Genomic DNA, 54,383 nt, shown 5'->3' with positions numbered 1-54,383 from the left:
GTACACGTAAATCACGTCGTTCTTGGGTACTCATCTGTTGCCAAGTATCACGCATTTTTTGCTTTTCTTGTTCAGGTAGCTGAGTAAACCAGTCCATACGTTGTTGCAGGGCTGCACTCTGCGCATCGGGCAGTTCTTTTAGTGACTGGTAACGTTGAATCAACGCACGCTGTTCTTCTTCAGACAACGATTCCCATGTTTCAGACACTTGGGTATCTGCATCTTTGGAAAAAATCCAAAAACGATCAAAACCTGCAAAACTGGTTTGTAAAAAACCTAGCGTGCAAAGTGCGAAAGCGACACGTTTAGCTGCCATGTGGAACAGTGTCCTCACCTAAAACCAATAACATTTCTAAATCTTCAACCATTTGAGGTGAAAGTTTAGGAGTCGAAACCACTTGGTTATGTGGTTTTTCATCAAGGGTTACAGAGTTCGGAAGTACGACAAAGCCAGCAATAGCCGCAGCTAAAGCAAAACCAGACATTTTCCAAAGGCCATAACGTGAGGACTTTTGATCTTGAATGTCATCAAGAACATGTTGCATCACCACAGGTTTGTTCTTGTGATGTTGCGCGAGCCCATCAAGTTTGGAGGTTACTTGCTTTAAGAAATCATCTTTCATTCGGATGATCCTCCTAGATGTGGATTCAAATGTGCGAGAGCATTACGTAAGCCTTGAATCGCACGGTGGTAATGAGTTTTAACGCTGCCTTCAGAGCAATTCATGATTTGCGCAGTGGTTGCAGTATCAAAACCTTCCCATGCACGTAACATAAATGCTTGCTGCTGACGAACTGGAAGACCAGCAATGGCTTCTTGAATTTCATCCGCAGTAACAGCTTGGCTTAAAAAGTCAGAAGGATTCAGCGCTCTTTCATCGACCACCTCATTTACTTCAAAATCGTCATCATCAAGACTTACTTTTTTGAAGAAAGAAAACGGTTGTGCTCGACGTGCTTCTTTACGACGCCAATCCTGTAATTTGTTGGTTAGAATGGTATAGAACAGGGGATACCATTCTTCCGTAGATCGATCGGAATAAGATTTGTGTAATGAAATAAAGGCTTCTTGCACCAAATCCATGGCGATACCCTGCTGGTTTTGGGTGGCAGTTTCCATCATTACTAACGCACGACCAGTCACTTCTTGCATGAAGTTTTTTAGGCGAGACTCGGCGGTACTCTTAAGAGTACTAGAATCTTGCGTTTTAGACTGTTTGGGTGCTAAATCCATAGAGATGGAAAATCCTGTCATCGGATACCCACCATTATTTCCTCAATCATGTGCCTATAACGTTGGAAATAATGGTTTGGTTGACAACACAAGTAATTATTTTTTCTAGTGTAATCTATTTTTTCTGCTGAGCCGACTTTAGTTAATATAACTTAACGATTTTAAAGTCGTTGACGCACCATTTCAAAAAAGCAGATTGAACCCGCAATAGCGACATTGAGAGATTCTTGGCCACCGGGCTGTGGGATGCTCAGTGCTTGAGCATGTGCCAAAGCAAAGTCAGAAACTCCTTGGCCTTCATTGCCTAAGATCCAGACACAAGCTTGTGTTAAATCTTTTTGATATAAACTTTCAGCCTGATGTGAGCTGGTCACATACACTGGAATTTCAAAGCGTTCGAGTACATCTTCGATGGCTACGTTTTCATAGGTGTTGAGTGAGAAGTGTGCACCCATGCCTGCGCGTAATACACGTGGTGACCAGAGTGCAGCAGAACCTTTGGTACAAATAACTTGCTTAATACCTGCTGCAGCAGCAGAGCGGAGTAGTGTACCTACATTGCCTGGATCTTGAATGTTTTCCAAAATCAATGTATCCAAGCTAAAATCTACACTTTGGCTTGAACTTGGTAAGTCTACAACTGCCAAGAAGGGCAAAGTGGTCCCTAATGTGCTTAAGTCACGATATAGGCTTTCAGCAATGACAAAAACAGCACCTTCATATTCATCTAGAATATCGCAAATATCAGGGTGTTCGAGTGCATTTTCAGTAGTGAAAATAGAATTGAGTTTCTTCTTTTTTTCAACCCAAGCTAAGCCTAAGTGTGTCCCTTCAAGCACAGTTTGACCCTGCTTTTTACGGTAGCTGCTTTGCTCTATTAAACCTCGGAGATGTTTAATCTTTGGGTTGTCTTTTGATTCAAGGAAAATAATCGACATGGAGAAGACTCATGCGCATAACGCGTCAGATGGCTATGCGCATTTAAAAAATTAGTTGTGGTAGCCAGTCACTAAATCGACTTCGTTTTTAGAACCAATAATCACAGGGACACGTTGGTGTAGGTCAGTTGGTTGGATGTCTAAAATACGAACGCGACCCGTTGTAGATGCACCGCCAGCTTGTTCAATTAGCATACTCATAGGGTTTGCTTCATACATTAAACGCAGGCGACCTGCTTTTTTCGGATCTTTGAGGTCGTATGGATACATGAAAATCCCGCTACGGCAAAGAATGCGGTGAATGTCGCCCACCATACATGCAACCCAACGCATATTGAAGTCTTTCTCACGCGGACCTGTTTTACCTGCGAGAAGTTCTTCAATATAACGTTTTACTGGGTTTTCCCAGTGGCGTTGGTTTGAAGAGTTAATAGCATATTCTTTGGTATCTGCTGCCACTTGAATATTTTCAGAGGTGAGTAAGAATTGTTGAGTTTCTGGGTCAAAGGTAAAGAATACTGTGCCTGCACCGACTGTTAATGCCAACATGGTTGATGGGCCATAAAGCACATAACCCGCAGCAACTTGTTGGTTGCCCGCTTGCATAAAGTCTTCAGCTTGTGTCACTGCATTTTTTGCAGGCAAGATTGAGAAAATAGTACCCACACACATATTAATGTCGATGTTGCTTGAACCATCAAGGGGGTCAAATAAAACTAAATATTTGCCATTTTCTTGAGCTGGTGTGAATTCATCCAATTCTTCAGACGCTAAACCACCAACTTGTGGGTGGATTTTTAGAGCATCAATCAAATAATCATTTGAAATCACATCCAGTTTTTTCTGTTCTTCACCTTGCACGTTTTCATGCTGCGCGCTACCTAAGACACCAGCTAAAGCACCTTTTTGTAAAGCTTGATCGATGGTTTGGCAAGTAGCAGCAATGGTGCTAATTACTTGTGCCAATTCAGGCGTAAGATTTCCCGTTTGTTGTTCTAAAAATTGGGACAGATTGAGATATGACATAAGGGGGAGGACTCCACTAAAACTTGAATACGTAACAAAATCAACATTGCGCTATATTTTAGTCGAGAACGAGACAAAAGAACAATTAAACTCGACTATTTGCTGCGATTTTACCCTTGCAAGTCTTGTGGAAAGTGCTATGTTGATGGAAGGAATATCAGGTAAAAATAGGAGCACAACAATGACAACGCAAAAATTTGATGCGACTCCAACGCCGAGCGAAGGGATTAACTTAGATGATATTTCAGACGATAGCGTGAAAAAAGCGTGGCAAGACTACGAAGCAAAAGCTGAGTATAAAAAGTTCAATAAACATGACATGATTGAATCTATGCAACATGCTGAAGAATCTGATGAAAATCCCAAGCCTGAACAAGTTTAAGTCATAAAAAAGCGCTCATCGAAAGGAGCGCTTTTTTTATTTCAGTTGTGATGCCAGCATTATTTTAAAAGTGGTGGAACTGCTTCGTAGTTAATTTCTACGCGACGGTTTTCTTTCCATGCATTTTCGTCATGGCCCGCATTGATTGGCATTTCTTTACCATAACTAACGGCTTCAAGTTGGTTTGGACTCACACCTGTGGTGATTAAGAAACTTTCAACCGCTTTGGCACGACGTTCACCCAATGCCATATTGTACTCACGTGTACCGCGCTCATCGGTATGACCTGTTAACGCCACGCGCGAATTTGCATTTGCCATTAAGAACTGCGCATGGGCTTGTAGCGTTTGGTAATCATCATTGCTGAGGTCGCTACTGTCATAGTCAAAATGTACAACGCGTTTTGCTAAAAATGCTTTGTTGGCTTCAGTCACGCCTTTTGCCGATGCACCTGCAAGATTTTGTGCATTTAAAGCTGCATCTTCACTTAGACCTTGAGTATTGACTGTGGTTGAGCCATTTGGGTTTTGACCCGCTTCAATTGTTGCAGCAGGTTTACGGCTCGCACATCCTGTAACTACAAGAGCAGTCGCTAAGATTGGAAGGGCTAAAAGTTTGATCGATTTCATTCTTCATCTCCATGAAAATTGATGATTATTAAATGACTAGTCATTAAAAAGTTATTTGGGTGCCCAAGCAGGTTCACGGACTTCACCTTGTTCACTTGGTAAATTCATACGGAAACGGCCATCCAGTGACATGATCGACAACAAACCACGTGAACCTTCACGCGTTGCATAGACCACCATCTGCCCATTTGGGGAAAAACTTGGTGATTCATCCAAACTGGTTGGCGTTAAAATATTGGTGACACTTGAGTTTAAATCTTGAATAGCGACTTTATAGTTACTACCACTTGGACGGTGGACCAGTGCCAGCTTTTTGCCATCGGCACTCAGCGTACCACGTGCATTGAATGCGCCACGGAAGGTCAGACGGTTATAGCTGCTATTTGCCAAGTCATAACGGTAAATTTGTGCAGAACCACCACGGTCAGAAGTAAAGATAAATGACTTACCATCTGGTGCATAACGTGCTTCAGTATCAATAGCACTGTCATTGGTCATACGTTGCAGTTGACGGGTTTCCAAGTTCATTTGGTAAATTTCTGGGTTGCCATGCATAGAAGCGGTGAACAACATACTTTTCCCGTCTGGAGAAAAGCTTGGCGCGCCATTTAGCCCCCGGAAGCTAGCAAGCTTTTCACGCACACCTGTGGAAAGGTCTTGGACATAAATTGCAGGGCGTTTGGTTTCAAACGATACATAAGCGATTTTCTTGGCATCTGGTGTCCAAGCAGGCGATAAAATTGGGTCGCGTGACGTTAAAATTGTACGTGGCTGCTCACCATCAGTATCCGCGATTTGTAGTGTATATCGTTGCTCTGGTGTAGCAGGATTGCGTAGTACATAAGCAATACGACCGCTAAAGTCTCCTGGAATACCAGTTAATGCTTGATAAATAGCATCACTAATCATGTGTGCAGCAGAACGAACGCGTGATGCTGGAACAGTTAATAATTCATTTAAAAGATATTGTTGTTTTTGGACATCGTAGAGTTGGTAATGAACTTCGTAACTGCCATTTTCAGTGGTTTTTACTGTTCCTGTAACGACATATGGAACACCTGCAGCCTGCCAGTTGGCTGCGTTCGGATTATTCATGCTGGCGGTTGCAGGTAAATTTTTTGAAGCGCTGGTAAATTTCCCTGAGCGGTTTAAATCCGTTTCAATAATGGGATAGAGACTGCTGTCATTGCTAAAAGGTACGATTGCAATTTTAGGCGCTTCTTCAGGTGCTTTTGCAATTTCTAAATGAAGCTGAGCATGCGCTTGAGTCACTAAGACTGGGCTGAAAGCAGTTAAAATGGCTAGGCTAAGAAGGTGTTTACGCGTCATTTCCATCATTCGTTATTTACTCAAACAAACTGCTTTTATTGTGGGTTTAATTGTTCTACATAATGGCATGATTTTCTAATATTAAAAGCATGAAATTATGACTGATCTGTTATAACACTGTGAAAAATGAGTAAGAATTAAGTCGTTTAAGCGTGAATGCAAAAACGCATAGGTAGATATGTGTGATAAGAGGGAGTGGCGATTTACTTGTATTGAGTGAAATATCGACTGAAATTAAAGATGTTGTAATGGTTGTTATTGAAAGCTAAAACAGATTAAACGTATTTGAAATACGCTATTTGAGTACGTAAAAATACTAGGAGTATAGCTGGAAAAATCCCCCTGATTGTTCAGAGGGATTTGGGTTATTTTGCAGTAAAGGATGAGGTAAAGCTTTGTGCTTGCCGGCGTGCTTCTGGATCTGAAGGCATTGGATAGGGTGCAGCAGAACGAACAGCTGCTTCGACGCTGGCTTTCATGTCCGGGTCACTGGAGCTTACGATCACAGAGCGTACAGCGCCACTATCCGAAAGCGTGACACGTGCAGTCGCGGTTTTACCCGTTGAACCTGCTGGGGTATCCCAAGCACGCTTAATTTTATTTTCAAAGTCGCGCTTAGCTGTTGAAGCAATTTGCTTTGCTTCAGCTTTCTTTTGCGCGGCTTCTTCGGCAGCTTGTTTTGCAGATGAAGCACGTGCTTCTTCAGCCGCACGTTCTTTTGCTTCAGCATCGGCTTTACGTTTTGCATCAGCAGCGGCTTTGGCTTTTTCGGCATCAGCTTTGGCTTTTGCGTCAGCATTTGCCTTAGCTTTATCAGCATCAGCTTTGGTCTTCGCAGCATCTGCTTTAGCTTTAGCATCGGCATTTGCCTTGGCTTTATCGGCATCTGCTTTAGCTTTCGCTTTGTCCGCATCGGCTTTACGTTTTGCATCAGCCGCAACTTTAGCTTTATTGGCATCAGTAATTTGTTGCTGCTTTTTAGCGAGATCGGCTTTCTTTTGTGCGTCAAGCTTCGCTTTTTGCACTGCCTCTGCTTTTTTCAATGCTTCTAAGTTTGCTCGGCGTTTGGCATCTGCTTCGGCTTTCGCCGCTGCATCTGTTTTGGCTTTCTCTGCATTTTTAGCTTGCTCCGCTGCACGGGCAGCAGCACGTTCTTGCTGAGCTTGTAATTTTTCAGCTTCAGCCTTTGCACGTGCCTGAATCTGCTGCTGTAGTTCAGCTTTACGCGCTGCCGCTTCAGCGGCTTTGGCATCCGCTGCTGCTTTTTGAGCGTCGACTTTTGGCACAACGGGTGTTATAGGTGGTGCTGTTGGGATAACAGGTGCAGGCTCTACAGCGGGCGGGGCAGTTTGTGTGATTTCTTTGGCGACATTTTCATGTGCTGTTTCCGTAAACTCTGTTTCTTCAAGCGTAACAGGCTTTAAGTCCTCAGGTTTGATGAGCACAGTTCTAATTTGCTTCGGTGGTTCTGGTGGTTTACTCATACCAAGATAAAGTAAGCCAACAACAGCAATCACATGGACACCAAAGGTAAATCCAAGCGCGATGGCTTTTTGTTTAAAAGGTGGCTTTTTAAAATCTTTCATAAATTACTTTAATGGCTCTGTGAGTAATCCAACTTGGCTGAGACCCGCTTCTTGTAGGCTGTTCATGAGCGACATGACTTCGCCATAAGAGCGTGACTGTTCACCTTCCACAACAACGGTTAACGTTTTATTTTCAGCCTGAGCTTGTTGCTGTGCTTCACTTAAAATAGAGGTCAATTCAGATAAAGCCAAAGGTTCAGCTGAACTGTGTGTTTTATATTTAAGGAAATAGCGACCTTCTTTATCTAAGCTGACCATTGCAGGTGCATCTTTTGATTCAATGGGGTTGCCATTGGCTTGTGGCAGATCGACATTGATGCCGCTGGTAATCATGGGTGCGGTCACCATGAAGATGACTAATAATACGAGCATGACGTCAATATATGGAACGACGTTCATCTCACTTTTTAGTGGCTTTTTAATGCGCTCAAAGCGCCCTGAACGTTGAATTGCCATTAGTCATGTTCCTTAGTTTCACCCAAAGACTGACGTTGTAATAACGCAACCATTTCTTCTGCAAATAAAGCACGATCGGAGTAAACCGTTTCGCCTTTTCCTGTGTAATGGTTAAATGCCAATACTGCAGGAATCGCTGCAAATAAACCAATCGCTGTAGCAATGAGGGCTTCAGCAATACCCGGTGCAACCGTTGCAAGGGTGACTTGATCTACATCTGCTAAACCGATGAATGCATTCATGATGCCCCAAACGGTACCAAATAAGCCAACATACGGGGCAACAGAACCAATGCTGGCCAAAGCACCTAAGCCTTGTTCAAGTTGGCTTTGGTCACGACTTAGACCGACGCGTAAAATACGTTCTGTACCTTCAATGGTTTGTGCCGGAGCAGCATTGCGTTTTTTTAGTTTTAAAAACTCGCCTAAACCTTGATAAAAAATATCCTCAAGGCCGACACGTTTGGAATTAAGTTGCGCATTGTTATATAGCGTATTCAGTTCAGCACCCGACCAAAAGATTTTTTGAAAATGGTCATCGTCTGCTTGTGCTTTTTTATAACTCATGTGTAACTTGGCAATCAGATACCAGCTAAACAGCGAGGCCAAAAGTAAAGCCAGCATTACCAGTTGTACGACTGGGCTTGCTTGTAATATTAGATCTGAAACTTGAAGAGATGATTCGAGTTGAGTTGCCATAGTTACTACATGTGCCAATAATTTTTTTAGTCTTGTCCTAATTCTTTTAGAATCAGTTCGCGGATTTCATCGGGAAGTCGACGTGGTTTCATTTCTGAACTGATACATGCCAATTCGACCTCACCAGATGCAAGCATGATTTCACCACGATAAATATTTTGTTGCAACACAAATGACGTAGCCTTACACGAAACAACACTTGCTGTAACAGTAATTAAATCATCCATTAAAATTGGACGTGAATATTTCACATTAATTTTGTGTACAACGAAGTTATAGTCTTTTTGAAGCCAGTAATGATCTACACCAGAAGCACGTAACCACTCGGTACGGGTACGCTCCATAAAGCGAATATGATTGGCGTGGTAAACAATGCCACCTGCATCAGTATCTTCAATATAGACACGAATGTTGAATTCAAATTTATTCGCCATGAGAGTATTCCGTTTTCCAGTTGTACGAGTCGATTTAGATTGACTTGGCGCTTTTATATTTAAGGACAGGGTCTTAAAATTGGTGCACGTCAAAGTACTAATGCGTCGCAGTTTAGCATTATGAGATTTCACTCCAATGGCACAAGATGTCAAATATTGTGATTCATGACTGTTGGGGAAGTTGAGCGCAGTATGGCTATAAAAATATAAGGATAAGGGAATGAATGGTTATTTTAAGCTGCTGCTTATTTTGGCTGTGGCATTTGCGCTGTGGACATATTGGCTTAAACCTGAGCAAGGAAGCAGAAGTTTAGAGTTATATTCACCGACTGAAAATGTACAGCACGTTGAAGGCTACACAATTACTTCCTTAGAACCATATGTAGGAGAGTTTCGTGTCTTGGCGCGTGAAAACTATAGGATGGGTCGTGAAGCAGAGCTGAGTCCTGTTGATTTTGCTTTAGGTTGGAATGAGATGGCGAAGCCAGAGGTGTATAAGCAACTATTTATTACACAAAGTAATCGTTGGTATTATTGGCGTTATGAGAACAATCCACCCATTCCAGTAAATGACATTGCCTCGAGTAGTGCCAATACGCATTTGATCCCAGCCAATAAAGTTGTTGCACAAAAACTTGCAGATATTGATGTAGACGACATGGTTTATTTAAAAGGGCAACTGGTTGAAGTTAAATCGACTGATGGTTGGACATGGCGCAGTTCACTGAGTCGGACAGACACAGGAAATGGGGCGTGTGAGTTAATGCTGGTCGAAGAGGTGAGGGTGATGTAAATTGAACAAGATTCAGAGTAAGGCTAGTTTAAGTATCTTGCACAATTCAGATATATTCTGAATTCCGATATTCGACATGGTGAAGTATGTAAATCAGACATGTAGCTTGTTTAGTGAAGTGGAAAAGGTAAGTCCATAGTCTTTACTAACTAACATAAAAAAATAAGAGAAAGTTGTTTTATGGCAAAGAAGCTTTTAGGAATAACCCTTAGCGCATTTATATTAATAGCTTGTGACTATAATAAAGAACTAGAAACTCAAGAGTTTATAACACCACGCGACCAATATGGCGCACGTTATAGTGTAGGCGATTTAGGAGGGAAGCCTGTTAACCTTGGTAGAGAAGCACCTTGGGTTGAATATGACGATAATTCAGGTTTCGTAACAGGTAAGAAATATAAACGCAAGACGCGGACCTATCAATCTAAAATTCAGGCCTTTGGGTTTGATATGCGTTATACCGATGGATTGGTTTTAGTCGATTATTATAAAGCATCACCTTATTCAAGCGAACAATATAATGCAGAAATTAACTTGCCTGATAATCATTGGCTAAGTGTAAGTGTATATGCAGATAGGTATTATAATGGCGATTTATCAACGAAATTAATCAATTCAACGTTGGATACAAAAATAACATCAAAAAAACATTTAGAGGAATTCAATTTTAGGGATATATATTTGCCTAGTGATGAGTATGAATATGGTCTACAGAAATATATTCCTCATCCTAAATGGGTGAAACGAAATAAGGAATTAATAGCTATAAATACGGGGTCTAATGCTTTATACGATATAGATGATTTATATGTTGAAAAAAATGAAAAAGGAAAGGTACTTACCTTAATTACATGTGGAGATTCGGAAAATCCAATAGCACGTGAATGTAAACAGGAATTTGTTTTGCAGCCTGAAATGAGAGCTCGTGTTACTACTATATTTCAAAGTGTTCATTTGCAGGATTGGAAAATCATTCAATTAAAAGCAAAAAAAGTCGTACAGGGTTTTATTGTCGAACCTAATAATTATAACGGTGTATAACATGACAGCTATAAACATACTTAGGATAATCTGATCATCAATTCAATTTTTAATATCTTATATGTCTTTATCTAAGTGACTTCAAATTATTTTAAATCAGTAAGAAAAAGGGAGATTCACTCCCTTTTCAATCATTTTTCTTTTGGTTCAGGCGGTGTCATACCAAACTGCAAATACGCCATATTGGTGGCAATACGGCCACGGGCTGTCCGCATCACATAACCTTGTTGAATCAAATACGGTTCAATCACGTCCTCTAATGTACCTGAGTCTTCAGCCATCGCTGCTGCCAAAGCTTCTACACCACCAGGGCCGCCATCAAAACGTTCAAGTAACATACTCAAATAACGACGGTCTAAAGTGTCTAAACCATCTTTATCGACATTGAGCATATCGAGGGCACGCTGAGCCATGTCTTGTGTCACTTCACCAGTACCTTTGACTTGCGCATAGTCACGAACTCGACGTAGTAAGCGGTTTGCAATACGTGGTGTGCCGCGCGAACGACGTGCAATTTCTGCTGAACCTTCACGCGTAATAGGTACATCCATCAAATTGGCAGAACGGGTCACAATATGCGTCAAGTCAGTGACTGAATAGAACTCAAGGCGTTGCACAATACCAAAACGGTCACGTAAAGGAGAGGTGAGGAGTCCGGCGCGTGTGGTTGCGGAAACTAAAGTAAAAGGAGGTAAGTCGAGCTTAATTGAACGCGCCGCAGGACCTTCACCAATCATAATGTCGAGTTGGTAGTCTTCCATGGCAGGATAAAGAATTTCTTCAATCACTGGTGAAAGGCGGTGAATTTCGTCGATGAACAGCACATCACCTTCTTCAAGGTTGGTCAGCATGGCTGCCAAGTCCCCAGCACGTTCCAATACGGGGCCAGACGTCGACTTGAGGTTTCCACCCATTTCACGGGCAATAATGTTCGCAAGTGTGGTTTTACCTAGTCCCGGAGGACCAAAAATTAAGGTGTGATCGAGTGCTTCACCACGACCACGGGCTGCGCCAATAAAGATTTCCATTTGTTCACGAACCACGGGCTGACCGATATAGTCATCAAGTGAGGTCGGGCGGATAGCGCGGTCGATATGATCTTCGGGTTTTTCGGAACCACCGATGAGACGGTCTTGCATATAGTTAAATCAATCTCTGGCTGAACTTTCGAGGCACAGCCTCAAATTATGATTTGTGTTTAGGTACCATTGTGTAGGCATTGCCTTACTTTTGAAAGATCAAAATGAGGGCTTTTAAATATATTTAAAAGTCCGCAAGTAAATCTTGTGTTGGATTGAGGATATGTCCTTATATCCCAATCCAACATGGCGACATCCATGTCGCCTTCGTGTATCCAATTTAGGTGTATTGGTGTGCCTATTTGAATTATTTATTCATCGATTTGAGTGCAGCACGGATGATGTCGCTCGCTTCAGTAAAATCACCTTTTGCAGCATTGACCAATTTCTGTGCTTCTAAAGGTTTGTAACCTAAAGACTGTAATGCAGCTTCGGCTTCTGCAACGGCAGAGTTGCCTGTGAACTGGATTTGTTCAACGGTTGAGTTGCTTGGCGTTGTGCCTGAAGACATCGCTTTAAAGCGATCACGTAACTCAATCATCAAACGTTCAGCAGTTTTTTTACCCACGCCCGGTACTTTAACCAGTGTATTGATATCTTCATGCTCAACAGTATGAATCAGCATATCGACACTAAGCGTGGACAAGATACCTAAAGCCATTTTAGGGCCGACACCGTTGACCTTTAATAGGGTGCGGAAAATGATTTTTTCTTGTTGATGCAAAAAGCCATAAAGTAGTTGAGCATCCTCACGCACGGCAAGGTGTGTCCATAAGGTAATTTTTTGGCCTTTTTGTAGTTGGCAGAAGGTCGTTAGTGGTGTATCAATTTCATAACCGACACCATTTACATTTAAAAGTACGGTGGGTGCTTCTAGTGCGAAGACTTCACCAATAAGACATCCGATCATGTTGTGTGATTCACTTTTTTATCAATGGTTGCATAGTAGTGAGCATTGCGCAGAAAGGCAAAAGACTCATGGAAAATTGAGTTGAGATTGATGGCTTTATCATCAAACTGGATGTTGATGACTTATTTAAATCAATCCTGCCTTATTGCCTTGTAACTCTTGAGACAAGTTATACGCTTGGTGGTCTGAAAACTTAGAAATAATATCTAAGACCTGCATGATATTTTCATAATGGTTGCTACCGAAGTGCGCACCAGAACGACATAAAATAGCCATTAAGCGTTGTTCTTTAAAGCTCAATGTTTTATGCGGTGTAGTGAGCGGAATAAAGGCATCTAAAATGTTTTGTAAACTTTGATGGGCAATAATTTCCAAACCCGCTTTTTGTGGGTGTTCAAATATTTTATCGCGGGCTAAATCCTTTGCACGGTTAATGCCTAACTCAATATCGGCAGCGCAGTATTGCAGTAAGCTGCCAGCCAGTTGTCCGCTTAAAATTTCAAAATGATGTTTAGCAAAAGCCGATGTGACTTCTTCAACTAGACGTTTCATCACTCGTCCACGTAAGGCTGCAATTTTTTGCTGCCACGTGGTATCTGGCATCGACAGTTCAGTTGGTGCGCTGTACTCACCAAGTAAGCTTAAAAAAATCGGTTCAACTTCTTCATAAGACAACATGTTTAAAATAATGCCATCTTCAAGATCAATCAGGGCATAGCAAATATCATCTGCTGCTTCAAGCAAATAAGTCAGCGGATGACGGCAATAATGATATTCACCCAGTTGAATCAGTCCAAGTTGCTCTGCAATTTGTTGCAGGATTTCTTTTTCTGCCTGATAGCAACCAAATTTGGCACGTTTACTGGCAGGAGTATTGCCTTGTGATTCGATGGTTTTAGACAACCATGGATATTTTAAATAAGCCCCAAGTGTTGCATAGGTCAGACGCATGCCTCCATCATTAGGGTGATAGTCAATTTTAGTCAGTAAGCGTAGACCTTGGGCATTACCTTCAAACTGACGCACATCGGCTTGTTCTTCTGCGGAAAGTTTCTCTAAAAAGTTGCCATGTGATGCATCGTCGAACCATTCACGAATGGCATATTCACCCGCATGACCAAACGGTGGGTTCCCAATATCATGTGCTAAACAAGCCGCTTGAATAATGGCTCCAACATCGGCAGGGGAAATCCAAATTGGCAGTTCATCTTTGATTTTTTCCGCTGCGAGCATGCCAAGAGAGCGTCCAATGCAGGAGACTTCGAGCGAATGAGTTAAACGGGTGTGAATGCCATCGTGTTGAGTCAGTGGATGGACTTGGGTTTTTCGGTTCAGTTGGCGAAAACTTTGGGAAAAAATAATTCGATCATAATCTTTGTGAAATGGGCTACGTGCCAATTCGGTATTTTGTTTTTTACTTCCAATACGAACTGTTGAGAGCAGTTCCAACCAACGCATTTGCATCATTTATCGTTATTCAGTGAGTTATTGGCTTCATCATGCCAAAAAAGTGTGACGAGCTCTAGAGGGCTGCGACATAAGTTGTCTTTTAATTTATGCAGTATTAAGTTCTCAGAAATAGAACATCTTAAAGCAGTCATGTTTGTTCTCAAGGAGGCTATCGACTTCGTTATTTGCAGCTTAAATATCAATTGAAAATGGTTTTTAGAACTGAATCAAAGCCTAAAAGTCGGGCATCTTTGAAATTTATCCCTTAAAACATTTGTTACTAATCATGTTTGATTTTTAAAGTCAAAGTAAATTGATCTTTTAAAACAAAGAAATCTCACTTTTTTAAGTCGTAGACGACTAGCTGATTTTGGCAATACACAGTAGAATATGCGCTCTCTTCAAGTCACATTGAGGTAGGTTGTCTAGACCTGCCCGTGGAGCCAAAAACAGCATGTTTATCGTTGCCGGTGCACCTGCACACTCTTCTTTTAAGCAAACACAACTTTTAACACGTCTATCGTCTATTAGTTCTGTTCAATCAATAGAAAGCCAATGGGTTTACCTTTTCGACCAAGCGCTCGACGAGCAACAACAGCAATCTGCTTTGCAGCTATTAAATGATGGCGCAACCTTCCAAGTTCGCGAAGCGACAAGTGATGAAGTTCAAGTCCTTGTGACGCCACGTGTAGGTACAATCTCGCCGTGGTCATCAAAGGCAACGGATATTTTTGCTAACTGTAATACCCCGATACACCGCTTAGAACGCGGTGTTTTGTTTACTTTAAAGGGTATTTCTGAAGTATCGGATGCAGTAAAACAAGTTTTGCATGACCGTATGACTGAAAGTGTGTTCAATCAAATTGAAGACGCTGCTGCATTGTTCTCTGAAACTGCACCAAAGCCTTTAAATGCAATCGACATTTTAGGTCAGGGTAAAGATGCTTTAGTAAAAGCGAACTCTGAGTTTGGTTTTGCACTCTCTGATGAAGAAATTGATTATTTAGTTGCTGCTTTTAACAAGCTCGGTCGTAATCCACACGATATCGAACTGATGATGTTTGCTCAGGCAAACTCAGAGCATTGTCGTCATAAAATCTTTGGTTCTGAATGGACAATTGATGGTGAAAAACAGCCATTGTCATTATTCCAAATGATTAAAAACACTTATAAAGAATCACCGACAGACGTATTGTCAGCATATAAAGACAATGCTTCGGTGATTGTTGGTTTTGATACTCAGCGTTTCTATCCAAAGAAAGATGAAGCGACTGGTCACCACGTTTATAAATACAAGAGCCAAGCTGCTCACATCTTGATGAAAGTGGAAACGCACAACCACCCAACAGCGATTGCGCCATTCGCGGGTGCTGCGACTGGTTCGGGCGGTGAAATCCGTGATGAAGGCGCAACAGGGCGTGGTGGTAAACCAAAAGCAGGTTTAACTGGCTTTACGGTGTCTAACTTGAACATTCCGGGCTTTGAACAGCCTTGGGAAGAGAACTACGGCAAACCATCTCGTATGGCATCTCCGCTTCAAATTATGATTGAAGGCCCATTGGGCGGTGCTGCGTTCAACAACGAATTTGGTCGTCCTGCGTTAAATGGTTACTTCCGTACATTTGAACAAAATGTAAATGGCGATGTAAAAGGCTTCCATAAGCCAATTATGATTGCGGGTGGTTACGGTAACATCCGTCCAGACCACGTGGAAAAAGATGCGATTCAACCAGGTGACTTACTGATTGTTCTTGGTGGTCCTGCAATGCTGATCGGCCTTGGTGGCGGTGCGGCATCTTCTGTAGACAGCGGTAAACTCGGTGAAAACCTAGACTTCGCTTCTGTACAACGTGAAAACCCTGAAATGGAACGCCGTTGCCAAGAAGTGATTGATGCATGCTGGCGTATGGAAGACTTCAACCCAATCGTGTCTGTGCATGACGTGGGTGCAGGTGGTGTTTCGAACGCAATGCCTGAGTTGGTGAATGACCACGAACTGGGTGCGATTCTTGATTTGCGTAAGATTCCTTCGCTTGAGCCAGGTATGTCTCCAATGGAGATCTGGTCAAACGAAGCGCAAGAACGTTATGTATTGGCGATTCGTCCAAGTTCTTTAGAATTATTTGAATCATTATGTGCACGTGAACGTTGTCCATTTGCCGTTTTAGGTGAAGCAACAGAAGCGCGTCAATTGACGGTGAACGATCCATTGTTTGATAACAAAGCCGTGGATATGCCAATGCAAGTCATGCTGGGCGGCACACCTCGTATGAGCCGTTCGTATGAAACGATTGAACGTCAAGGCGACGACTTTGATGCATCTAAAGTCACAGATTTGGAAGATGCAATTTACCGTGTACTTAAAAACCCAACGGTTGCATCGAAATCATTTTTGATCACCATTGGTGACCGTTCAATTACAGGTATGGTTGCACGTGATCAGTTTGTAGGTCGTTGGCAGGTTCCTGTTGCAGATGCAGCAGTCACTACAACAAGCTTGCAAGGTTATACAGGTGAGGCAATGGCGATGGGCGAACGTCCACCTGTTGCCTTGTTAAATCCTGCGGCATCTGCACGTTTATCGGTTGCAGAGTCGATCTCGAATATTATGTCTGCAAAAATCGACCAGATCAGTGACATTAAATTGTCTGCAAACTGGATGGCGGCGGCAGGGCAAAAAGGTGAAGACCAAGCTTTATTCGAAGGTGTAAAAGCCATCGGTATGGAAATGTGTCCTGCACTCGGTATTGCAATTCCAGTGGGTAAAGACTCATTGTCAATGCGTACGACTTGGAATGATGAAGGCGAAGACAAATCGGTGACTTCACCGATGTCAGGTGTAATCACAGCCTTTGCTCCTGTGACTGATGTACGTAAAACCTTAACGCCTGAATTGAAAAATGAAGAATCAGTACTTGTCCGTATTGATCTTTCTAAAGGTCAGTTCCGTTTAGGTGGCTCAATCCTTGCTCAGGTCTATAAAGCGATTGGTTCAGTGACACCTGATGTGGATAGTTTTGATGACTTCAAAGCATTCTTTGCCTTGGTTCAAGACTGGAACAACCGTGGCTTAATTAAGGCTTACCACGACATCGGTGATGGTGGTTTGCTTGCAACTGTTGCGGAAATGATGTTTGCAGCACGTCTTGGTGTGGCTTTAGAAGATCAATCAACTGAAAGTCTATTTGCAGAAGAAATTGGTGCAGTGCTTCAAATCAGCGCGTCTGATTGGGCAACACTTGCAGACGAAGTTGCGGCATCTACATTACGCGATGCAATTGCGGTCATTGGTACGGTAAACAACACCGATCAATTGACTGTAAATGGCTTAGTGCTTGAACGTGCAGACTTGCAAGTGGCGTGGACTGAAGTGTCACATCAGATTCAACGTCTACGTGATAACGTGGAAACAGCGGATCAAGAATTTGCATTAATCACGGACAAATCACATGCAGGTATTATTGCAAAACCTACATTTGATTTGAATGAGCCAATCGAAGCGCCGTACATCAATGAACGCCGTCCAAACATGGTGATCTTACGTGAACAAGGCGTAAACGGTCATGTTGAAATGGCTGCGGCATTCGACAAAGTTGGTTTCAACACTGTAGACGTGCACATGAGCGACTTGCTTGCAGGTCGTATCAGCCTAGATGACTTTGAAGGTCTTGTGGCATGTGGTGGTTTCTCTTACGGTGACGTAATGGGCGCTGGTGGTGGCTGGGCGAAATCAGTTTTGTTCAACCCAAAACTTCGTGACCAATTTGAAAAATTCTTCAATCGTGATGAGACTTTCTCTCTCGGTATTTGTAACGGCTGTCAAATGTTGTCGCAATTGGCGCCACTGATTCCAGGTGCTGAAGCTTGGCCACGTTTCCATCGCAACACTTCTGAGATGTTTGAAGCGCGTGCAGTTAACGTTCGTGTTGAAAAATCGAACTCTGTATTGTTAGAAGGTATGGAAGGCTCAATCCTGCCGATCGCAGTTGCACATGGTGAAGGTCGTGTGGTGACCAGTGCGGATAACTTGGTGGCATTAAATACAGGTAATCAAGTAATCTTGCGTTATGTCGATAGCCAAGGGAATCCAACTCAACACTATCCAATGAACCCGAATGGTTCGCCAGAAGCGATTTCAGGTGTTACATCGAAAGATGGTCGCGCAACAATTATGATGCCACACCCTGAACGTAACTTCCGTGCTGTACAGCATTCTTGGAAGCCTGAAGAGTGGGCTGAAGACGGTGCATGGTTACGTATGTTCCGTAATGCACGTAAGTTTATTGGTTAATCTGAAGTCTGTGTTTGAAAGCCACCTTCGGGTGGCTTTTTTATTGAATAGTCTTTTTTGTTTTTTAATTTTTTATTTCTCCCGCTGATGTTGGTTTAGATTTTGCTTTTATATTTATGTGAAAGTGATATTGTGTAATAAATGCACAAATATCATGCAAAATAGAAGAAAGATGGATTACTAAACTATTTCAGTATCAACACTCATGTATGAGGTGATGACATGATTAAAACAGTTACATACGAAGCAGTCGATAAGTCTGCGTTGCGTAAAAAAGGATGGAAGTTGTTTGCTGTGATTTTAAGCTTGCAATTGATCTTTTTGATTTTGGGTTATGCATTGCAGATGTGATTTTGATAATTAAAAAACCGCCGTGAGGCGGTTTTTTATAAAATAATATTCTCATAAAAATGTAAAAAGAATAAGGTCCTTATGTATTTTACTTCTTGATTTTGCAATGTATGATTTAATTTCTCAGTTTCAAGAAAATCAAAATTTAATAGTTCAAGGTTAGGCTTAAAAAAATAAGAGCTATGTGTTTTTCCGACTTGGATTATTAATCCATCCTTCTCAAAAGAGGGTTCAATTTCGGAATGATCATATCCTTTATTGAACATAGTCTCAATTAACTTAATAAGATGATTATCGAGTCTACATATAATATAAACATACTTATCATATTCATCTTTATCACATTTTCTTGACAGAAAAGCCTTAAAGGCTTTTGCTAGCATACATGCCTGTTTTTCTAAAGAAGTATTTTCTAGTACTTTAAATAATTCTAACCCCAGCCTTTGGTGATCAGAGTTTTCACTCATAAATTGTTCTACATCATTTTCTTCTAAATCTAAAGTTTCAAGAAACGTTTTAACTTGTAAATAGTATAAAGCTTCATTTGAAAGCTTTGATTGAAGGTAAATTTCATTAGCAGAATTTTTTAAAGCTTCGGGTATTCCAAGAGTTCCGCTATTACTAAATTGCCATAAAAGATGTTTTGAAGTAATTGAAAGGTATTGAAGTAATGGATGATTATTCATAATAACTATTTAGACTTATAATTAGCCATCTTATATATGCTCGAAAAATACAATGCTCAAACTGATCTACTATGTCCCTGAATCCCATCTTGAAAACACTAAACTTGCGATTTTTGAAGCAGGGGCTGGTGGCATAGGAAACTATGAACACTGTGCTTGGCAAGTTTTAGGCACAGGCCAGTTTAAACCTGTAAAAGGAGCAAATCCGTTTATAGGTGAGTTGGATACTTTGGAGCAAGTCCCAGAGTGGCGGGTGGAAACCATCGTTCCAGAGGAAAAAGCTTCTGCTGTGGCAAAGGCTTTAACATTAAGCCATCCCTATGAGGAGCCCGCTTTTGAGTTTATTCAAATGGTCGATATTTTTTAATGGTGAATTTAAAAATATATCTGATACACGTTAACGTCATTCGCAAGTGTTTGAGGCAGGACTTAATTTATCAGATAAAGTTTCTGCGACTAAATTGGTAAAAGGCGGAATAGAACGAGTTTTGCGAATGACAATGGTTTTGCCTACTTTTCCCGAAAGAAAAGTAGGTCGAACCGAAGGTTAATCCTGAAATTAAAACTTTAATGAAAGGATTCCATTGAGAAAACTAATATTAAACCTTCTGAATAAATAACTCGCGATCAAAACGATACTGCGGAAAAAACACACCGTCTTCTGCACGCTCACCTGCACCAATTACCATCACAGGGTATTGCTGATCATTCAGATTTAACAGTTTACGCACCAAAGGCTCATCAAAACCTTCCATCATACAACTATCGAAACCATAAGCCCGTAAAGCTAGCACTAGGTTCTCACAAGCTAAAGCTGTGGTTTTACTTGCCCAAAGTTTTGCATCGGCTTGATTAAACGCAGTTACGGGTAGTTGTTTGTCTAAGCTACGTGCAATTTTGAAAGCCACTTTCTTAAAGTTACCCAGTGCATTTAAGTAACCTGTCTTATAGTTATAAGGAATAAACTTATAATATTTCTGTACAGTCGCAGGCGCTTCAGGAAAAGGGAACTCTGTAATGTTGCGTTTTGCCATTTCATCATTACGGTCTGTGCGCGCGACACACACGATCAGTTCTGACGCCGTTTTTGCCGCAAGCTGATTTAGGCAAGCTTTGACCAGCTGTTTTTTCTTAGTCGGATTCTGCACCACATAAAAAGTCCAAGGCTGTAAGTTAGATGAATTGGGCGCAAGTAGGGCCAAATCTAAACAGTCATCAAGCACATCAGCTGGAATTTCTTTCTTGGTAAATTTACGAACCGAACGGCGGCTTTGGATGACTTTTCTAAAATTTTCAACATCGATGTCTTGTGGCGCAGGCTCAAAGTAACGCTTTTTTTCTGTAGTGTTTGACATAAGAAGTTTTCCGAATAGGTTCTTAAATATGTTGGGACGGAAAATAAAAAAACCACTATGTAAAATGAAACACAGTGGTTTTTAGTCATTCAACAATCAAGGATTAGTTGAACTGGGTGAAATCAGGTTTACGCTTTTGCATAAATGCTGATACGGCTTCCATCATTTCTGGAGAGCCGACACGATCCATGAAAATTTCAGCTTCATGATCAATCCAAGCCACAATTTCATTTACATTGTGCTTCATCAATGCCTTAGACTGTACTAAAGAGGCTAACGGTAAAGCAGACAATTGTGCCGCTTTTTTAGCTGCTGCTGCATACACATCATCTTCAATACTGTTGATAAGGTTTGCAGCAACTGCAGTTGCACTATCAAACTTCTGAGCGGTTAGCAGTAATTCAGCAGCTTTGTGATAACCCGCTTGTTCTACCAATAATTTGCTTGAAGCGCCTTCTGGAGATAAGCCAAGGCTGACAAATGGAATTTGGAATAGGGCAGTGTTGTCGCTATAAACCAAGTCACAATGTAACAGGATCGTTACCCCAATACCAATCGCCACACCACGTACAGCCGCAATCAACGGTTTAGAAAATTTTGCCGCAGATTTAAGTAAAATAAATGGAGGGCCTTCAGCCGCAGGTGCTTGACCTTTTTGCGCCTCAGATTTCATAAAATCTTGCATGTCGTTGCCTGCGGTAAAGTCCACGTCTTCACCACGTAGAATGACAGCACGAATACTATTGTCTAGATCTGCTTCATCTAAAGCTTTTGCGATCCATAAATAAAGTTCGCCATACAACGCATTCTTTGCTTCAGGACGGTGAATGGCTAATGTAAGTACGCCATTGTCTAATTTTGCATTCAAATGTTGATGAGGTTGTTGAATACAGCTCAGTGTCATCGTACTATCCTTGCTAGAAAGTTTGGTTTAATTTTATGGGCTCATTATGTCGCATAATTTTATGATCGACACAACTGACCAGTTCATAAAAAAGTAAAAGATTTATGCCATATACATTTGATTATCTCGTATTCATTGGTCGCTTCCAGCCATTTCACTTGGCACATATGCAAACCATCAAGATTGCTTTAGAGCAAAGTGAAAATGTCATTTTGGCTTTAGGCTCTGCGCAAAATGAACGAAATACGAAAAATCCATTTTTAGCGTCTGAACGTGAAGAAATGATTTTATCGAACTTTTCAGAAGCACATCAAAAACGGATTCACTTTGTACATGTAATTGATGTTTATAATGATGTTAAATGGGTGCAATTGGTAAAAAAATTAGTGAATCATGTAGTCACACCTGAGGCGAAGGTTGGACTGATTGGCCATTTTAAAGATGATTCTTCGTATTATTTACAGCTTTTTCCTGAGTGGCAAATGGTTGAGCTCGATAGTCTACAAGACGCGATGTCTGCAACCCCCGTTCGTGAGGCTTATTATCGAGGTGATATTTTAGAGCAGGCGTTTCCATTGGGAACCAGTGAGTTTTTACATAAATTCCAACAAAGTGAAATATATAAACAGTTGCAACACAAATTTTTAACTCAGGACCCATCCAATTTAGACTAAGGTTCTCAGTCGAATAAAAATATTTCGACGAGGATCGAGTTCAATGGATAGAAAACAACAGACGAAACAGATTGCAATTCATGCGGTCATTAAAAATGCTTTGCTGATTGCAGGTGTTACATTTGCATTCAGCACTCAAGTGCAAGCCCAGTCATGGACATTGACACCTCAGAGTAATGTAGGCTTTGAAATTAAATCCTTGGGTGTAACCGTTGTAAGAGCTAAGTTTAATCGGGTGCAATCCAGCATGCAGTTTGATGCCAAAGCACCACAGCATGCTTCAACGAACTTTGTCATGGATGTAAATAGCCTAAGCTTGAGCAAGCCTTCACTGAAAAATATGATTTTGGGTGAAGATTTGTTTTATGCATCCAAGTACAAAAGCGCTAACTTTAAAAGTACCAGTTTTAAAGATTTGGGTGGCGGTCAATATAATATTGTCGGAAACTTAACACTTCGCGGCATTACCAAGCCTGTTAGCTTTAGCACGACCCTAAAACCGAGTGCCAATAATGCTAATCTACTGGATGTCCAGTCCTCTGCCGTGATTAACCGAAGTGACTTTGGTATGAAAAAAGCCATTGGCGGTGTAGGCGAAAAAGTGAATATTCAACTGTCAGGGCAGTGGAAAGTGCAATAGAGGCTTCATATCTTAAAGACCTACATTCAGGGCTTTATTAATTCATCGCTGCGTGAGCCTGTTCAATCAAGAGATCTGTTAGCAGATTTAACTGCAGCGACTGCTGTTTCCAATGATGCCAATACAAAGGTAAATCTATATTGAGTTGAGGATCCACCTCAACCAATGAGTCATCCTGCAAACGCGGTTTGGCTTGGTAATAGGGCAACCAACCGTAGCCGAGTCCCATCGTAACCGCATCAAAAAATGCACTGGAAGACGGAATAAAGTGATGTGGATATTGAGTTGGATTGAGGCCAAACTTTTGTTGGATATACGCGGTGTGGAGTTGATCTTTTGCGTTAAAGATCAGTGCAGGAGCTGCACGTAGAGACTCTCGGTTAACGCCTTGTTTAAACCATTGCTGTGCAAAAGTTGGTGTGGCAACAAAACGATAGTTCATATCGCCAATGTATTCGGCTACACAGCCTTTCATGGCTTGTGATTCATCTGTCACGCAGGCATTCACCAAACCGGCTTCAAGTAAGTGATGGGTTTGTGATTGGTCATCGACCTGAAAATGAACCACGATCTTGTGTTCAATTAATGTTGACTGTAGCAAGGGCAACAACCATGTCGCTAAGGAGTCGGCATTGGTTGCAATGTTGATTTGATAAAAAGCAGAGGTGTTCATATGACCCGTGAGGTTCTGAATGAAACTTTGCTCTAACAGTCGGCTATGTTGCAAATAATGTAGCAGCGATTGACCTGCTTGTGTCGGGCGGCAAGGTCTTTCCCGCACAATCAGTAAATGCCCCAAACTTTTTTCTAGGCTTTGTACGCGTAAAGTGACGGCTGAAGCAGTAATGCATAGCTGTTCAGCAGCAAGGTCAAAACTTCCTGTTTCTGCTACAGCTAAAAATGCTTCGCACTGTTTATGATTCAGCATATCGGGGCTCACTTTAAACTAAAAATATTTTAGTTATATTGATATTTTCTAAATAATACTTAATTTAATTAAAAATGAAAGATAATCCTGACATCATCAATTAAGTTGAAAAGTCAAAATGTTAAGTACATATGTACAAGGGATTGCAGTTGGGATGAGCCTCATTATTGCTATTGGGGCTCAAAATGCATTTGTGTTAAAACAGGGGCTCAAAAAGCAGTTTGTTTTTTGGGTATGTTTTGTCTGTGCATTGTCGGATTCGATTCTAATTGTCTTGGGCGTTTCTGGTTTTTCAAAAGTGCTTCAGCACTATCCTGAAATTATTCAGTTTTCCAAATGGGCGGGGGCGCTTTTCCTGTTTTATTATGGATTACAACATGTACTGCGGGCATTCAAATCACAGCAGGGCTTGGAGGCAAGTTCCATTGAAAAGCATCATCTAATGAATATTGTTTTGCTGTGTTTGGCGCTGACTTGGCTTAATCCGCATGTGTATTTAGATACGGTTATTTTACTGGGTTCTATTTCAACTCAGTTTGAGCAACCTGCGTACTTTGCTCTAGGGGCTGTGTGTGCATCTTGGTTGTTTTTCTTTGCTTTGGGCTATGGTGCTCGCGTATTGATTCCGATTTTTGCAAATCCGAAAGCGTGGAATGTACTGGATGGGATCATCGCGTTGGTGATGTGGGGGATCGCCATTTCACTGCTTGTGAAATAAAAAGCGTGTGCAATAAAAAACAATAAATTAAAAAATCACAAAAAACAAAGCCCGCATCTGCGGGCTGATGTGCATTAAGCTTGTAATGCTTTTAAGTCTTCTAAAACTTGTTCAGCATGTCCCGCAGCTTTTACCTTACGATACTCTTTAACCAGCTTACCGTTATGGAAAATAAAAGTTGAGCGCTCAATACCCATCACTTTTTTACCATACATACTTTTTTCTTTAATCACATCAAAGTGTTTACACAGCACTTCTTCTTTGTCGCTAATTAAATTAATGGTTAGGGCCTGCTTTTCCGTAAAATTCTGGTGCGCTTTAACCGAGTCACGTGAAACACCAATGATCGTGGTTTGTAAGGCATCAAACTGATTTTTTAAACATGAAAAACCAACGGCTTGAGTTGTGCAACCAGGAGTTGAATCTTTCGGGTAAAAATACACAATCAGCCACTCAGTCGGCACTTCAGTTAAGTTCACTTCACCCGTTGTGGCTGGAAAGTTCTGATTTGGAAGTTGGATGGTATCAGTCATGTTCTATCCTTAAATGTCGCGTTGTTCTAATTCAAGTGGTAAAAAGGCATAATTTTCGTGATACAGAATATCACCTTTAACAACTGAAAGTGGATGTTTGAAAATCGGGCCATCAATCACCGTAGTGTGAAACTCACCTGCTTCACCACAAGGGTCAATACCTCTTGCAACCAGTTCATCGACATATTCAAAGCTAAGCACTTGACCTAAGTCTTCAACTGTCATGCCTAAGTTTAAGTTGACAGTAACGATGATGCTTTGAAATCCAAGTTGAATAAACTCATGCACAATGTCTAAACGTGGACGTTGCCACAGGGGCATACATAAACTGAGCTCACTTTTATCGCAAACGGATTGATTCCATTCGGCATGTGCCATTAAATCAATATCACCTGTAACTAAGCTTTCTGCTCCAAGAGCTTGAGCTTTTTGTAACAGTTGAATGAACTGGTTTTCATAGTCTTGCCATGTTGCGGAGGCACTGTAGATGGGAAGCCCAATTGCTTTTGCCTGTGCATGAATAATATCGAGAGACATCCCATGTGAGCGTGACTTTAGACCTTGCTCTTCTAACATGACAATTAATGCAACAGGTTCACCCATTTGCATCGCTTGGTATAAAGCAAGGCTGCTGTCTTTTCCACCACTATATGACGCAACAAATTTGCGATTTTGGGCGCGAGTATTCCATTCGGTGAGCATATTTTTCAGGTTCTATCTATTTTGAACATATAAAAAAGCCTGCATAGAGCAGGCTTCATTCACATTCAGTGAATTATTTTTTCGGAGCAGCTTTCATTGCTTCTTCAGTTAAAGATTTTAATTTACCTGTTAACTGTGGACCGAAACATGTTTGTAAGTCGTTATTTTGCTTTTGTACAAAAGCTAAAGTAGACGGACTTTTCTTTTGGTTGATTGCACTTTGGATTTCCCATTTTTGTGCATTGGTCAACTTACCATCAGCTTCAACTGCACAAGTACAGTATTTGCTTACTTCTGCTGCGCTAAGCTTTTTGCTTTTTGCAGTTTCTTCTTTACAAACATTAATTAATGCCGATTTTACATTGCTGCTTTTATACGCTTCTTGTAATTTGTTCGATTCAGCAGCATTTGAAGCTGTAGCGAACAATGCAGCTGCAGACACCAATGTAGAAAGCAAAATGTTTGATTTTAAATTTTTCATAAACTGTACCTTGTCGTTACGGTATATAACGCGTTGGGTCTGTTACGCCAGCATCTGCAAAACCTTCTTTACGAAGACGGCAGCTGTCGCATTTCCCACAAGCACGTCCTTGGTCATCTGCTTGGTAGCAAGACACCGTTTGACTATAGTCTACGCCATGTTCTATACCTAAGCGAATAATATTTGCTTTGGATAAATGTAACAGAGGTGTTTCAAATTTAAGAGGTTTTCCTTCAACGCCAACCTTGGTTGCAAGGCGAGCCATGTTGGCAAATGCCTCAATAAATTCAGGTCGACAGTCAGGATACCCTGAATAATCAACAGCATTAATACCAATCACAATGGCTTCAGCATCTAAAACTTCTGCTGCTGCTAGGGCATAAGACAAGAAAATCGTGTTACGTGCTGGAACATAAGTTACAGGAATACCGACTTGTTCATGATCTGGAACATCAATGCTATGGTCTGTTAATGCAGAACCGCCCAAATTACCTAAGTCGATATTAATGACACGATGTTCTACGCCTGCTTTTTTTGTCAGTTCACGTGCGGCATCGAGCTCAGTGGTCGAGCGTTGACCATACATAAAGCTGAGCGCTGTACAGTCATACTGTGCTTGCGCCCATGCTAAACAAGTTGTTGAGTCTAAACCGCCAGATAACAAAACTATGGCACGAGGGCGCATACAAATTTCTCCAAATATAAATTAAAGATGAATAGGCAATGTATTAACGACCAGTTTCGTCATTCCAAAGTAACTTGTGGAGTTGGAGTTGGAAGCAAACAGGGAGATGGTCTTCTAATATCCATTGCGCTAAGTCACGTGCAAGTTGAGGTAAACGAGCAGCACCTTTCTCAACGGCAAAAGCAGGAGAGAACCATACTGTGCTGACTTTTTCATTGAGTTTATAGTCTTCAACTTGCTGTTTTGACCACTCATAATCCTCACGGTTACAAATCACAAACTTGATTTGGTCGTGCTGGGTTAAATGGTCGAGATTTGAAAGCAAATTTCGTGCAACTTCACCTGAAGTTGGGGTTTTCAAATCTAATACTTTTGAAACACGTGGGTCAACCTTAGACACATCTAAAGCGCCACTGGTTTCTAAAGAGACTGCACAACCGAGGTCAGCAAGACGTTGCATTAAAGGCAACGCATTGGGCTGTGCAAGAGGTTCACCACCTGTCACGCAGACATAAGGGGTTTTAAAATCAAGCGTGGTTTGAATAATCTGATCTAAAGATTGGCGTTCGCCACCTTCAAACGAGTAGGTCGTATCGCAGTATGTACAACGTAGTGGACAACCCGTTAAACGAATAAAAACTGTTGGCAGTCCTGAGGTGTTGGCTTCTCCTTGCAAAGAATAAAAGATCTCCGTGATACGTAGACCCGCAGAAGGATCAGAAACAGGGATAGCAGAAGATCGAAGCGTATTCATAGCAAAATTAAACCACAGGTTAGAAAAACAAAAATCTCTACGGCTAGTCTTAACCGTAGAGATGAGGAACTTTAGTTCCGCACGACAACGAAAAATTATTCGTCGCGTAGTAAATCGTTCAAGCTCGTTTTAGAACGTGTTTGTGCATCTACTTTTTTCACGATGATTGCAGCATACAGGCTGTAAGTACCGCATTTAGAAGGTAAGCTACCTGCAACTACAACAGAACCTGCTGGTACACGGCCGTAGTGAATTTCGCCAGTTGCACGGTCAAAAATCTTAGTCGATTGACCAATGAACACGCCCATAGAAATTACAGAACCTTCTTCTACGATCACGCCTTCTACGATTTCAGAACGTGCACCGATGAAGCAGTTGTCTTCAATAATCGTTGGGTTTGCTTGAAGTGGCTCAAGAACACCACCAATTCCTACACCACCAGATAAGTGAACGTTTTTACCAATTTGAGCACATGAACCAACAGTTGCCCATGTGTCAACCATGGTGCCTTCGTCAACATATGCACCAATGTTCACATAAGAAGGCATTAACACCACATTTTTCGCTTGGAAAGAACCTTTACGTGCAACCGCAGGAGGAACAACACGTACGCCAGCCGCTTTAAACTGTTCTTCAGTCCAACCTGTAAATTTGGTATCTACTTTGTCGTAGAATTGAAGGTCACATGACTCAATTGGTTTGTTGTCATTTAGTTTGAATGATAAAAGTACAGCTTTTTTCACCCATTGATGAACAACCCACTCACCATCAATTTTTTCAGCAACACGTAATGTCCCGTTATCTAAACCAGCAATGACTTCTTCAACTGCTGCACGAACTTCAGCAGGACAGTCCGCTGCTGTAAAATTCGCACGGTCTTCAAACGCTTGTTCAATAATTGTTGAAAGCTGAGACATGATCTTCCTTCCAGAAAAAAAATTTTCCTGATTTTACACTAAATTGTGCAGAGAATAGATGAAAAAACAGCATAGGATCGGAAATAATAATGAATGATTGGAAATAAGACTTTTAGAGCTGTTTGAGTAGAGGCGTTAAGTAAAGAATTGCGATTTACAACAACAAGAAAGTATAAAATGTATCAAAAAATAACAAAAACAGCCCAAATCTTGAATAAAAAATAGTCCGAGACTGTTCTAAGATGACCTCATCAAAAAATTGTAAATGATGTAAAAAAATCTTTAATTGGAGGAGAAAAAACATGAAATCATTACGTTTAGTTGCAATCGCAGCAGCAATGTCAGCAGTCGCAGGTACAGCTTTTGCTGATGATGCAGTCGTAAAAGATGGTTATGCTTTTGACCAAAATAAATTAATTCCTACTGGTGTTCGTGCTGAAGTTGGTACAACAGGTTATGGCGGTGCTTTGTTGTGGACAGCTAACCCATATGTTGGTTTAGCTTTAGGTTACAACGGCGGTGACATTTCATGGACTGATGATGTATCAATTAATGGTACAAAATACGATGCGGATATGGACAATAAGTTAGCTTATTTAAATGCTGAAGTTCGTCCATGGGGTACAAGTACAAATCGTTGGGCTCAAGGTTTATATGTTGCTGCTGGTGTAGGTTATGTCGATTCTGAGTACGACCTGAAGAAGCGCTCAAGTGATGGTACGATTAAAGTAAATGGTAACAACTATAACTTTAATGGTGAAGTTTCAGGAAAAATGGGTTACGAAAATAATATTGCTCCCTATGTTGGTTTAGGTTTAGCACCTAAGATTAATCAAAACTGGGGTGTATTTGGTGAAGTAGGTGCTTACTATACAGGCAACCCATCTGTAAACTTAACGTCGAAAGGTAACTTTGTAAACGTGAATGGCGCTGATTTTGACAGAGATTTAGCTGCTGAAGAAAACAAAATCCGTAACGATGATAAATATGAGTGGATGCCAGTTGCAAAATTGGGTGTAAGTTACCACTGGTAATTAACACATAAAAAACGAGCTTCGGCTCGTTTTTTTATGTATGACTTTAACTAAAGTCTTTAAAAATGATGCGCAAATTTGAGTCCAAAGACCCATGCATCATTATCATTCAGCGCTGAAAGTCCTGTAATGTTTGCCAGAGGATTTGAGTCGGAAGATGTTTTGGACTTCTTAAAATGCAAATAATATAGACCAGCCGCAATATCAAACTCAGTGTTGTATGTGTACATGCTACCTAGACCAATGCCTTGATAACCATCACTTGGATTAAGCGTAGATGCAGGATTATTAATCCCAGAGTCCCAGAGCAGCTCTATACTACTTAGCCACTTTTTATTCCATACGTGTGCTAGGCCAAGTTTTGCAGACCATTGATCTTCATTGTACTGAATGAGTTTGACGTCTTTGGCTTCAGGATAAAATATCGCAACATAATCGATCACAGCTTTAAATTTGGGTGGTTGAATGACAAAGTCTTGCCAATTTACCCAGCGTAGCGTCCCATACAAGATATTTTGATAAGGAAGTCCTGTCATGAAATCAAGATTCACCGATTGTGGTGTTTTCACCTCCATCACATTGGGTGTATCTACGCCAACTTCGATAGACTCTGTTGTGGCGATTTCATGTTTAATCGCTGAGCGATAAGTCAACGATGTTCTAAAATAATATTCAGGGATTTGATAACTAATACCTGCTAACCAGCCTAAGCTTTCATCTTGTTTAAACTCGGCATCATAGCCATCAAACACGGAATAGGCCTGACCTTTCGCTTTTAAAGAACCTGCAAAGCTTTGATAGCTGAAACCGCCATAGATTTCCCATTGTGGGTTGAATTGGTAGCCTAAAAGCGAGCTGAGATTATGACTTTCAAAGTCGATATCGGCAGATTCAATCTCATAACTTTCACCGTAAATCTTTGGTCGATAGCGATAATCGATGTCTACAGCAAAAGGCTGGTCATAAATGACAGCAAATTTAAACTGAGGGTTAAGTTGTAGTTTGAGTGCAGCTCCCAGCATTACTTGTTCATTGCTTAAATTGCCTGTTGAAAAGTCAGTGATGCCAAACTGTTGTAGTGTCTCGACCTGTTGAACTTGGCCAGAAACATCTGGATCAATATAAGCCAGAGAAATTTCTGCATAATTTCCATGTTCAAAAAAGGGTTGTATCGTTTGACCTGAACGTTCAAAAGCAGCAGCAAAGCATGATCCCGACGAATAGAAGCATAAACAAAGTAATGAAGAGCCCAACAGATTTTTATTCACTGTTATTGCTCACTAGTATTTTTATCGTTTGATCAAATAATACACTATGTCCATTTAAAGTATATGGGTTTAAAAATAAAAAAAGAGACTCTGGGGTCTCTTTTTAGAATAAAAGCATTTTAGTCGTCTGGATAAGCTACTCTTTTCAGTGCTTTAATGTCTGCATCTGGTGAGCACAACGAGATAAATTCATAGCCATAACCACGCAGGAGATGACCTTTACGCACTGCAATCCATGTGGTATTGAGACCAAAAATATCAGTTGGAATTTGTTTTAAACGATAGTCACGTTCAACGTCATACGCCACATTATTGACAATACCAACACCCATATTCAGTTCAACGTAGGTTTTAATCACATCAGCATCTAAAGCAGACATTACGATGTCGACATCCATACCTGCATCTTCAAAGGCTTTGTCTATTTTTGAACGTCCTGTGAAACCGCCGTGATAGGTAATCAGTGGATATTCCGCCAAGTCTGCAATACTAATATTTTGTTTGCTTGCCAGTGGGTGATTTTGTGGGGTAATAATACTGTGTTGCCAATTATAGAATGGCACGCTAGCCAGATTATCTTCTGTGGTCAGTGATTCAGTTGCAATACCAATATCAGCTTCACCTTGCAGAAGCATTTCGGTAATTTCAACAGGACTGGCTTGTTGCAAAATAAGATGAACCTTTGGAAACTCTTTTTTGAATTGATTGACAATCGGCGGTAGCACATAACGCGCTTGCGTATGTGTAGTTGCAATCGTCAAAGTACCTTCATCGACACGGTTAAAATCATCTGCAAGACGTTTAATATTGTCCGCGTCGACCAACATGCGTTCAACAATACCCAGTAGTGCTTGACCTGGTTCAGTTAAACCGAGTAAGCGTTTCCCTTTACGAATAAAAAGCTGTACGCCTAATTCATCTTCTAGGTCTTTGATGTGCTTACTGACGCCTGACTGAGAGGTATACAGTGCAGCAGAGGCTTCGGTGAGGTTGAAGTTTTGTCTCACCGTTTCTCGAATAATTCTGAGTTGTTGAAAGTTCATAGTTTTGGATCTCTTTTATGATGAATGAGGCATTCAACATGCCCCATTCAATTGGTCTTAAGCCGCAGGTTTTGCAAATAAATGCAAGTTTGATGGGCTTAACCATACCGTTTGATTAGGTCTAAATTGGTGTAATTTTGCTTCTTCAGAAGTCAGTGAGATTTCAATCAGTTTGCCTTGGCGATCATGGAGCTCTGCAACCACTTTGCCCGCGATCCATAATTCTCGAACGAATGTTGCTTGGATGGCGTTGTCTTGCGGCTGTGCATGGATCCTTAATTCATCTGGACGGGCAAAGGCAATCACGTCGCCCGAAGGTGCATTACGTAAAGAATCTAATTGAATACGGTCTTCACCAATTTGGATCGTCCCTGCGTTATTTTGGCCTTCGAAACGGTTCGCTTGACCTAAGAAGTCGAACACAAACGGCGTTGCTGGCTTTTCATAAACTTCGCGGGGTGATCCAATTTGCTCGACATTCCCTTTATTCATCACAATGATTTGATCCGCGACTTCTAAAGCTTCTTCTTGGTCATGCGTTACAAAGATTGAGGTGATATGAAGTTCATCATGCAAAGTACGTAACCAACGACGGAGCTCTTTACGTACTTTTGCATCCAAAGCACCAAAAGGCTCATCTAGTAACAGTACGCGTGGTTCAACCGCCAAAGCACGTGCCAGTGCAATACGTTGACGCTGACCGCCAGAAAGTTGTGCTGGGTAACGATCTGCCAAGAACCCCAATTGGACTAAGTCCAGTAAACGTATGACACGTTTTTTAATTTCAGCTTCAGATGGGCGTGTTGCACGTGGGCGAACGCGGAGACCAAAAGCGATATTGTCAAATACGGTCATATGGCGAAACAAGGCATAGTGCTGAAATACAAAACCAACTTCACGTTCACGTACGTGTACATTGGTTGCATCTTCACCTTCCAAGATGACTTGGCCGCCATCTGCGGACTCAAGTCCTGCAATAATACGAAGTAGGGTGGTTTTACCACAGCCTGACGGCCCAAGTAATGCAACCAATTGACCATCAGGGAAATCGAGAGAAATGTTGTTCAGCGCATGGAATGCACCAAAGTGTTTTTCAATATTTTTAACTTGAATACTCATGAGGTCATTCCTTTAAACTGTTAAATCATTATGTTTGTTTTGCTTTTCTTGGCGAATCTCAACCCATGTTTTTAAAACAAGAGTCACAATCGCTAAAAGCGCCAAGAGTGAAGACACAGCAAAAGCCGCACTGAAGGTATATTCGTTATAGAGAATTTCGACATGCAGAGGCAAGGTATTGGTTTCACCACGAATATGACCTGAAACGACCGATACCGCACCAAATTCACCCATTGCACGTGCATTACACAGAATGACTCCGTAAATTAAACCCCATTTGATGTTGGGTAGGGTTACTTTCCAGAAGGTTTGCCAGCCTGATGCACCTAGTACAATCGCAGCTTCTTCTTCTTCAGTTCCTTGGGCTTCCATGAGCGGAATAAGTTCACGTGCAACAAAAGGAACGGTGATAAAGATCGTTGCTAATACAATGGCAGGAACGGCATACAGAATTTTGATGTCATTATCCATCAGCCAACTACCGAACCAACCTTGCGTACCAAAAATCAGTACCAGCATTAAGCCCGCGATAACAGGTGATACTGAAAATGGCATATCAATAATCGTGGTTAAGATAGATTTACCACGGAAGTTAAATTTGGCTACACACCAAGCTGCTGCAACACCAAACACGACATTCAGAGGAACTGCAATCACCGCGGTTAATAAAGTGAGTTTGACTGCGGATAGCGTGTCTGGATGAACCAAGGCTTGTGCATAGACGCCAACCCCTTGTTTAAAGGCCTCAACGAACACCAAAATCAGCGGTAAGATCAAACAGCTTAAAAAGAACAGTAGGGCAATAGTAATTAGTGTGTAGCGAACCCAAGTTGGCTCACGTGTCGCATCACGCGATTGTAGCTTTTCAGCAAGCGCATTACTGTTGATATTCATCGTGCTGTTCTCCCTGTACGACGGCTTGCCCATGCTTGTAACAAGTTAATCAGGAATAAAATGGCAAAAGACAGCACCAACATGACGACTGCAATCGTGGTTGCACCCGCATAGTCATATTCTTCTAAGCGCGAAATAATCATGAGTGGTGCAATTTCTGTTTTAAACGGTTGGTTCCCAGCAATAAAGATCACTGAACCGTATTCACCGACGCCACGTGCAAAGGCAAGTGCAAAACCGGTGATGAGTGCTGGAAATAAAATCGGCAAAATCACTTTGGTCACAATCTGTAGACGATTGGCACCTAATGCTGATGCTGCTTCTTCTAACTCTGTTTCCAAGTCGCTGAGGACTGGTTGCACAGTTCGTACCACAAACGGAATACCAATAAAAATCAGTGCCAATGTAATACCAATTGGGGTATAGGCCACTTGAATCCCTAAAGGCTCAAGATACTGACCGATCCAACCTGTAGGCGCATAAAGCGAGGTGAGTGCAATACCTGCAACAGCTGTGGGTAGGGCAAACGGCAAGTCGACCAAGGCATCTACAATGCGTTTACCTGGAAAACGATAACGAACCAAACACCATGCTAGAAGGAGACCAAAAACCACATTAATAAACGCGGCGATCAGGGCTGTACTAAAACTGAGCTGCAAAGATTTTAAAATACGTTCTGAACTTAAAATTTCCCATAACCCATCCCAACCAATGCCTAAAGATTTAATGAAAACAGCGGACAATGGAATAAGAACGATTAATGACAAATATGCTAGGGTAAAGCCTAGAGAAAGACCAAATCCTGGCAGCACTCGGGATCGCTGCGACATGATTACTCCTCAAAGAGAGAAAGCTGACCTAAAAAGAGTCAGCTCAAATAAAACTGAATTTCGGCACAAGTATCATTTGCAGCGTTTAAATTGCAAATTTAAATAAATACTTGCTTTCATTGTAAAAACTAATGTTTTTTAGCACACTTTCTGAAATCAAAAAATCATAAATTTCAGGAAATGGCCCAAAACCTGACGCAACATTAATATGTCCAACTTGGCCCAAGTTCTTAGGCCTAATTTTCCATGCTTTTGCTAGTTGAAGCGCATCTTGAAAATTAAGCCAAGGATCATTTTCACTGAGGATCATTTGGGTAGGAACTTGTAGCTTGAGTTGGTGGAAATATTGTTGATAGTCATTTTGGCTCTCACGAGCAAAACCAGCATCACCAAAGCGAGCAGGGTTGGCCGGTGCAACCAGAACTAAATTTTTGATGTTTTGATTTAGTTCAGGATGCTGTGCTAAAGCAGCGACTGTCGTTAGACAGCCAAAGCTATGCGCCACAATTTGAATCGGTTCCTGAATGGATTGAACCGTTTTCACAAATTGTTCAATCCACTCATGGAGTACGGGTTTATTCCAATCCTGCTGCTGTACACGAGAGCATGACTTGAGCTGACGTTGTAACCACGATTGCCAGTGGTCATGTTCACTTCCGCCCACGCCCGGTACAATTACAGTATGAATCATGTCGATGCTCCCTTACAGCTATTTACTGGACTCGGTTTTATTTCGTCGTATTGGCTTTCACAATTTGGTCAAATACACCACCATTTTCAAAGTGCTGTTTTTGTACCTTGGTCCAACCACCAAATTCTTTATCAATCGTCACCAACTTCAATGGTTTGAATGTGGTTGCATATTTTTTCAAGACGCTTGCATTACGTGGGCGATAGAAATTTTTTGCCGCAATTTCCTGTCCAGCAGGTGAATACAAATAGTTGAGATATGCTTTTGCCAGATTCAAATTGCCGTCTTTTTCCGCATTCTTTTCAACAATGGCAACGGGTGGTTCTGCCAAAATAGATAGCGAAGGCGTCACGATTTCAAACTTACCCGGTTGTTCACGAATTGCTAAATGTGCTTCATTTTCCCATGCTAAGAGAACATCACCGATACCGCGTTCAGCAAAGGTTGTGGTTGCGCCACGTGCACCTGAATCCAGCACTTTGGTATTTTTATAAATTTTACGCACGAATTCTTGTGCTTTTGCATCGTTACCCGCAGGTTGATGTTTCGCCCAAGCCCAAGCTGCTAAGTAGTTCCAGCGTGCACCACCTGAGGTTTTTGGATTTGGTGTAATAATGCCAACACCCGGCTTCACGAGGTCACCCCAGTCTTTAATGCCTTGTGGGTTACCTTTACGGACGAGGAACACGATAGTTGAAGTATATGGTGTCGAGTTATTCGGTAATTTCTTTTGCCAGTTGGTCGGTAAAAGTTTTGCTTTTTCAGCAATCACATCGATATCTGCTGCAAGAGCAAGTGTCACAACATCTGCACCTAAACCATCAATTACCGAACGGGCTTGTTTACCCGAGCCGCCGTGAGACTGTTTGAAGTTAATGTCTTGGCCTGTGCGTTGTTTCCAATAAGCGCCAAACTGTTTGTTGACATCTTCATACAGTTCGCGTGTTGGATCATACGACACGTTAAGGAAATCTTTTGCTGCAACACCAAAAGATGTGACTGAAACTAGCGCCGCTAGTACCCCAATTTTTAACTTAGATAAGCTCATGTGAGACCTCAAATTTTAAACGTTTTTAAACATGAGGCAAGAATACTGTGAGTCTTATTGCTAAAAAAATAATAAAAAATGAATTTTATATGAATAAAAAAGAAAAAGAGTTCAGCTTAGAATTCATTAAACTAAAGCAGAAAATTGTTTCAGGGTAGATTGGCATGCATTGCTATAAAAATGCACAAGAAATCAAACAAATAGAATTATTAGATCGTGCATTTCACTATGGAGATGGTTGTTTTAGTACAGCGCGTATCCGTGATGGTGTGATCGAACTAGAGCCTCTACACATAGCGCGCTTGAAATTGGCCTGTGAAAGACTGTTGTTGTCAGCAGATTTAGCCTTTATTCAGCACAGCATCGTGCAATTAAAACAAACCCATGCACACTTAAACGGCACTCTGAAAATTATTATTAGTCGGGGTGAAGGGCAGCGCGGATATAGTTTGCCCACACATCCTGCTGACGTTTGGGTGTTTTTCTATCCGAAAGCATCAGAGGCTTTGACATACAGCGAAATTGATTCAGGGGTACTGCAACATGCGATTGGGCTGAATATGCCGCAAATGGTGGGTGTGAAAAGCTTAAACCGTTTAGAACAAGTTTTACTTAAGCATGAGGCGGAACAACATGGCTGGTTGGAAGCTTTGGTCACAGATGTGCAAGGTTCTGTAGTTGAAGGTGTGAGCAGTAATTGTTTCATTCTGCTAAATGATCGATGGATTAGTCCCGAACTTCGTTATAATGGCGTACATGGTGTCATGCGTGCCGAAATATTGGCACGGATGCAGCAACAAGGGATGAGCTGTGAGCTGAGAATGATTGATATGGAAGAAATTCCACGCTTTCAAAGTTTATTTTTCTGTAATGCCTTGAGTCCTATGAAAATAGCCAAAAGTCTGAATCATCAGCACTTAGATGTTCAGCCGTGTATAGATTTGTTCCATCGTCTTCAACTTAATCAGATGCAGTAGTATGTCCGCAGCCAAAACCAAATCGAAAAACAAAACGCAACCACCCCAACGCAAAGTGAAAGGGTTGTTATTGATTGCTGTGAGCATCATTGTTTTATTGATGATTGTACTGTGGTCGAGTTTATTTAAATCTTATCCTGTTGAGGGTAAAAAGCAGTTATTGGCAATTAACTCTGGCGATACCTATTCCGGTTTTATTGACCGCTTAGCCAAAGAAGACATGGCTAGTTTTCCTATTATTTTAAAGCTTTACCAAAAAATATTTATTCATGACACGTTGAAAGCCGGTGTTTACGAAGTGCGTGAAGGTATGAGCATTCGCCAAGTTTTGGATATGATTTCCAATGTCGATAATGCCGAGATGAACCGTATATTGGTGATTGAGGGGACGACCTTTAAACAGCTGATCGAGGCGTTGAAAAAGGATGCATTGGTTAAAAAGGAAGTCTCCAATTTACCCATGGATCAGCTTTTAAAAGCATTAGATATTCCGTATACGCATGCTGAAGGACTTTTTGCCCCCGATACTTACTTCTTCGCCAAAGGGGAGTCAGACAAAAAAATCTTAACGGATTTATACAAACGCCAAATGAAAGCTTTAGATGAAGCGTGGGCAAACCGTGCGGCAAATTTGCCGTATAAAGACAAATATGAAGCCCTGATCATGGCCTCTATCATTGAAAAAGAAACCAATGTTGACCGCGAACTGGAGCAAGTTTCAGGTGTGTTTGCGCGTCGTCTTCAACTCGGCATGCGTTTGCAAACGGATCCGACCGTGATTTATGGCATGGGCGATAAATATACAGGCAATATTACCCGCCAAGACTTGCGTACTCCAACAGCCTATAATACTTATACCATCAATGGTTTACCTCCTACGCCAATTGCTTTACCAAGTAAAAAAGCCATTGAAGCTACCATGCACCCAGATAACAGTAAAAACATCTACTTTGTTGCAACGGGCAATGGTGGACACACATTTAGTGAGACTTTAGAGCAGCACAACCAAGCTGTAAAAGAATATCTCAGCGTTTTAAAAACCAAGAAGGATGAATAGATGTTTATTAGTTTTGAGGGCACAGAAGGTGTCGGTAAAACCACACTGATTCGCAAAATTTATGAGCATCTAGAGCAACAAGGTCAGAGTGTTGTTTTAACGCGTGAGCCAGGTGGTACACCGATGGCTGAGCAAATTCGTTCGCTACTATTGTCAGTCAATCATGAAGAGTCGATGTCGAATGATACTGAACTGCTACTGATGTACGCGGCTCGCGCACAGCATTTACAACAAGTGATCGTGCCTGCTTTAACGGAATATAAAACCGTACTGTGTGACCGTTTTACCGATGCCAGCTTTGCTTATCAATGTGCAGGACGTGGTTTAAGCCAGTCGAAGCTGCAACTACTGAATGAGAACTTTGTCAGCCATATGCCTGATATTACATTTTGGCTCGATGCCCCGATTGAAACAGGCATGTCTCGTGCGCGGGAACGGGGGGCTTTGGACCGTTTTGAACAAGAAAAAGTCACTTTTTTTGAAAAAGTCAGAGCGGGTTATCAGCAGTTATGGGAACAATATCCTGAGCGGGTCAAACGCTTGGATGCAACACAGTCACCAGAACAGGTCTTTGTACAAGCGTTGCAATATTTAAACTAAAAATAAGCCTGAAATGTTATTTCAGACTGTAGTGAAATGCATTTTTCTTTTATAGTCAGTGACAAAGGACTGTATGTTGAAGGAAAAATGAAAAGTAACTTAACTGAGATTGTGGCTTTTTTAGAAAAGGAATTTCCGCAAAGTTTAGAAAAATGTCGTATCGAATCTGTCACTGAGCGCGCAGCAACAGTCGTGTATCAGGTAGATGAGCGCGATTTGAGACCAGGTGGGACGGTTTCAGGCCCAACCATGATGACTCTTGCAGACTATGCATTATATATCGCTATTTTAGGGGAAATTGGGCTGGTCGGTTTAACCGTGACCACCAATTTATCGGTCAACTTTCTAAGTAAACCTGCAGCTTCAACAAATATCCGCGGTGAATGTAAGTTAATGAAAGTTGGCAAAGCATTGGTGGTTGGGGATGTGTGGTTGTATTCAGTGGGTAAGGATGAACCCATTGCACATGTGGTGGGAACTTATTCTATTCCACCCAAATCCTAAAAAATGACTGAATAAAAAAAGCCTGACGAATCAGGCTTTTTTTAAATTAGTTATTCACTAAAGGGGTTTCAACTTTAAAATTTAAAGGGGTGAGTACGGTTTTACGCAATTCATTCGATAGTTCAGGGTAATCTAAAGTGTAGTGTAGACCGCGCGATTCTTTACGCTCCATAGCACAGCGCACGATCATTTCAGAGACTAAAACTAAATTACGTAGCTCAATCAGATTTTTGCTGACTTGGTAATCTTGGTAATACTCGGTAATTTCCCGCTTCAACATTTCAATACGGTGTAGCGCACGTTCAAGACGTTTCGTGGTACGCACAATGCCGACGTAGTTCCACATGGTTTGACGTAGTTCATCCCAGTTTTGCAAAATCACCACATCTTCATCAGGATTCATCACTTGTGAGTCATCCCAAGACGGAGCAGTTGGGGATTGGTAACTTGAATCAAAACTTTTTTCGATGTGCTCTGCTGCACTCATGCCATACACAAAACACTCTAACAGTGAGTTACTGGCCATACGGTTAGCGCCATGCAAACCTGTGTAAGAGGTTTCCCCAATCGCATAGAGACCTGCAATGTCAGTTTGACTGTGTTCATCAACCACCACACCGCCACAGGTATAGTGCGCAGCAGGAACAACAGGAATCATTTCCTTGGTAATGTCGATGCCGAGTTCAAGTAAGCGTGCGTACAGGGTTGGGAAATGTTCTTTAATGAAACTTTCGGGCTTATGGCTAATGTCGAGCCAAACGTGACGAATACCTAAACGCTTAATTTCATAGTCAATCGCTCGCGCCACAATGTCACGTGGAGCAAGTTCTGCACGTTCATCAAAGCGCAACATAAAGCGTTCGCCATCGGGTAAGCGTAAATAAGCACCTTCACCACGCATTGCTTCAGTAATGAGGAAAGAGCGTGCTTGCGGATGGTATAAACAGGTTGGGTGGAATTGGTTAAACTCCATATTCGCCACGCGGCAACCCGCACGAAACGCCATGGCAATACCATCGCCCGTTGCAATGTCGGGGTTCGAGGTATACAGATAGGCTTTCATTGCGCCGCCGCAAGCCAGAGCGGTGAAAGGGGCTAAAAAGGTATGTACTTTTTCAGTCTTTTCATCAAGTGCATAGAGACCTAAGGCACGATTTTGTTCTTCTAAGCCCAGTTTTTGAGAGGTAATTAAATCGATGGCGATGTAATTTTCAAAAATGGTGATGTTGTCTTTTTCAATCGCACGTTCCACTAAGGTAGTTGAAATGGCACGACCTGTAGCATCTGCGGCATGAATAATACGGCGTTGAGAATGTCCACCTTCACGTGTTAGATGTAATTGCTCTTGATCATCAAGGGTAAACTGCACGCCGTGTTTCAATAGAAAATCAACAGAAGGTTTACCGCCTTCAACGGTTTGCTTTACGGCTTCGGTCTCACATAAGTGAGCGCCCGCAATCATGGTGTCATCAATGTGCTGTTCGATGGAATCCGTTTCATCTAAAACAGCGGCAACACCACCTTGTGCATAGAATGTACTTGCATCGGTCAGGTTTGATTTTGCAAGAACAGCAATATTGAAATGTTGAGGCAACGATAAGGCTAAGCTCAGGCCTGCACCGCCACTTCCCACAATAATCACATCAAAATGATGTGTTGTGTTTAAATTAGACATGTCCATCAGCTAATTTGGAAAAAGTTCGCTAATGACAGCGCTTTTTTCACGAAAAGGCAAGGGTAAAATCTCTACAATTGATGGGAAATATAAATAAAGAACGTATTTTTTAAGCAAATTTTAAGCTCTTGTTTATACAAACATAATAGAACATATTATTACCCAAGATAGACAAAGATTATGCTAAAAACGCTAATACATAAATTGATAACAAACATATAGGTCAATACTTGATATGAAAAGTCGCGCGATACAAACTGGTTTTTTTGCTGTTGCATGCACAATGGCTACGGTGCAAACACAAGCAGCACCTGTTGATTTCTCAAACTTGGTTGAGCAAGTCAGCCCTGCTGTAGTTAGTGTAAATGTGGTTAAAAAGATGACTCAAGAAGAGTTACTGCAGCAGCAAATACCTGAGATTTTGAAGCGTTTTTTTGGTAATCAAGTCATTATTCCGCAGCAGCAAGCGCCGCAAGAAAAAACGGCTTATGGCAGCGCATTTTTTATTAGTAAAGATGGTTATTTACTGACAAATCACCACGTCGTAGAAGATGCATCGAAAGTCACGATTATGTTTAATGACCGTCGTGAACTGGATGCAACTGTAGTAGGTAGTGATGAACGAACTGATGTGGCCTTGCTTAAGGTGAATGGTACGAATTTTCCGTCACTGCGTACAGGTAATGTTGATCAACTGCGTGTAGGTGAACCTGTGCTTGCGATCGGTTCACCGTTTGGTTTTGATTACTCGGCTTCAGCGGGAATCGTGAGTGCGAAAATGCGCAATATGATGGGGGAGACATCGGTACCCTTCATTCAAACCGATGTGGCTCTCAACCCAGGAAACTCAGGCGGTCCGTTATTCAACCAACAGGGTGAGGTAGTTGGGGTGAACTCGCGTATCTTCAGTGGTACGGGCGGTTATATGGGGCTGTCTTTCTCGATCCCAATTGATGTCGCAATGGATATTGCTGACCAACTTAAGAAAACCGGCAAAGTTACGCGCTCTTATTTAGGCTTCAATCTACAAGATCTAGACCGCAATTTGGCAGAGTCTTATAATTTGCCGAAACCTGAAGGTTCACTGATTACTAATGTTCAGCCAAATTCACCTGCGCAGAAAGCGGGGCTAAAAGCAGGCGATATTATTTTAAAATTCAATGGAACACCGATTTCACGTACCTCTGAGTTATTGAACTATTTAAATCGTACCATGCCAAATCAAACGGTACAGCTAGAAGTACTGCGTGATGATAAAAAGCGGAATATATCGGCAACATTAACCACCGCGCCGGATGATACACCAGCAAAATCCGATGCAGTTACACAAAGTAAAGGGCCTGTATTAGGCATTGCTATCCGAAATTTAGCACCTGCTGAATTGTCACAGCTCAATGTGAAAGGTGGTGTGTTAATTCAAGAAGTGAAACGCGGCGGCGCAGCAGCACAGTCAGGTATGGCGGCTGGTGATGTGGTCACTCACATTAATAATAAAGTAGTAAAGGACACCAATGATTTTGTCCAAGCGGCATCTGAATTGAAAAAAGGTCAGGTTGCCCGCGTTGGAATCATCCGACAAGGCACACCAGCCATTTTAGGGATGCGTATCCAATAATCGAAAAAAACCACTCTTCGGAGTGGTTTTTTATTTTTAGCAATTTGATGATGCCTGTTATTTGCGTACACTGCCATCTTCATAAGGATATTTAGATTCAGTAGAGTGTTTATGAGTAGTATTTTTGACTTAAGACTTCAGGTACAAGCAGAACATATCGACCAGTTAGGCCATGTGAATAACGTGGTTTATATGCATTGGATGCAGGATGTCGCAACAGCACATATTGATGCACTGGGTTTAGGCTTAAAAGAATATATCGAGTTAAAACATGCCATGGTTGCGGTTGAGCATCATGTGCAGTACCGAAAAGCTGCATTTAAAGAGGATGAAATAATCTTACGTACATGGTTTGACGATATAAACGCATTATATTCATCACGCCAATATGTGTTTTATAGACCCAAAGACAATAGCATTTTATTTGTTGCTCAAACCAAGTGGGCTTGCGTAGAGATTGAAACTGGCCGTGCAAAACGTATGTCACCCAGTTTTACCCAAGCTTACCAACCGCTTGCAAAAGATGTGAATGCCCTAGATTTTTCAATGGATTATTCAAAAAGCCCAGTGAAAAGCGAAAACACGTAAAAAAGCGTCAGAGTTGTGAAAAGGAAGCGTATTAATATGGATACTTTAAAAAAACCATCTGTTATAATCCTTCGCAATTTCTATTCGGCTTTTGTTGTGCATCGAAATTTGTCTGCATAACGCTTCATTTTGTTCAAGGTAGCCCATGGCGCAAGCTAAAAAATCTGTTGATATTAAAAATATCCGTAATTTCAGTATTATTGCTCACATTTATGACTGACATTAAGAAGCTACAAGACACAACTCGACGCATTAAGCCATGAAACTCAATAAAAGCCTTTAATTAGGCTTTTTTTATGCGTCACTATAAGACACAATGAAACACTAATGGAAACTATGAGCCAAGCTAAATATGTACACAAACGTGTACATAAATAGGAATATGGCACAAGTTTGATGGGTCTAGTGTGTACATGGTGATATATGGCGATTTCAGAAGCTTGGCTAAAAGCTCAACTTGGTAAAGACAGAGAAAAAATAGAAGAGTTCGCCGATCGCGATGCCATGAGTGTTCGTATTACTCCAAAAGGTAAAATCGTCTTTCAACTACGCTACAGGTATAACGGCAAGCAGCATCGACTAGATCTTGGCTCATATCCAAATTTAACATTGAAAAATGCACGCGTAGAATCAGATCGGCTTAGAGCAGAACTTGAAAAAGGGCTTGATCCAAAACAGGTAAGATTGAAAGAGAAGGTGAGTATTAGAGATGCATACACACTAGAGACTTTGTTTTATGAATGGTATGAGAAATTCTGTGTACCCAATAAATCTAGTCACAATGAGATTAAGCGCTCTTTTGAGATATATGTGCTTCCCTTCATTGGAAAACAAAATAGTGATGATATAAGCGCATATCAGTGGCTTTCATTACTGGAGGATGTAGCAAAGAAATCACCTTCCATTTCTGCCCGTCTTTTGATTAATGCAAACCAGTGCCTCAAGTGGGGGCAGAAGCGCGGTTTAATCTCAGTCAATCACCTAATGAATGTTTCAGCCAAGCATGACCTGCGTATTGAAAAAGGCGTAAAAGAACGAACGCTGAGTGACAAGGAAATCTATTTAACTTGGTATGCCCTAAAGCGAACCAAGATGACTTATAAAAATAAGCTGTTTCTAACACTCTTGGTTATCTACGGCTGCCGTGTGGGTGAGCTTAAGCTTGCTAAAAAATCTCATTTTGATTTAAAAGAAATGATATGGACTGTTCCTCCTGAAAATCACAAAACAGGGAAGAAGAGTAAAAAGCCGATCTTAAGGCCAATTACGGAAAACATTAAACCTTACTTGCTTGAAGCAATGGAATTCAGCCAAGGTTCTGAGTACTTGTTTACAATTGATGGGACTACAAGGCCGCTAGGTGAGACATCCCATCTCACAATGCCAAACAACATTTTCCAATGGCTTAAGAGGCATAAAGGTGTTGATCTGGAGCACTGGTCTGTACATGATCTTCGCAGAACTATGCGTACCAATATGTCAACGATTGCTCAGCCTCACGTATGTGAAATCATGTTGGGGCATGCGCTTCCAAAGATATGGGGTACATACGATAAGCATGATTATCTATCTGAGCAGACTGAAGCGTACGAGAAGTGGGTGGATAGGCTGGAATCAATTTGGAAGAATGAAGCGCTAGATAACTAGCGCTTTTTTTTGTAGTGGCCACGACTCATACCAACCTAAAAGTTTGCCAGAATCATAGTTATTTCCTGCGCCTCTGCATTCAGAAAACGGTTTAGGCATAGGGTTTTCGTAAAGTTTGCCATCTTGCCAACGGTTTAGAGTTCGTGACGACCTGCCAAATATTTCCTCTAAGTCGGGAGTTTTTAGTACAGGTCGTGAACAAAGTGCCTCCTTGATAGTCATTCCTTCAAACTTATTCATAGTCCCTCCTTATGTTTAACTGTTACTTGATTTGCAATTTTGTCTTGATATCCGAAATGAACAAGACTGTGATAGAGGGCTGAGGCTTGCTCCGCCGTGAATGTTTTGGTTGCACCTGATTGGCCTATGACGAGTGGTGCAAATTCTTCAGCAAGCTCTTGGGCGATGTGTTGGAGGTTAGTCATTTGCGATCTCTCCAACGTGCTTCTTTAAGCTTTGCATTAATAACTAATGCATCAATTTCACTGGCGTTCACCTTGTCGAAAATATGTGTCATTTTCACCCCGAACACTGTGAGTGTTCGGGTTAAGGTAGAGTACTCAAACTTCATGAAGCCACCTCACTAGATTGATTCTCCAACTCAAAGCGACGTCGCTTCACACAGCCCATCAACTTTGGTTGGATCTCAGGATGACGGCCATACACTTCAATTTCCAAACAATCTAATTCAGTGAAATCTTTGGCATTTTCGATTTGTACCATCAATGATGGTGGTTGCTCCTCACTACCTGCAGTAGAAGCGCTGAGCTCATTCAAACGATTGTGAATAGCGGTAAGCAAAGGCTTACGCTGTTCTTCAGTCCATTCACTGGTGTATTTAATAAGCGCATTTGCTTCTGCCGGTGTTTGGGAATTCGAGGCACGTTTAAGCAAGTCATTTAAAAGCGTTATTTGATTTTCATCTGCTTGTATTTGTTCATTACCCCCCTTAATCAGATCCTCTGCATCCTGTTGTAATTTCTTGAGTGCTTCTAGAGATAAGTCTTCAGTTTCAGCTTGTGGCGTATATTGCTCTGGATCTAACTCAATTAACTTAGCTTCAACCAGTCCAAATAAATGCTGAACATGTTCTCGTTCAAGATAACCATTCGCAGAGAATGAGTAGCGCAGGGATAAAACAGATTCAACCTTCACACATTCATTAATCTGAGTGGTGAATGACTCAACAATTTTCACTGGATCCGTTTCTATTTCATCAGTCGAAACATCACCCGCCTTTTCATTTGAAACTGGAGCCGGCTCAACTTGTTCTATTGGATCCTCACTCTTTTTACGAGGAGCTTTTTTAGGTTTAGCAGTCGGTTTCATGAATGTATGAAAATCAACGACCTTCACAACCAATTCATTTTCAATGCCTAGCAAACTTTGAATAGCTTTTGCTTGCTTTTGAGCATTTTCAAAGTCTCGTTGTACAGAACCATTTTTTACTGCTAACACCAATTCTTCGTATTCAGTAATAAACTGACCTTTTACAATGCTGCCAGTATTCCCAATTAGAAATATGTCTTGTCCTTCCTCTAACTCATCGAGCGAGTAAGGTTTTAAGAAGGTAAAACCATTAATTGTGATTTCATCAATTTTGATACAAAACTCATAACCCTGTTTAGCAAAAACAGTGGCAGGGAACTGGTCCAAATCATCAAACTCAATGAGCTCACCAGCTATACGGCACATGATATTTCGCCCAGCCATCATTGCCTCAAAAGCTTCAGTACCATTTAATATGTTCATATTCTTATCCTTCTAAATTTAGTGGTGTAAAGCTTGCTGTTGGTTTTGATTTACTGGAGTCCAACCCATTTGATCCGCTCTTGCTTGGCAAGCTTTTGAAATACCTGCAAAGTACTGAGTGCCATTAAAGGTCTCTAAAGCTTTATCAAGTGTGGCTGCTTTCTTAGCATGACGAATGGACTCTAAGGCTGCGTTATAGCGATCGTGCAAACTAGGTTGCTGAGCATTGTTATTCTGCGACTGGTTGGCTTGTTGTCTGTTTTGTCCTTGCTGCTGCGTCCGCTGTTGGTTGTTGGTCTGATTCTGATTTTTGGTGCTGTTGTTGACTTGGTTATGATATTCGTCAGAGTCATAGTCTTTAGTATCGTCAATCAGGAATAGGCCATTCAAAGCATACTTCCGAGCATATGAACTTGAAGCACCAAAGGTCTGTGCTACATCCATTCCTTTCTTGCTAATTTCCACACCTGCATGGGCTTTAACAATGGTTTGTTTGCCGTCTGCATCAGTAAAAACTACATTGGCAGTGACAACCACAACACCACCAACCTCAGTCACGTCATCGGTGATGACCAGTGTGGCATTGTACTTTTGTAGCAAAGGCTTAACTGCTTCAAGAATGTCTTCGCAGTTTCGGTAGTTGTAGTTACCAAATGAGTTGCGTTTGCTCTTTGGCGCTTTCAGTTCAAGTTGAATCTGTTGAAGTGTAGACATATCAAATTTCCCCTTATGCCCAGAACAGTGAGCCTTTAGCTCGTTTATATGATTTTGGATAAGAACGTGTAAGTGACTTTTGAAGGCGAACAGCCATGGTTTTCCTTTGCTGAAAAGCTCGTTCACGTTCAAAGTTTTCGCGGATCCAAGGTTTAGCAGCATGAACCTCAAGCGTGATTAGCTGCTCGGTACCATCCTTATTCACCACATATATATGGCGACCTTTTTCAAAGTAGGTTGAATGGCCGAGACGCATACGGATGTTGCCTTCGCCATCTTGGCTGATGAACTCAGAAAACTTTTGAGTAGAAGTAGTCATTAGCCTGCCTCCACTAAACGATGTTTTTCGATATAGCCTTTGATGAGGGCATTGAAGTTTTGGTGGTCGATGTGGTTTGTGAAGTCGTTGTATGGATTGCCTAAGGCATCTGAAACGGTTACTTCATCTAAGTTGGTTACGTCTACAGCGGTAAATTCACTTCCCGGTACACCGTAGCTGTCTTGAAATGCTTCAACTTCAAAATGTGCAGTAACACGGAAACCATCTAAACGAATAATCGCTTCGCCGTGGTTTTCACCAGTCATTTGCAATGCAAGGAGTTGATATTCAGAAGGGGCAAGGTTGGCAACCATTGGTTGTGCAGCCTTAGGTGCAGTTTTAAGACCACAACTAAGTACGCCCATTGTTACAGCAGCTACAACAATAGTTGTCTTGATGCTATTGAAAGGGGTTAAGGTTTTGTTCATAATTGATCTCGCAATTTGCAAAAGCCCTGATCCCGTTGAAAGTCTCAGGGCTTTTTAATGTCTGTGAGATGAATATAACTATAGTTATTTTTATAGTCAATAGAAAAGCTCTTAAAATATATCTAAAGTTATATTAAATTATAATCATAAGAATTTTTATGTTCTAATAGACAAAAGAAAACCCATCACTGGGATGGGCTGATAGGATCGGTGATTTGAGTTCTGTCATTCATTCATTTCTCCACCCGATCTGTTATAAAGGACTGCGTCGGGTTCGCAGTTTAATAAATCATTGAAACCCAGCAGAGGACTACCACCACAGAGATTAACCCTAGTTTCATGTAGTCAAATTTATTCATCTTATATTCTTCTTATTAACCTCAAGCCATGCTCATGGGGTTTTGTTTACCCAACCAACAAAGAATTGATCTAAGCGACTTATAACTCAGAGTACTTTTCTAAAAAATCATCTACCCATCCCTGTGCCGCTTCACTATTGGTTATGTCAGCCAGCTTTAGACTGGTACCTTCTGCTTCGTTAAATCCCTCAATAATCGCTTCAAAGATATTCACTTCACCAATGACTTCGTGTGCTATTTCCGCAGGGTCATAGCTTTGTTTGGCTTTTTTGAGTGAGGCTATTTGTTTATCAATTCCTGCGCCAATTTTTTCTAATGCTAATTTAAATTCTTGACGATTAATTGTTAGCGCAGTTTTGGATTTATTAAGTGTTGCGATCATTATGCATTCCTTCTTCAAAGGTTTTAATTACACAAAAAGTTGAATTCGTTTAAATTTTTTATTCATCTCAATTTGGCTTTTAAAGAATTTATCTTTATCAATTGCTTCAATAAAATTGTTAAAGGTACTAGCTTCAAGAAGTCTATAAATAAATCTCTCACCAGTCCTAAGCACTACAGTTAATAAGAAGTGCTGGTAAAGCACATAGCTGATATTGCGAGAATTTACTTCAATTCTTTGCATGTTTAGTATTCTATTTCCTTATATTTATATTCTTCAAAGTGGTTCTAAACCCAAGACTGTGCTTGGGTTTATTCTCTAGTACTTAAATTTTCGATTGTGAGCAACAACAACACCAATAATTGAGATATCTATCTGATTTGAGTTAAGCGTTGGAAAGTCAGGATTTAATGGAACAAGCTCAATAACATCAACACCAAACTCATTGATACCAATAACACGATATTTCTTAAACGTTGTTCTTGCTTCGCCGTGTTTTATCTCTTGAGCAATAACAAGAGCGCCTGGTTTCGCTTCAAGTGAACCATCTACCACAATCTCGTCACCTGGTTGGAATTCAGGAGACATGCTCGTCCCTTCAACCTTTAGAGAAAATACACACTCAGGGCGCGCACTCTTATAGGTTGTCCAGCTAGTACCTATTGGATTTAAGCCATCGTAACCAACATCATGTAACAAACCAGCCTGAACATAATCCAATAAAGGAATTGCCTGTAAAGGGGTATCGATTGGGGAAACATTGCTTGCAAACTGGCCATCATCAGACTTATGGCTCTGTCTTGTGTCAGTTGATTCACTGCCAGTTGTTAACCATAGTGAGTCAACATTTAAAAAATTAGCAATCATTGGCAGGAAAGATGATTTTTGATTGCGACCAGACTCTAAAGCTTGATATGCAGGCTGAGACATTTTAACGGCTTCTGCCACTTCCGCTTGAGTTTTCCCTGCACGCTTTCTTGACTGCTTTAGCCTGTCTTTTAATTCCATCTTTCAAAACCTCAAAATCCTGATAACCAATATATAACCTAGGTTATATGAGATCAAATAGTTATAGTTATTGACTGAAAATAACTATAGTTATAATATCTGTTATATCTAGTGAGGATATAACCATGAGTAACACTACAAAGAATATTTTCCAATTGCTCGTAACTCATTTTGGCGGGCAGGAAAATACAGCAAAAGCTCTCGGAGTAAAACAACCAGCAGTATCGGGCTGGGTACGAGGCACAAAAAGAATGTCTGAGATTGTTGCTATGAGAGCTCAGGCCGCGACAGATGGCAAATTCAAAGCAGTTGAGTTATGTCCATCTCTTAATGATTTTAAGCAATTAGCCATATAAACAATTATCACTTGTTCAAATCTTTATGGAAACGTGAAACAAATCAAGGATTTCACAAATGCAAGAAATAACACTAAGCCGTGAAGCACAAACGGCAATTTTTAAAATGATCAACCAGACGCAGGGGATTTCACCAAAGGAAATTGCTCAAGTTACTGGTGATTCGCATAACACGATTTGCAACTACGGGAACGTAGGGATGTCAAACCACTTACCGAGCTTGAAGAAGCTTGAAACCATAATGATGTACACGCAGAACCCTGAAATTTTAAAGGTGTGGGCGCATCAGATGGGTTATGCACTTGTGCCAGTGGATTGCGACGCCAGCAAACATCATGAGCTATCAATCTTTGAGGCAATGATGCAGCACAACATTAAGAGCGGAAAAGCAAACCGTGTTGTGTATGAGGCTTACGAGGATGGGGTGATTACACCAGCGGAATATGAAGAGATCCACCAGATTACCCAGGGCTTGATCGAGTTGATTACCGCCGTGGATCAGGCAGCACTTAAACAAATGCAGAAGTACACGGCAAATGCTCAAAAAGAAAAAGCCTGATCTTGGGGACCAGGCTTTTCATATTCATCAACTTTAGAGGTGTTAAATGAATAGATCAAACTTAGCACAATTTTTAATCAAAAAAAAGCCTGAGTTTGACGTCAGGCTTTTAAAGATATCCAACCATGCGGAGTCAGATATGTATTTGAATCTAGCACATAAATTGGGCAAAAAAAGCCTGATCTTGGGGATCAGGCTTTTTCAGCATTCATTACTCTAGGATGGAATAAATGAACAATCAAAATTTAGCACAACATTTAACTAAAAAAAAGCCTGAGGCTCGACTCTCAGACTCTCTAGTTCAAAAACATTCTAGTGGAATTGAACATAGATCTGAATCTAACACACCAAACAGGCAAAAAAAAGCCCGAGAGTTGAGATCGGGCTTTAGTATTCAATTCAGAGGGTACACTTTCATGAATGACGCAAATTTAGCACAACAAGTCATTGAAGACAATACGGATTTTTTAATCGGCGATGCTGTTGTACTTAATCAAGTCATAGGTAGCTTCGATGAAATTTATAACGTCGTGGAAGTCTATGAAAACACCGTAGATGTATATATCGGTATTGGAATTTTAACCATAAACAAAAAGTTTGTTCGTAGTGCTTCAACTATTGAGCTCAATGCAAAACGCCGTCTCACTTTGGCCGAACAAACCTTAGCGGAGGTTCCATGATTACCAACAAGGCCATTCAAAAGAAGCCCGAGCATAAGCAGATGATGCAGCTTCAATCATGGTACGAGCCAGCACTCCGCACATTAGATGGATTGCTGGAGATCCGTAGGGCAAATCTTCGTAAAGTCAAAGGCGATGAAAAGAATGCTGCCGTCACGCGAGACGAGTTTATGGAAATGCTGATCAATGAACATCGTGTTTCAGTTTGGTATGCAGGTGAAATCATTTCAAGCCTGCATCGAGCAGGTCAGATTTTTATGTTTGGGCGTTTCATTAAGGCGGGTGAAGAGTGAGTAATAAATTTATACCAAACTCATTCATGGTCGCTAACGCGTTTGTGGATGAAGCAATGAATAAGATCAGTGATGCATCTGTGAAGATCTACCTCCTGATCATTCGTAAAACTCGTGGCTGGACAAAAGAGAGTGACGCGCTTTCTTTACGCCAGCTGGAAAGCCTATCTAGGAAAAGTCGTCCTACAGTCATTAAGTGCTTAACTGAGCTTGAAGAAGTGGGTCTTATTAAAAAGCACCACCAATCGAAATATGGGAATGTATTTTCACCAGTCGATAACTATGACATCGGCAATATCATTAAATTTCCATCCAAAAAAGTGCTGGTAAAAACGTTAGTTTTGTTCAAAAAAGAGGTGGTTAAAAATTTTTACCACTTCGGATATGGAGAAAATACAGCTCAAAATGCAGTCGAATTTTACTTGAATCTTGGTAATCAGAAATCTGTACTGGTTAAAAATTTTTACCACCTTACTGCTGTGGATAAATTCCCAATGTGGTCAATATTTTTAACCACCTTAAACGCCAAGTGGTCAAATATTTTAACCACAGGTGGTAAAGAATTTTTACCGCAAGTGGTAAAGAATTTTAACCCACAAACTAACACTATCAAAAAACACTCTCAAAATAAAAAAGAGAGCTGGTTTGTTTTAAAAACTTTGAAAGATGAAATTGCTTTGGCAAATGATTCAATTCCTGTTGAGAAAATCACAGATGCGACTTGGTTCACTCGAGAACTTTCAGCATTTGAAAATTTCAACGAAGGCAAAAATCACAATCCGCAATTCTTGACCTACCTGTTTGCTGATTGGTTGATTCGTGCATATCTCAAATACGAAAAACAAGCTGCTGCAAAAACCATGGTGGATGGATCTACAGCGAATGGCTCTACGAATACCAAACGTGAACCGAAGCAACTCACTGAAAAACAAATCTCAGCATTTGCACAGAAACTTGCACACCTGCCTGAGTTCGCCAGCAAGCACAGCGCTCCGGGTGACTCATACGAACAACTGGCATCACGAATCAAAATCAAATTGATGAACCCAGCACAGGCGAAGAAATGGGAATCATATCTCAAGCAAGTCGGGTTTACTGGAACGCTTATGGGGGCTACAGCATGATCAAGCCTATTCGCAAAAAGCTGAAGTTTGTACACGCCTTTGATTACTTTGCTCAAATCATTGGACTAGCACTCAAAACCAATGGGCGAATTTGGTCAAAGGAAGTGAGTGAGCAAACGGGTGTATGTATTCGCTCAGCACAACGTTATTTGGCTCAACTTGAAGATTATGGATATTTGTACAGCGATAAAAATACGCCATGCGGATATCGACCTACAGCGAAAGCCAAACAATTGTTTGAGGTGAAGGGGTGACTAGCAGCTACTCCATTGCTGAATACAAAAAGATGATCGGAGCGAATAAACCTAAAAGAGGAGTTAAGCGCCCAAAGGTTAAAGGTGAAAAAGTACAGAGTGAGGGTGAGGTGATATTGGCCACTGCACTGAGAGCTTTACAGATTGAGTTTGAGCAGGAGTTTAAGTTTCACCCGACACGTAAATGGCGAGCTGATTTTCATTTGAAAGGCAAAAAGATATTGGTCGAAGTGGAAGGCGGGATTTGGAGTAATGGCAGGCATACAAGGGGAAAGGGTTATTTAGGAGACTTAGAGAAATACAACGAAGCAACAATGATGGGTTATCAGGTAATACGGTTTAGCACTGAGCAAGTGAAAAGCGGCAAAGCGATTGAGCAAATAGAGAAGATGGTAGGGGATTTGGGATGACGGCAGCAGTAACGATTATGCAAGTAGTAGATTGGACACGTTTTGATTTAGAGGGGTGGTTATATCAATTTGGTGCTTGGATGAATACCGTATCTGGTACATGCGGGAAGAGTATCAATCCAATCGCTGTAGCAATGGATAGTGCTGTGAAAGCTCAAAAATATAAGAAGCTGACTAAGGAGCAACAACAGCAGATTATTGTGGATTACTTAACAGGTGATTTTGAGCCGCCAAAAGCTAGACGTAGTAAATTGGTTTGTCAGATTGATGATAATGAGGCCCGCGCCGTGCAGCGTTTGGTTTTAGATATGCAGGGACAATCTGAAGTCTTAGATGATTGGTTGGATGCCATCATTTGCCGTTATTTTTATAATAATTCTTGGGCAGAAATGAAGAACTCAACCCGTACCGAAATGGATGCCAAATTTGATGTGAAGTGTGGATTGGCTGCTTTGCATGTTCGGTATGGGTTTATTGAATTTTAAATTATTTAAAAAATGATATAATTTTGAAATATATAAATTTTTATAGTTTTATAATGTAACTTAATTA

At 41.2% G+C, this 54,383-nt stretch carries 67 protein-coding genes and 1 pseudogene (1 of these 68 running past the window's edge); 26 read left to right on the top strand and 42 right to left on the bottom strand.

Annotated elements, in window-relative coordinates:
- The 5 genes from WH214_RS09555 to WH214_RS09535 form a co-directional block, all read right to left on the bottom strand.
- Positions 1-316 carry the 5' portion of a DUF3106 domain-containing protein gene (locus tag WH214_RS09555; RefSeq protein WP_010326404.1) on the bottom strand. It extends 89 nt beyond the left edge of the window, so 316 of the gene's 405 nt are visible here — the first part of the coding sequence; it begins with the start codon at positions 314-316; the stop codon falls past the left edge of the window.
- Complete coding sequence (locus WH214_RS09550) at positions 306-623, bottom strand: hypothetical protein (RefSeq protein WP_004693889.1); 318 nt, start codon at positions 621-623, stop codon at positions 306-308. The genes WH214_RS09555 and WH214_RS09550 overlap by 11 nt, the downstream gene beginning before the upstream one ends.
- A complete protein-coding gene (locus WH214_RS09545; protein ID WP_010326406.1) occupies positions 620-1,234 on the bottom strand; it encodes an RNA polymerase sigma factor in 615 nt (204 codons plus the stop codon). The genes WH214_RS09550 and WH214_RS09545 overlap by 4 nt, the downstream gene beginning before the upstream one ends.
- Positions 1,235-1,395: 161 nt before the next feature.
- A complete protein-coding gene (locus tag WH214_RS09540) occupies positions 1,396-2,172 on the bottom strand; it encodes a TrmH family RNA methyltransferase (RefSeq protein WP_004693884.1) in 777 nt (258 codons plus the stop codon).
- Between the two features lie 51 nt (positions 2,173-2,223).
- Positions 2,224-3,198, bottom strand: coding sequence for a class 1 fructose-bisphosphatase (locus WH214_RS09535; protein ID WP_259233518.1), 975 nt, complete (start codon positions 3,196-3,198; stop codon positions 2,224-2,226).
- 181 nt (positions 3,199-3,379) lie between these two features.
- Here WH214_RS09535 and WH214_RS09530 point away from each other — a divergent pair, with 181 nt between their 5' ends.
- Positions 3,380-3,580 (top strand): NF038105 family protein, encoded by a 201-nt coding sequence (locus WH214_RS09530; RefSeq protein WP_004980614.1) that lies wholly within the window; start codon positions 3,380-3,382, stop codon positions 3,578-3,580.
- Positions 3,581-3,639: 59 nt separating this feature from the next.
- Here the strand turns inward: WH214_RS09530 and pal are convergent, their stop codons facing one another.
- From pal to ybgC, 6 genes are all read right to left on the bottom strand, one after another.
- Positions 3,640-4,209, bottom strand: a complete 570-nt coding sequence (gene pal, locus WH214_RS09525) for a peptidoglycan-associated lipoprotein Pal (protein WP_004693879.1) — start codon at positions 4,207-4,209, stop codon at positions 3,640-3,642.
- A 51-nt stretch (positions 4,210-4,260) separates the two neighbouring features.
- Entirely contained in the window at positions 4,261-5,544 is a 1,284-nt protein-coding gene (gene tolB / locus WH214_RS09520) for a Tol-Pal system beta propeller repeat protein TolB (RefSeq protein ID WP_339422933.1), read from the bottom strand.
- A gap of 359 nt (positions 5,545-5,903) precedes the next feature.
- On the bottom strand, positions 5,904-7,124 hold the full coding sequence (tolA, locus tag WH214_RS09515) for a cell envelope integrity protein TolA (protein WP_339421124.1): 1,221 nt from the start codon (positions 7,122-7,124) through the stop codon (positions 5,904-5,906).
- Between the two features lie 3 nt (positions 7,125-7,127).
- The gene (gene tolR / locus WH214_RS09510) at positions 7,128-7,580 is read right to left on the bottom strand and encodes a protein TolR (protein ID WP_004693872.1); all 453 of its coding nucleotides are present in this window, start codon (positions 7,578-7,580) and stop codon (positions 7,128-7,130) included.
- Complete coding sequence (gene tolQ / locus WH214_RS09505) at positions 7,580-8,278, bottom strand: protein TolQ (RefSeq protein WP_004693871.1); 699 nt, start codon at positions 8,276-8,278, stop codon at positions 7,580-7,582. The genes tolR and tolQ overlap by 1 nt, the downstream gene beginning before the upstream one ends.
- A 26-nt stretch (positions 8,279-8,304) precedes the next feature.
- Complete coding sequence (ybgC, locus tag WH214_RS09500) at positions 8,305-8,712, bottom strand: tol-pal system-associated acyl-CoA thioesterase (protein WP_339993256.1); 408 nt, start codon at positions 8,710-8,712, stop codon at positions 8,305-8,307.
- Positions 8,713-8,932: 220 nt separating this feature from the next.
- Between ybgC and WH214_RS09495 the strand changes: the two genes are divergently transcribed.
- Positions 8,933-9,505 (top strand): hypothetical protein, encoded by a 573-nt coding sequence (locus WH214_RS09495; protein WP_087010802.1) that lies wholly within the window; start codon positions 8,933-8,935, stop codon positions 9,503-9,505.
- A 180-nt stretch (positions 9,506-9,685) separates the two neighbouring features.
- A complete protein-coding gene (locus tag WH214_RS09490) occupies positions 9,686-10,546 on the top strand; it encodes a hypothetical protein (RefSeq protein ID WP_339421118.1) in 861 nt (286 codons plus the stop codon).
- 131 nt (positions 10,547-10,677) lie between these two features.
- On the opposite strand, the gene ruvB is transcribed toward WH214_RS09490, so the two are convergent.
- The 3 genes from ruvB to WH214_RS09475 all read right to left on the bottom strand — a co-directional run bounded on the left by ruvB (position 10,678) and on the right by WH214_RS09475 (position 14,002).
- On the bottom strand, positions 10,678-11,685 hold the full coding sequence (gene ruvB / locus WH214_RS09485) for a Holliday junction branch migration DNA helicase RuvB (protein ID WP_339993254.1): 1,008 nt from the start codon (positions 11,683-11,685) through the stop codon (positions 10,678-10,680).
- A 247-nt stretch (positions 11,686-11,932) separates the two neighbouring features.
- On the bottom strand, positions 11,933-12,535 hold the full coding sequence (gene ruvA, locus WH214_RS09480; RefSeq protein ID WP_259233524.1) for a Holliday junction branch migration protein RuvA: 603 nt from the start codon (positions 12,533-12,535) through the stop codon (positions 11,933-11,935).
- Positions 12,536-12,661: 126 nt separating this feature from the next.
- On the bottom strand, positions 12,662-14,002 hold the full coding sequence (locus WH214_RS09475) for a deoxyguanosinetriphosphate triphosphohydrolase (RefSeq protein WP_339421115.1): 1,341 nt from the start codon (positions 14,000-14,002) through the stop codon (positions 12,662-12,664).
- A 436-nt stretch (positions 14,003-14,438) separates the two neighbouring features.
- On the opposite strand from WH214_RS09475, the gene purL reads away from it, so the two are divergent.
- Both purL and WH214_RS09465 read left to right on the top strand, forming a co-directional pair.
- Entirely contained in the window at positions 14,439-18,275 is a 3,837-nt protein-coding gene (purL, locus tag WH214_RS09470) for a phosphoribosylformylglycinamidine synthase (RefSeq protein ID WP_339421113.1), read from the top strand.
- Positions 18,276-18,497: 222 nt separating this feature from the next.
- Complete coding sequence (locus tag WH214_RS09465; protein ID WP_004693854.1) at positions 18,498-18,626, top strand: KGW motif small protein; 129 nt, start codon at positions 18,498-18,500, stop codon at positions 18,624-18,626.
- Between the two features lie 35 nt (positions 18,627-18,661).
- On the opposite strand, the gene WH214_RS09460 is transcribed toward WH214_RS09465, so the two are convergent.
- Positions 18,662-19,312 (bottom strand): hypothetical protein, encoded by a 651-nt coding sequence (locus WH214_RS09460; RefSeq protein ID WP_339421111.1) that lies wholly within the window; start codon positions 19,310-19,312, stop codon positions 18,662-18,664.
- A gap of 52 nt (positions 19,313-19,364) precedes the next feature.
- Here WH214_RS09460 and WH214_RS09455 point away from each other — a divergent pair, with 52 nt between their 5' ends.
- Entirely contained in the window at positions 19,365-19,679 is a 315-nt protein-coding gene (locus WH214_RS09455) for an NGG1p interacting factor NIF3 (protein ID WP_339421109.1), read from the top strand.
- Between the two features lie 232 nt (positions 19,680-19,911).
- On the opposite strand, the gene WH214_RS09450 is transcribed toward WH214_RS09455, so the two are convergent.
- Together WH214_RS09450 and WH214_RS09445 are read right to left on the bottom strand one after the other, a co-directional pair.
- Complete coding sequence (locus WH214_RS09450) at positions 19,912-20,667, bottom strand: nitroreductase family protein (RefSeq protein ID WP_339421107.1); 756 nt, start codon at positions 20,665-20,667, stop codon at positions 19,912-19,914.
- Positions 20,668-20,770: 103 nt separating this feature from the next.
- Positions 20,771-21,571: an enoyl-CoA hydratase-related protein gene (locus tag WH214_RS09445; RefSeq protein WP_339421105.1), complete on the bottom strand. Its 801-nt coding sequence runs from the start codon at positions 21,569-21,571 to the stop codon at positions 20,771-20,773.
- Positions 21,572-21,675: 104 nt separating this feature from the next.
- On the opposite strand from WH214_RS09445, the gene WH214_RS09440 reads away from it, so the two are divergent.
- Together WH214_RS09440 and WH214_RS09435 are read left to right on the top strand one after the other, a co-directional pair.
- The gene (locus WH214_RS09440) at positions 21,676-22,245 is read left to right on the top strand and encodes a nicotinate-nicotinamide nucleotide adenylyltransferase (RefSeq protein WP_114837106.1); all 570 of its coding nucleotides are present in this window, start codon (positions 21,676-21,678) and stop codon (positions 22,243-22,245) included.
- Positions 22,246-22,288: 43 nt separating this feature from the next.
- On the top strand, positions 22,289-22,885 hold the full coding sequence (locus WH214_RS09435) for a YceI family protein (RefSeq protein WP_259233533.1): 597 nt from the start codon (positions 22,289-22,291) through the stop codon (positions 22,883-22,885).
- A gap of 37 nt (positions 22,886-22,922) precedes the next feature.
- Here WH214_RS09435 and WH214_RS09430 read toward each other — a convergent pair whose 3' ends face one another.
- A complete protein-coding gene (locus WH214_RS09430) occupies positions 22,923-23,813 on the bottom strand; it encodes a LysR family transcriptional regulator ArgP (RefSeq protein WP_259233534.1) in 891 nt (296 codons plus the stop codon).
- Between the two features lie 118 nt (positions 23,814-23,931).
- On the opposite strand from WH214_RS09430, the gene WH214_RS09425 reads away from it, so the two are divergent.
- Complete coding sequence (locus tag WH214_RS09425) at positions 23,932-24,531, top strand: LysE/ArgO family amino acid transporter (protein WP_339993250.1); 600 nt, start codon at positions 23,932-23,934, stop codon at positions 24,529-24,531.
- A gap of 74 nt (positions 24,532-24,605) precedes the next feature.
- On the opposite strand, the gene WH214_RS09420 is transcribed toward WH214_RS09425, so the two are convergent.
- The 6 genes from WH214_RS09420 to dapD all read right to left on the bottom strand — a co-directional run bounded on the left by WH214_RS09420 (position 24,606) and on the right by dapD (position 28,603).
- On the bottom strand, positions 24,606-25,064 hold the full coding sequence (locus WH214_RS09420) for a peroxiredoxin (protein WP_339421098.1): 459 nt from the start codon (positions 25,062-25,064) through the stop codon (positions 24,606-24,608).
- A gap of 9 nt (positions 25,065-25,073) precedes the next feature.
- Positions 25,074-25,766: a diphthine--ammonia ligase gene (locus WH214_RS09415; RefSeq protein ID WP_339421096.1), complete on the bottom strand. Its 693-nt coding sequence runs from the start codon at positions 25,764-25,766 to the stop codon at positions 25,074-25,076.
- A 73-nt stretch (positions 25,767-25,839) separates the two neighbouring features.
- Positions 25,840-26,247, bottom strand: a complete 408-nt coding sequence (locus tag WH214_RS09410) for a hypothetical protein (RefSeq protein ID WP_004980581.1) — start codon at positions 26,245-26,247, stop codon at positions 25,840-25,842.
- Positions 26,248-26,263: 16 nt separating this feature from the next.
- On the bottom strand, positions 26,264-26,932 hold the full coding sequence (queC, locus tag WH214_RS09405) for a 7-cyano-7-deazaguanine synthase QueC (RefSeq protein WP_004693831.1): 669 nt from the start codon (positions 26,930-26,932) through the stop codon (positions 26,264-26,266).
- A gap of 43 nt (positions 26,933-26,975) precedes the next feature.
- The gene (gene queE / locus WH214_RS09400; protein WP_004980577.1) at positions 26,976-27,686 is read right to left on the bottom strand and encodes a 7-carboxy-7-deazaguanine synthase QueE; all 711 of its coding nucleotides are present in this window, start codon (positions 27,684-27,686) and stop codon (positions 26,976-26,978) included.
- 95 nt (positions 27,687-27,781) lie between these two features.
- Positions 27,782-28,603 (bottom strand): 2,3,4,5-tetrahydropyridine-2,6-dicarboxylate N-succinyltransferase, encoded by an 822-nt coding sequence (gene dapD / locus WH214_RS09395; protein ID WP_004693827.1) that lies wholly within the window; start codon positions 28,601-28,603, stop codon positions 27,782-27,784.
- A 302-nt stretch (positions 28,604-28,905) separates the two neighbouring features.
- On the opposite strand from dapD, the gene carO reads away from it, so the two are divergent.
- The gene (carO, locus tag WH214_RS09390) at positions 28,906-29,637 is read left to right on the top strand and encodes an ornithine uptake porin CarO type 4 (RefSeq protein WP_114837099.1); all 732 of its coding nucleotides are present in this window, start codon (positions 28,906-28,908) and stop codon (positions 29,635-29,637) included.
- A gap of 59 nt (positions 29,638-29,696) precedes the next feature.
- Here the strand turns inward: carO and WH214_RS09385 are convergent, their stop codons facing one another.
- The 7 genes from WH214_RS09385 to WH214_RS09355 form a co-directional block, all read right to left on the bottom strand.
- Complete coding sequence (locus WH214_RS09385; RefSeq protein ID WP_339421093.1) at positions 29,697-30,905, bottom strand: outer membrane protein transport protein; 1,209 nt, start codon at positions 30,903-30,905, stop codon at positions 29,697-29,699.
- 119 nt (positions 30,906-31,024) lie between these two features.
- Positions 31,025-31,948, bottom strand: a complete 924-nt coding sequence (locus WH214_RS09380; RefSeq protein WP_004980569.1) for a CysB family HTH-type transcriptional regulator — start codon at positions 31,946-31,948, stop codon at positions 31,025-31,027.
- Positions 31,949-32,005: 57 nt separating this feature from the next.
- Positions 32,006-33,067 carry a sulfate/molybdate ABC transporter ATP-binding protein gene (locus WH214_RS09375; protein ID WP_005399701.1) on the bottom strand — a complete coding sequence of 354 codons (1,062 nt, stop codon included), beginning with the start codon at positions 33,065-33,067 and terminating at the stop codon, positions 32,006-32,008.
- 12 nt (positions 33,068-33,079) lie between these two features.
- Entirely contained in the window at positions 33,080-33,961 is an 882-nt protein-coding gene (gene cysW, locus WH214_RS09370; RefSeq protein ID WP_339421090.1) for a sulfate ABC transporter permease subunit CysW, read from the bottom strand.
- The gene (gene cysT, locus WH214_RS09365; RefSeq protein WP_004693816.1) at positions 33,958-34,791 is read right to left on the bottom strand and encodes a sulfate ABC transporter permease subunit CysT; all 834 of its coding nucleotides are present in this window, start codon (positions 34,789-34,791) and stop codon (positions 33,958-33,960) included. The genes cysW and cysT overlap by 4 nt, the downstream gene beginning before the upstream one ends.
- Before the next feature lie 85 nt (positions 34,792-34,876).
- Positions 34,877-35,482 carry an RBBP9/YdeN family alpha/beta hydrolase gene (locus tag WH214_RS09360; protein WP_339421088.1) on the bottom strand — a complete coding sequence of 202 codons (606 nt, stop codon included), beginning with the start codon at positions 35,480-35,482 and terminating at the stop codon, positions 34,877-34,879.
- Positions 35,483-35,519: 37 nt separating this feature from the next.
- The gene (locus WH214_RS09355) at positions 35,520-36,530 is read right to left on the bottom strand and encodes a sulfate ABC transporter substrate-binding protein (protein WP_058869352.1); all 1,011 of its coding nucleotides are present in this window, start codon (positions 36,528-36,530) and stop codon (positions 35,520-35,522) included.
- Positions 36,531-36,694: 164 nt separating this feature from the next.
- On the opposite strand from WH214_RS09355, the gene pabC reads away from it, so the two are divergent.
- From pabC to WH214_RS09335, 4 genes are all read left to right on the top strand, one after another.
- Positions 36,695-37,507: an aminodeoxychorismate lyase gene (pabC, locus tag WH214_RS09350; RefSeq protein WP_339421086.1), complete on the top strand. Its 813-nt coding sequence runs from the start codon at positions 36,695-36,697 to the stop codon at positions 37,505-37,507.
- A gap of 1 nt (position 37,508) precedes the next feature.
- A complete protein-coding gene (gene mltG / locus WH214_RS09345; protein WP_339993243.1) occupies positions 37,509-38,564 on the top strand; it encodes an endolytic transglycosylase MltG in 1,056 nt (351 codons plus the stop codon).
- Positions 38,565-39,164: a dTMP kinase gene (tmk, locus tag WH214_RS09340; protein WP_339421083.1), complete on the top strand. Its 600-nt coding sequence runs from the start codon at positions 38,565-38,567 to the stop codon at positions 39,162-39,164.
- A gap of 87 nt (positions 39,165-39,251) precedes the next feature.
- The gene (locus WH214_RS09335; protein WP_010326437.1) at positions 39,252-39,668 is read left to right on the top strand and encodes a PaaI family thioesterase; all 417 of its coding nucleotides are present in this window, start codon (positions 39,252-39,254) and stop codon (positions 39,666-39,668) included.
- Positions 39,669-39,714: 46 nt separating this feature from the next.
- Here the strand turns inward: WH214_RS09335 and nadB are convergent, their stop codons facing one another.
- Positions 39,715-41,349, bottom strand: a complete 1,635-nt coding sequence (gene nadB / locus WH214_RS09330) for an L-aspartate oxidase (RefSeq protein ID WP_114837089.1) — start codon at positions 41,347-41,349, stop codon at positions 39,715-39,717.
- A 229-nt stretch (positions 41,350-41,578) separates the two neighbouring features.
- Between nadB and WH214_RS09325 the strand changes: the two genes are divergently transcribed.
- From WH214_RS09325 to WH214_RS09315, 4 genes and pseudogenes are all read left to right on the top strand, one after another.
- On the top strand, positions 41,579-42,958 hold the full coding sequence (locus tag WH214_RS09325) for a Do family serine endopeptidase (RefSeq protein WP_339421074.1): 1,380 nt from the start codon (positions 41,579-41,581) through the stop codon (positions 42,956-42,958).
- Positions 42,959-43,069: 111 nt separating this feature from the next.
- On the top strand, positions 43,070-43,546 hold the full coding sequence (locus tag WH214_RS09320) for an acyl-CoA thioesterase (RefSeq protein ID WP_010326440.1): 477 nt from the start codon (positions 43,070-43,072) through the stop codon (positions 43,544-43,546).
- Between the two features lie 145 nt (positions 43,547-43,691).
- Positions 43,692-43,757: pseudogene (locus tag WH214_RS16975) on the top strand (hypothetical protein); the annotation flags it as partial.
- A 212-nt stretch (positions 43,758-43,969) separates the two neighbouring features.
- Positions 43,970-45,193, top strand: a complete 1,224-nt coding sequence (locus tag WH214_RS09315) for a tyrosine-type recombinase/integrase (protein WP_339421072.1) — start codon at positions 43,970-43,972, stop codon at positions 45,191-45,193.
- Here WH214_RS09315 and WH214_RS09310 read toward each other — a convergent pair.
- From WH214_RS09310 to WH214_RS09265, 10 genes are all read right to left on the bottom strand, one after another.
- Positions 45,182-45,433, bottom strand: a complete 252-nt coding sequence (locus tag WH214_RS09310) for a hypothetical protein (RefSeq protein ID WP_087010847.1) — start codon at positions 45,431-45,433, stop codon at positions 45,182-45,184. The two genes, WH214_RS09315 and WH214_RS09310, sit on opposite strands and share 12 nt — an antisense overlap.
- Complete coding sequence (locus tag WH214_RS09305; RefSeq protein WP_339421070.1) at positions 45,430-45,618, bottom strand: hypothetical protein; 189 nt, start codon at positions 45,616-45,618, stop codon at positions 45,430-45,432. Before WH214_RS09305 ends, WH214_RS09310 begins: the two co-directional genes overlap by 4 nt.
- Positions 45,615-45,764: a hypothetical protein gene (locus WH214_RS09300; protein WP_339421068.1), complete on the bottom strand. Its 150-nt coding sequence runs from the start codon at positions 45,762-45,764 to the stop codon at positions 45,615-45,617. Before WH214_RS09300 ends, WH214_RS09305 begins: the two co-directional genes overlap by 4 nt.
- The gene (locus WH214_RS09295; protein ID WP_339421066.1) at positions 45,761-46,945 is read right to left on the bottom strand and encodes a hypothetical protein; all 1,185 of its coding nucleotides are present in this window, start codon (positions 46,943-46,945) and stop codon (positions 45,761-45,763) included. The genes WH214_RS09300 and WH214_RS09295 overlap by 4 nt, the downstream gene beginning before the upstream one ends.
- An 18-nt stretch (positions 46,946-46,963) precedes the next feature.
- On the bottom strand, positions 46,964-47,659 hold the full coding sequence (locus tag WH214_RS09290; RefSeq protein ID WP_339421064.1) for an ERF family protein: 696 nt from the start codon (positions 47,657-47,659) through the stop codon (positions 46,964-46,966).
- 13 nt (positions 47,660-47,672) lie between these two features.
- On the bottom strand, positions 47,673-47,978 hold the full coding sequence (locus WH214_RS09285; protein WP_339421062.1) for a hypothetical protein: 306 nt from the start codon (positions 47,976-47,978) through the stop codon (positions 47,673-47,675).
- On the bottom strand, positions 47,978-48,406 hold the full coding sequence (locus WH214_RS09280; RefSeq protein WP_339421060.1) for a hypothetical protein: 429 nt from the start codon (positions 48,404-48,406) through the stop codon (positions 47,978-47,980). The genes WH214_RS09285 and WH214_RS09280 overlap by 1 nt, the downstream gene beginning before the upstream one ends.
- A gap of 438 nt (positions 48,407-48,844) precedes the next feature.
- Positions 48,845-49,147: a hypothetical protein gene (locus WH214_RS09275; RefSeq protein WP_339421057.1), complete on the bottom strand. Its 303-nt coding sequence runs from the start codon at positions 49,145-49,147 to the stop codon at positions 48,845-48,847.
- Positions 49,148-49,174: 27 nt separating this feature from the next.
- Complete coding sequence (locus WH214_RS09270; RefSeq protein ID WP_168159677.1) at positions 49,175-49,390, bottom strand: KTSC domain-containing protein; 216 nt, start codon at positions 49,388-49,390, stop codon at positions 49,175-49,177.
- A gap of 75 nt (positions 49,391-49,465) precedes the next feature.
- Positions 49,466-50,155 carry a LexA family protein gene (locus WH214_RS09265; protein WP_339421051.1) on the bottom strand — a complete coding sequence of 230 codons (690 nt, stop codon included), beginning with the start codon at positions 50,153-50,155 and terminating at the stop codon, positions 49,466-49,468.
- A 125-nt stretch (positions 50,156-50,280) separates the two neighbouring features.
- Here WH214_RS09265 and WH214_RS09260 point away from each other — a divergent pair, with 125 nt between their 5' ends.
- From WH214_RS09260 to WH214_RS09225, 8 genes are all read left to right on the top strand, one after another.
- Positions 50,281-50,511 (top strand): Cro/CI family transcriptional regulator, encoded by a 231-nt coding sequence (locus WH214_RS09260; RefSeq protein ID WP_339421049.1) that lies wholly within the window; start codon positions 50,281-50,283, stop codon positions 50,509-50,511.
- A gap of 58 nt (positions 50,512-50,569) precedes the next feature.
- Positions 50,570-51,070 carry a phage regulatory CII family protein gene (locus WH214_RS09255; protein ID WP_339421047.1) on the top strand — a complete coding sequence of 167 codons (501 nt, stop codon included), beginning with the start codon at positions 50,570-50,572 and terminating at the stop codon, positions 51,068-51,070.
- A 416-nt stretch (positions 51,071-51,486) separates the two neighbouring features.
- Positions 51,487-51,750, top strand: a complete 264-nt coding sequence (locus WH214_RS09250; RefSeq protein WP_339421046.1) for a hypothetical protein — start codon at positions 51,487-51,489, stop codon at positions 51,748-51,750.
- Entirely contained in the window at positions 51,747-52,043 is a 297-nt protein-coding gene (locus WH214_RS09245) for a hypothetical protein (protein WP_339421044.1), read from the top strand. The genes WH214_RS09250 and WH214_RS09245 overlap by 4 nt, the downstream gene beginning before the upstream one ends.
- Before the next feature lie 26 nt (positions 52,044-52,069).
- Positions 52,070-53,167, top strand: a complete 1,098-nt coding sequence (locus tag WH214_RS09240) for a replication protein (RefSeq protein WP_339422932.1) — start codon at positions 52,070-52,072, stop codon at positions 53,165-53,167.
- Entirely contained in the window at positions 53,164-53,421 is a 258-nt protein-coding gene (locus WH214_RS09235) for a hypothetical protein (protein ID WP_259233563.1), read from the top strand. Before WH214_RS09240 ends, WH214_RS09235 begins: the two co-directional genes overlap by 4 nt.
- A gap of 32 nt (positions 53,422-53,453) precedes the next feature.
- Positions 53,454-53,831, top strand: coding sequence for a DUF559 domain-containing protein (locus WH214_RS09230; RefSeq protein ID WP_339422931.1), 378 nt, complete (start codon positions 53,454-53,456; stop codon positions 53,829-53,831).
- Positions 53,828-54,316 carry a hypothetical protein gene (locus WH214_RS09225; protein WP_339421042.1) on the top strand — a complete coding sequence of 163 codons (489 nt, stop codon included), beginning with the start codon at positions 53,828-53,830 and terminating at the stop codon, positions 54,314-54,316. Before WH214_RS09230 ends, WH214_RS09225 begins: the two co-directional genes overlap by 4 nt.
- Positions 54,317-54,383 lie beyond the last annotated feature (67 nt).

It is taken from the genome of Acinetobacter sp. MYb191 (assembly GCF_037572605.1).
Classification (GTDB): domain Bacteria; phylum Pseudomonadota; class Gammaproteobacteria; order Pseudomonadales; family Moraxellaceae; genus Acinetobacter; species Acinetobacter johnsonii.
Note: the sequence above shows the minus strand (reverse complement) of the source record. Positions and strands in the feature narration are given on the sequence as shown.

Excerpts from the sequence above, each read along its gene's own strand:
- WH214_RS09550 (WP_004693889.1), bottom strand. The coding sequence starts at position 623 with ATGAAAGATGATTTCTTAAAGCAAGTAACCTCCAAACTTGATGGGCTC.
- WH214_RS09545 (WP_010326406.1), bottom strand. The coding sequence starts at position 1,234 with ATGGATTTAGCACCCAAACAGTCTAAAACGCAAGATTCTAGTACTCTT.
- WH214_RS09540 (WP_004693884.1), bottom strand. The coding sequence starts at position 2,172 with ATGTCGATTATTTTCCTTGAATCAAAAGACAACCCAAAGATTAAACAT.
- WH214_RS09535 (WP_259233518.1), bottom strand. The coding sequence starts at position 3,198 with ATGTCATATCTCAATCTGTCCCAATTTTTAGAACAACAAACGGGAAAT.
- WH214_RS09530 (WP_004980614.1), top strand. The coding sequence starts at position 3,380 with ATGACAACGCAAAAATTTGATGCGACTCCAACGCCGAGCGAAGGGATT.
- pal (WP_004693879.1), bottom strand. The coding sequence starts at position 4,209 with ATGAAATCGATCAAACTTTTAGCCCTTCCAATCTTAGCGACTGCTCTT.
- tolB (WP_339422933.1), bottom strand. The coding sequence starts at position 5,544 with ATGGAAATGACGCGTAAACACCTTCTTAGCCTAGCCATTTTAACTGCT.
- tolA (WP_339421124.1), bottom strand. The coding sequence starts at position 7,124 with ATGAAAGATTTTAAAAAGCCACCTTTTAAACAAAAAGCCATCGCGCTT.
- tolR (WP_004693872.1), bottom strand. The coding sequence starts at position 7,580 with ATGGCAATTCAACGTTCAGGGCGCTTTGAGCGCATTAAAAAGCCACTA.
- tolQ (WP_004693871.1), bottom strand. The coding sequence starts at position 8,278 with ATGGCAACTCAACTCGAATCATCTCTTCAAGTTTCAGATCTAATATTA.
- ybgC (WP_339993256.1), bottom strand. The coding sequence starts at position 8,712 with ATGGCGAATAAATTTGAATTCAACATTCGTGTCTATATTGAAGATACT.
- WH214_RS09495 (WP_087010802.1), top strand. The coding sequence starts at position 8,933 with ATGAATGGTTATTTTAAGCTGCTGCTTATTTTGGCTGTGGCATTTGCG.
- WH214_RS09490 (WP_339421118.1), top strand. The coding sequence starts at position 9,686 with ATGGCAAAGAAGCTTTTAGGAATAACCCTTAGCGCATTTATATTAATA.
- ruvB (WP_339993254.1), bottom strand. The coding sequence starts at position 11,685 with ATGCAAGACCGTCTCATCGGTGGTTCCGAAAAACCCGAAGATCATATC.
- ruvA (WP_259233524.1), bottom strand. The coding sequence starts at position 12,535 with ATGATCGGATGTCTTATTGGTGAAGTCTTCGCACTAGAAGCACCCACC.
- WH214_RS09475 (WP_339421115.1), bottom strand. The coding sequence starts at position 14,002 with ATGATGCAAATGCGTTGGTTGGAACTGCTCTCAACAGTTCGTATTGGA.
- purL (WP_339421113.1), top strand. The coding sequence starts at position 14,439 with ATGTTTATCGTTGCCGGTGCACCTGCACACTCTTCTTTTAAGCAAACA.
- WH214_RS09465 (WP_004693854.1), top strand. The coding sequence starts at position 18,498 with ATGATTAAAACAGTTACATACGAAGCAGTCGATAAGTCTGCGTTGCGT.
- WH214_RS09460 (WP_339421111.1), bottom strand. The coding sequence starts at position 19,312 with ATGAATAATCATCCATTACTTCAATACCTTTCAATTACTTCAAAACAT.
- WH214_RS09455 (WP_339421109.1), top strand. The coding sequence starts at position 19,365 with ATGCTCAAACTGATCTACTATGTCCCTGAATCCCATCTTGAAAACACT.
- WH214_RS09450 (WP_339421107.1), bottom strand. The coding sequence starts at position 20,667 with ATGTCAAACACTACAGAAAAAAAGCGTTACTTTGAGCCTGCGCCACAA.
- WH214_RS09445 (WP_339421105.1), bottom strand. The coding sequence starts at position 21,571 with ATGACACTGAGCTGTATTCAACAACCTCATCAACATTTGAATGCAAAA.
- WH214_RS09440 (WP_114837106.1), top strand. The coding sequence starts at position 21,676 with ATGCCATATACATTTGATTATCTCGTATTCATTGGTCGCTTCCAGCCA.
- WH214_RS09435 (WP_259233533.1), top strand. The coding sequence starts at position 22,289 with ATGGATAGAAAACAACAGACGAAACAGATTGCAATTCATGCGGTCATT.
- WH214_RS09430 (WP_259233534.1), bottom strand. The coding sequence starts at position 23,813 with ATGCTGAATCATAAACAGTGCGAAGCATTTTTAGCTGTAGCAGAAACA.
- WH214_RS09425 (WP_339993250.1), top strand. The coding sequence starts at position 23,932 with ATGTTAAGTACATATGTACAAGGGATTGCAGTTGGGATGAGCCTCATT.
- WH214_RS09420 (WP_339421098.1), bottom strand. The coding sequence starts at position 25,064 with ATGACTGATACCATCCAACTTCCAAATCAGAACTTTCCAGCCACAACG.
- WH214_RS09415 (WP_339421096.1), bottom strand. The coding sequence starts at position 25,766 with ATGCTCACCGAATGGAATACTCGCGCCCAAAATCGCAAATTTGTTGCG.
- WH214_RS09410 (WP_004980581.1), bottom strand. The coding sequence starts at position 26,247 with ATGAAAAATTTAAAATCAAACATTTTGCTTTCTACATTGGTGTCTGCA.
- queC (WP_004693831.1), bottom strand. The coding sequence starts at position 26,932 with ATGCGCCCTCGTGCCATAGTTTTGTTATCTGGCGGTTTAGACTCAACA.
- queE (WP_004980577.1), bottom strand. The coding sequence starts at position 27,686 with ATGAATACGCTTCGATCTTCTGCTATCCCTGTTTCTGATCCTTCTGCG.
- dapD (WP_004693827.1), bottom strand. The coding sequence starts at position 28,603 with ATGTCTCAGCTTTCAACAATTATTGAACAAGCGTTTGAAGACCGTGCG.
- carO (WP_114837099.1), top strand. The coding sequence starts at position 28,906 with ATGAAATCATTACGTTTAGTTGCAATCGCAGCAGCAATGTCAGCAGTC.
- WH214_RS09380 (WP_004980569.1), bottom strand. The coding sequence starts at position 31,948 with ATGAACTTTCAACAACTCAGAATTATTCGAGAAACGGTGAGACAAAAC.
- WH214_RS09375 (WP_005399701.1), bottom strand. The coding sequence starts at position 33,067 with ATGAGTATTCAAGTTAAAAATATTGAAAAACACTTTGGTGCATTCCAT.
- cysW (WP_339421090.1), bottom strand. The coding sequence starts at position 33,961 with ATGAATATCAACAGTAATGCGCTTGCTGAAAAGCTACAATCGCGTGAT.
- cysT (WP_004693816.1), bottom strand. The coding sequence starts at position 34,791 with ATGTCGCAGCGATCCCGAGTGCTGCCAGGATTTGGTCTTTCTCTAGGC.
- WH214_RS09360 (WP_339421088.1), bottom strand. The coding sequence starts at position 35,482 with ATGATTCATACTGTAATTGTACCGGGCGTGGGCGGAAGTGAACATGAC.
- WH214_RS09355 (WP_058869352.1), bottom strand. The coding sequence starts at position 36,530 with ATGAGCTTATCTAAGTTAAAAATTGGGGTACTAGCGGCGCTAGTTTCA.
- pabC (WP_339421086.1), top strand. The coding sequence starts at position 36,695 with ATGCATTGCTATAAAAATGCACAAGAAATCAAACAAATAGAATTATTA.
- mltG (WP_339993243.1), top strand. The coding sequence starts at position 37,509 with ATGTCCGCAGCCAAAACCAAATCGAAAAACAAAACGCAACCACCCCAA.
- tmk (WP_339421083.1), top strand. The coding sequence starts at position 38,565 with ATGTTTATTAGTTTTGAGGGCACAGAAGGTGTCGGTAAAACCACACTG.
- WH214_RS09335 (WP_010326437.1), top strand. The coding sequence starts at position 39,252 with ATGAAAAGTAACTTAACTGAGATTGTGGCTTTTTTAGAAAAGGAATTT.
- nadB (WP_114837089.1), bottom strand. The coding sequence starts at position 41,349 with ATGGACATGTCTAATTTAAACACAACACATCATTTTGATGTGATTATT.
- WH214_RS09325 (WP_339421074.1), top strand. The coding sequence starts at position 41,579 with ATGAAAAGTCGCGCGATACAAACTGGTTTTTTTGCTGTTGCATGCACA.
- WH214_RS09320 (WP_010326440.1), top strand. The coding sequence starts at position 43,070 with ATGAGTAGTATTTTTGACTTAAGACTTCAGGTACAAGCAGAACATATC.
- WH214_RS09315 (WP_339421072.1), top strand. The coding sequence starts at position 43,970 with ATGGCGATTTCAGAAGCTTGGCTAAAAGCTCAACTTGGTAAAGACAGA.
- WH214_RS09310 (WP_087010847.1), bottom strand. The coding sequence starts at position 45,433 with ATGAATAAGTTTGAAGGAATGACTATCAAGGAGGCACTTTGTTCACGA.
- WH214_RS09305 (WP_339421070.1), bottom strand. The coding sequence starts at position 45,618 with ATGACTAACCTCCAACACATCGCCCAAGAGCTTGCTGAAGAATTTGCA.
- WH214_RS09300 (WP_339421068.1), bottom strand. The coding sequence starts at position 45,764 with ATGAAGTTTGAGTACTCTACCTTAACCCGAACACTCACAGTGTTCGGG.
- WH214_RS09295 (WP_339421066.1), bottom strand. The coding sequence starts at position 46,945 with ATGAACATATTAAATGGTACTGAAGCTTTTGAGGCAATGATGGCTGGG.
- WH214_RS09290 (WP_339421064.1), bottom strand. The coding sequence starts at position 47,659 with ATGTCTACACTTCAACAGATTCAACTTGAACTGAAAGCGCCAAAGAGC.
- WH214_RS09285 (WP_339421062.1), bottom strand. The coding sequence starts at position 47,978 with ATGACTACTTCTACTCAAAAGTTTTCTGAGTTCATCAGCCAAGATGGC.
- WH214_RS09280 (WP_339421060.1), bottom strand. The coding sequence starts at position 48,406 with ATGAACAAAACCTTAACCCCTTTCAATAGCATCAAGACAACTATTGTT.
- WH214_RS09275 (WP_339421057.1), bottom strand. The coding sequence starts at position 49,147 with ATGATCGCAACACTTAATAAATCCAAAACTGCGCTAACAATTAATCGT.
- WH214_RS09270 (WP_168159677.1), bottom strand. The coding sequence starts at position 49,390 with ATGCAAAGAATTGAAGTAAATTCTCGCAATATCAGCTATGTGCTTTAC.
- WH214_RS09265 (WP_339421051.1), bottom strand. The coding sequence starts at position 50,155 with ATGGAATTAAAAGACAGGCTAAAGCAGTCAAGAAAGCGTGCAGGGAAA.
- WH214_RS09260 (WP_339421049.1), top strand. The coding sequence starts at position 50,281 with ATGAGTAACACTACAAAGAATATTTTCCAATTGCTCGTAACTCATTTT.
- WH214_RS09255 (WP_339421047.1), top strand. The coding sequence starts at position 50,570 with ATGCAAGAAATAACACTAAGCCGTGAAGCACAAACGGCAATTTTTAAA.
- WH214_RS09250 (WP_339421046.1), top strand. The coding sequence starts at position 51,487 with ATGAATGACGCAAATTTAGCACAACAAGTCATTGAAGACAATACGGAT.
- WH214_RS09245 (WP_339421044.1), top strand. The coding sequence starts at position 51,747 with ATGATTACCAACAAGGCCATTCAAAAGAAGCCCGAGCATAAGCAGATG.
- WH214_RS09240 (WP_339422932.1), top strand. The coding sequence starts at position 52,070 with ATGGTCGCTAACGCGTTTGTGGATGAAGCAATGAATAAGATCAGTGAT.
- WH214_RS09235 (WP_259233563.1), top strand. The coding sequence starts at position 53,164 with ATGATCAAGCCTATTCGCAAAAAGCTGAAGTTTGTACACGCCTTTGAT.
- WH214_RS09230 (WP_339422931.1), top strand. The coding sequence starts at position 53,454 with ATGATCGGAGCGAATAAACCTAAAAGAGGAGTTAAGCGCCCAAAGGTT.
- WH214_RS09225 (WP_339421042.1), top strand. The coding sequence starts at position 53,828 with ATGACGGCAGCAGTAACGATTATGCAAGTAGTAGATTGGACACGTTTT.